The sequence below is a fragment of the Acinetobacter sp. 70_2 genome (genome assembly GCF_056736115.1).
The window spans coordinates 1-57,671 of the sequence record NZ_JBWZIP010000001.1 but is presented as its reverse complement, the minus strand read 5'-3'; the positions used below and the strand labels follow the sequence as shown (position 1 = coordinate 57,671).

The 57,671-nt window shown below is 39.4% G+C and carries 40 protein-coding genes and 1 pseudogene (1 of these 41 running past the window's edge); 27 read left to right on the top strand and 14 right to left on the bottom strand.

Features of this window, described 5'->3' with window-relative positions:
• The 5 genes from lysS to cysN form a co-directional block, all read left to right on the top strand.
• On the top strand, positions 1 to 921 hold the 3' portion of the coding sequence (gene lysS, locus AC1PJ9_RS00205; RefSeq protein WP_263613166.1) for a lysine--tRNA ligase. Its footprint begins 609 nt before the window's first position; only the last 921 of its 1,530 coding nucleotides appear in the window; its start codon lies off the left edge, out of view; the stop codon is at positions 919 to 921.
• 189 nt (positions 922 to 1,110) lie between these two features.
• Complete coding sequence (locus AC1PJ9_RS00200; RefSeq protein ID WP_311086398.1) at positions 1,111 to 2,553, top strand: capsule assembly Wzi family protein; 1,443 nt, start codon at positions 1,111 to 1,113, stop codon at positions 2,551 to 2,553.
• A gap of 255 nt (positions 2,554 to 2,808) precedes the next feature.
• Complete coding sequence (locus AC1PJ9_RS00195; protein WP_002054314.1) at positions 2,809 to 2,940, top strand: hypothetical protein; 132 nt, start codon at positions 2,809 to 2,811, stop codon at positions 2,938 to 2,940.
• Positions 2,933 to 3,841, top strand: coding sequence for a sulfate adenylyltransferase subunit CysD (cysD, locus tag AC1PJ9_RS00190; protein WP_000140408.1), 909 nt, complete (start codon positions 2,933 to 2,935; stop codon positions 3,839 to 3,841). The genes AC1PJ9_RS00195 and cysD overlap by 8 nt, the downstream gene beginning before the upstream one ends.
• A 30-nt stretch (positions 3,842 to 3,871) precedes the next feature.
• Positions 3,872 to 5,485: a sulfate adenylyltransferase subunit CysN gene (gene cysN / locus AC1PJ9_RS00185; protein WP_311072091.1), complete on the top strand. Its 1,614-nt coding sequence runs from the start codon at positions 3,872 to 3,874 to the stop codon at positions 5,483 to 5,485.
• A 52-nt stretch (positions 5,486 to 5,537) separates the two neighbouring features.
• Here the strand turns inward: cysN and AC1PJ9_RS00180 are convergent, their stop codons facing one another.
• Positions 5,538 to 6,095: a DUF2239 family protein gene (locus AC1PJ9_RS00180; RefSeq protein ID WP_311086397.1), complete on the bottom strand. Its 558-nt coding sequence runs from the start codon at positions 6,093 to 6,095 to the stop codon at positions 5,538 to 5,540.
• 213 nt (positions 6,096 to 6,308) lie between these two features.
• Between AC1PJ9_RS00180 and AC1PJ9_RS00175 the strand changes: the two genes are divergently transcribed.
• The gene (locus tag AC1PJ9_RS00175; RefSeq protein WP_263613170.1) at positions 6,309 to 6,821 is read left to right on the top strand and encodes a hypothetical protein; all 513 of its coding nucleotides are present in this window, start codon (positions 6,309 to 6,311) and stop codon (positions 6,819 to 6,821) included.
• 49 nt (positions 6,822 to 6,870) lie between these two features.
• On the opposite strand, the gene AC1PJ9_RS00170 is transcribed toward AC1PJ9_RS00175, so the two are convergent.
• The 3 genes from AC1PJ9_RS00170 to AC1PJ9_RS00160 all read right to left on the bottom strand — a co-directional run bounded on the left by AC1PJ9_RS00170 (position 6,871) and on the right by AC1PJ9_RS00160 (position 11,198).
• Positions 6,871 to 8,208 carry a CitMHS family transporter gene (locus AC1PJ9_RS00170; RefSeq protein WP_311086396.1) on the bottom strand — a complete coding sequence of 446 codons (1,338 nt, stop codon included), beginning with the start codon at positions 8,206 to 8,208 and terminating at the stop codon, positions 6,871 to 6,873.
• Positions 8,209 to 8,760: 552 nt separating this feature from the next.
• Positions 8,761 to 10,086, bottom strand: coding sequence for a polyamine export protein PaeA (gene paeA, locus AC1PJ9_RS00165; RefSeq protein ID WP_311072087.1), 1,326 nt, complete (start codon positions 10,084 to 10,086; stop codon positions 8,761 to 8,763).
• A gap of 122 nt (positions 10,087 to 10,208) precedes the next feature.
• Positions 10,209 to 11,198 (bottom strand): LysR family transcriptional regulator, encoded by a 990-nt coding sequence (locus AC1PJ9_RS00160; protein ID WP_001047619.1) that lies wholly within the window; start codon positions 11,196 to 11,198, stop codon positions 10,209 to 10,211.
• Positions 11,199 to 11,786: 588 nt separating this feature from the next.
• On the opposite strand from AC1PJ9_RS00160, the gene AC1PJ9_RS00155 reads away from it, so the two are divergent.
• Complete coding sequence (locus AC1PJ9_RS00155; protein ID WP_002054455.1) at positions 11,787 to 13,391, top strand: isocitrate lyase; 1,605 nt, start codon at positions 11,787 to 11,789, stop codon at positions 13,389 to 13,391.
• 62 nt (positions 13,392 to 13,453) lie between these two features.
• Here AC1PJ9_RS00155 and AC1PJ9_RS00150 read toward each other — a convergent pair whose 3' ends face one another.
• Together AC1PJ9_RS00150 and AC1PJ9_RS00145 are read right to left on the bottom strand one after the other, a co-directional pair.
• Positions 13,454 to 13,933 (bottom strand): copper resistance protein NlpE, encoded by a 480-nt coding sequence (locus AC1PJ9_RS00150; protein ID WP_263613173.1) that lies wholly within the window; start codon positions 13,931 to 13,933, stop codon positions 13,454 to 13,456.
• 201 nt (positions 13,934 to 14,134) lie between these two features.
• The gene (locus AC1PJ9_RS00145; protein WP_188198314.1) at positions 14,135 to 14,458 is read right to left on the bottom strand and encodes a hypothetical protein; all 324 of its coding nucleotides are present in this window, start codon (positions 14,456 to 14,458) and stop codon (positions 14,135 to 14,137) included.
• Positions 14,459 to 14,652: 194 nt separating this feature from the next.
• Here AC1PJ9_RS00145 and AC1PJ9_RS00140 point away from each other — a divergent pair, with 194 nt between their 5' ends.
• The 9 genes from AC1PJ9_RS00140 to AC1PJ9_RS00100 all read left to right on the top strand — a co-directional run bounded on the left by AC1PJ9_RS00140 (position 14,653) and on the right by AC1PJ9_RS00100 (position 20,925).
• The gene (locus tag AC1PJ9_RS00140; RefSeq protein ID WP_311086395.1) at positions 14,653 to 15,528 is read left to right on the top strand and encodes an urease accessory protein UreD; all 876 of its coding nucleotides are present in this window, start codon (positions 14,653 to 14,655) and stop codon (positions 15,526 to 15,528) included.
• Between the two features lie 100 nt (positions 15,529 to 15,628).
• Complete coding sequence (gene ureA, locus AC1PJ9_RS00135; protein ID WP_039248685.1) at positions 15,629 to 15,931, top strand: urease subunit gamma; 303 nt, start codon at positions 15,629 to 15,631, stop codon at positions 15,929 to 15,931.
• An 11-nt stretch (positions 15,932 to 15,942) separates the two neighbouring features.
• Positions 15,943 to 16,251, top strand: coding sequence for an urease subunit beta (locus AC1PJ9_RS00130; RefSeq protein ID WP_311086394.1), 309 nt, complete (start codon positions 15,943 to 15,945; stop codon positions 16,249 to 16,251).
• 37 nt (positions 16,252 to 16,288) lie between these two features.
• Positions 16,289 to 17,989, top strand: a complete 1,701-nt coding sequence (gene ureC / locus AC1PJ9_RS00125; RefSeq protein ID WP_311086393.1) for an urease subunit alpha — start codon at positions 16,289 to 16,291, stop codon at positions 17,987 to 17,989.
• Positions 17,990 to 18,059: 70 nt separating this feature from the next.
• A complete protein-coding gene (gene ureE / locus AC1PJ9_RS00120) occupies positions 18,060 to 18,542 on the top strand; it encodes an urease accessory protein UreE (protein ID WP_311086391.1) in 483 nt (160 codons plus the stop codon).
• Positions 18,529 to 19,194 (top strand): urease accessory protein UreF, encoded by a 666-nt coding sequence (locus AC1PJ9_RS00115; protein WP_311086390.1) that lies wholly within the window; start codon positions 18,529 to 18,531, stop codon positions 19,192 to 19,194. The genes ureE and AC1PJ9_RS00115 overlap by 14 nt, the downstream gene beginning before the upstream one ends.
• 24 nt (positions 19,195 to 19,218) lie before the next feature.
• On the top strand, positions 19,219 to 19,833 hold the full coding sequence (gene ureG, locus AC1PJ9_RS00110; RefSeq protein ID WP_000140200.1) for an urease accessory protein UreG: 615 nt from the start codon (positions 19,219 to 19,221) through the stop codon (positions 19,831 to 19,833).
• Between the two features lie 9 nt (positions 19,834 to 19,842).
• Positions 19,843 to 20,412 carry a HupE/UreJ family protein gene (locus AC1PJ9_RS00105; RefSeq protein ID WP_311086389.1) on the top strand — a complete coding sequence of 190 codons (570 nt, stop codon included), beginning with the start codon at positions 19,843 to 19,845 and terminating at the stop codon, positions 20,410 to 20,412.
• A gap of 57 nt (positions 20,413 to 20,469) precedes the next feature.
• A complete protein-coding gene (locus AC1PJ9_RS00100) occupies positions 20,470 to 20,925 on the top strand; it encodes a hypothetical protein (protein ID WP_311086388.1) in 456 nt (151 codons plus the stop codon).
• Positions 20,926 to 20,997: 72 nt separating this feature from the next.
• On the opposite strand, the gene rsmD is transcribed toward AC1PJ9_RS00100, so the two are convergent.
• Complete coding sequence (gene rsmD, locus AC1PJ9_RS00095; protein WP_311086387.1) at positions 20,998 to 21,543, bottom strand: 16S rRNA (guanine(966)-N(2))-methyltransferase RsmD; 546 nt, start codon at positions 21,541 to 21,543, stop codon at positions 20,998 to 21,000.
• A complete protein-coding gene (gene mrdA / locus AC1PJ9_RS00090; protein ID WP_311086386.1) occupies positions 21,543 to 23,561 on the bottom strand; it encodes a penicillin-binding protein 2 in 2,019 nt (672 codons plus the stop codon). Before mrdA ends, rsmD begins: the two co-directional genes overlap by 1 nt.
• A gap of 236 nt (positions 23,562 to 23,797) precedes the next feature.
• Between mrdA and AC1PJ9_RS00085 the strand changes: the two genes are divergently transcribed.
• From AC1PJ9_RS00085 to AC1PJ9_RS00070, 4 genes are all read left to right on the top strand, one after another.
• Positions 23,798 to 24,316, top strand: a complete 519-nt coding sequence (locus AC1PJ9_RS00085; RefSeq protein WP_263613181.1) for a hypothetical protein — start codon at positions 23,798 to 23,800, stop codon at positions 24,314 to 24,316.
• 61 nt (positions 24,317 to 24,377) lie between these two features.
• Positions 24,378 to 25,691: a DUF445 domain-containing protein gene (locus AC1PJ9_RS00080; protein WP_263613182.1), complete on the top strand. Its 1,314-nt coding sequence runs from the start codon at positions 24,378 to 24,380 to the stop codon at positions 25,689 to 25,691.
• Positions 25,692 to 25,777: 86 nt separating this feature from the next.
• Positions 25,778 to 26,431, top strand: coding sequence for an adenylate kinase (adk, locus tag AC1PJ9_RS00075; protein ID WP_002117671.1), 654 nt, complete (start codon positions 25,778 to 25,780; stop codon positions 26,429 to 26,431).
• Positions 26,432 to 26,502: 71 nt separating this feature from the next.
• Complete coding sequence (locus AC1PJ9_RS00070) at positions 26,503 to 26,682, top strand: hypothetical protein (protein WP_004703056.1); 180 nt, start codon at positions 26,503 to 26,505, stop codon at positions 26,680 to 26,682.
• Here the strand turns inward: AC1PJ9_RS00070 and nth are convergent.
• Positions 26,679 to 27,365, bottom strand: a complete 687-nt coding sequence (nth, locus tag AC1PJ9_RS00065; protein ID WP_209046287.1) for an endonuclease III — start codon at positions 27,363 to 27,365, stop codon at positions 26,679 to 26,681. The genes AC1PJ9_RS00070 and nth overlap by 4 nt on opposite strands.
• Entirely contained in the window at positions 27,366 to 28,157 is a 792-nt protein-coding gene (locus tag AC1PJ9_RS00060; RefSeq protein ID WP_311086385.1) for an RnfABCDGE type electron transport complex subunit B, read from the bottom strand.
• 271 nt (positions 28,158 to 28,428) lie between these two features.
• Here AC1PJ9_RS00060 and gdhA point away from each other — a divergent pair, with 271 nt between their 5' ends.
• Entirely contained in the window at positions 28,429 to 29,832 is a 1,404-nt protein-coding gene (gene gdhA, locus AC1PJ9_RS00055; protein WP_311086384.1) for an NADP-specific glutamate dehydrogenase, read from the top strand.
• A 53-nt stretch (positions 29,833 to 29,885) separates the two neighbouring features.
• On the opposite strand, the gene AC1PJ9_RS00050 is transcribed toward gdhA, so the two are convergent.
• The 4 genes from AC1PJ9_RS00050 to lon all read right to left on the bottom strand — a co-directional run bounded on the left by AC1PJ9_RS00050 (position 29,886) and on the right by lon (position 35,269).
• The gene (locus tag AC1PJ9_RS00050; RefSeq protein ID WP_284084467.1) at positions 29,886 to 30,995 is read right to left on the bottom strand and encodes an META and DUF4377 domain-containing protein; all 1,110 of its coding nucleotides are present in this window, start codon (positions 30,993 to 30,995) and stop codon (positions 29,886 to 29,888) included.
• A 172-nt stretch (positions 30,996 to 31,167) separates the two neighbouring features.
• Positions 31,168 to 31,944, bottom strand: a complete 777-nt coding sequence (locus AC1PJ9_RS00045; RefSeq protein WP_263613187.1) for a dioxygenase family protein — start codon at positions 31,942 to 31,944, stop codon at positions 31,168 to 31,170.
• Positions 31,945 to 32,056: 112 nt separating this feature from the next.
• Positions 32,057 to 32,536: a 23S rRNA (pseudouridine(1915)-N(3))-methyltransferase RlmH gene (rlmH, locus tag AC1PJ9_RS00040; protein WP_002054393.1), complete on the bottom strand. Its 480-nt coding sequence runs from the start codon at positions 32,534 to 32,536 to the stop codon at positions 32,057 to 32,059.
• 303 nt (positions 32,537 to 32,839) lie between these two features.
• Positions 32,840 to 35,269: an endopeptidase La gene (lon, locus tag AC1PJ9_RS00035; protein WP_311086383.1), complete on the bottom strand. Its 2,430-nt coding sequence runs from the start codon at positions 35,267 to 35,269 to the stop codon at positions 32,840 to 32,842.
• Positions 35,270 to 36,058: 789 nt separating this feature from the next.
• Here lon and AC1PJ9_RS00030 point away from each other — a divergent pair.
• From AC1PJ9_RS00030 to AC1PJ9_RS00005, 6 genes and pseudogenes are all read left to right on the top strand, one after another.
• A pseudogene (locus AC1PJ9_RS00030) lies at positions 36,059 to 39,592 on the top strand (ESPR-type extended signal peptide-containing protein); the annotation flags it as partial.
• A gap of 48 nt (positions 39,593 to 39,640) precedes the next feature.
• Complete coding sequence (locus AC1PJ9_RS00025) at positions 39,641 to 42,310, top strand: YadA-like family protein (RefSeq protein WP_479762692.1); 2,670 nt, start codon at positions 39,641 to 39,643, stop codon at positions 42,308 to 42,310.
• 60 nt (positions 42,311 to 42,370) lie between these two features.
• Positions 42,371 to 43,150, top strand: coding sequence for a trimeric autotransporter adhesin/peptidogylcan-associated protein TpgA (tpgA, locus tag AC1PJ9_RS00020; RefSeq protein ID WP_311086381.1), 780 nt, complete (start codon positions 42,371 to 42,373; stop codon positions 43,148 to 43,150).
• Between the two features lie 561 nt (positions 43,151 to 43,711).
• Positions 43,712 to 51,928 carry an ESPR-type extended signal peptide-containing protein gene (locus AC1PJ9_RS00015; RefSeq protein ID WP_311086380.1) on the top strand — a complete coding sequence of 2,739 codons (8,217 nt, stop codon included), beginning with the start codon at positions 43,712 to 43,714 and terminating at the stop codon, positions 51,926 to 51,928.
• A 55-nt stretch (positions 51,929 to 51,983) separates the two neighbouring features.
• Positions 51,984 to 52,769 (top strand): trimeric autotransporter adhesin/peptidogylcan-associated protein TpgA, encoded by a 786-nt coding sequence (gene tpgA, locus AC1PJ9_RS00010; protein WP_311086474.1) that lies wholly within the window; start codon positions 51,984 to 51,986, stop codon positions 52,767 to 52,769.
• Positions 52,770 to 53,326: 557 nt separating this feature from the next.
• Positions 53,327 to 57,671: ESPR-type extended signal peptide-containing protein (locus AC1PJ9_RS00005; protein ID WP_479761766.1), on the top strand; the 4,345-nt coding region annotated here is incomplete at its 3' end.

Below are 57,671 nucleotides of genomic sequence, written 5' to 3'. Positions count from 1 at the left end.
CGTTTCATGGAAGTTGAAACGCCAATGATGCATGTAATTCCGGGTGGTGCGTCTGCACGTCCGTTTGAAACGCATCACAATGCTCTAGATATGCCGTTATTCTTGCGTATCGCACCTGAGCTTTACTTAAAGCGTTTGGTTGTTGGTGGTTTTGAACGTGTGTTCGAAATTAACCGTAACTTCCGTAATGAAGGGGTGTCAACACGTCACAACCCTGAATTTACAATGATCGAGTTTTATCAAGCATATGCTGATTATAAAGACTTGATGGCTTTAACTGAAAACATGCTTGAAAAGTTAGCTCTTGATATTTTAGGTACAACTGATGTGCCTTACCAAGGCGAAGTGTTCAGCTTTAAAGGGCCATTCAAGAAAATCTCTATGTTTGATGCGATTTTAGAGAATAACCCTCAGTTCACGCCAGAAAATGTGGGCGATCGTGAATTCCTTGCAAAATTTGTGCGTGAAGAATTAAAAGAAGAAGTTAAACCTGGTTTTGGTTTAGGTAAGCTTCAAACGATTGTCTTTGAAGAAACAGTTGAGACTAAACTTCGTCAACCTACCTTTATTACTGAATATCCAGCGGAAACTTCTCCACTTGCTCGCCGTAATGATGACAATCCGCACATTACCGATCGTTTTGAATTCTTCATTGGTGGTCGTGAATTGGCAAACGGTTTTAGCGAGTTAAATGACCCGATTGATCAGGCTGAACGTTTCCAAGCTCAGGTTGCTGAAAAAGACGCGGGCGATGATGAGGCAATGCATTATGATGCAGAGTTTGTTGAAGCGCTTGAGTACGGCTTACCGCCAACAGCGGGAGAAGGTATTGGTATTGACCGTTTAGTTATGCTTTTTGCAGACGCACCAAGTATTCGTGATGTAATTTTATTCCCGCATATGCGTCGTAAAGAAGGTTAATTTAATCTTCAAAACAGAAAAAGGCAGTTTATACTGCCTTTTTTATTCACTATTTATATATAAAAAACACTTAAATTATAGAAAACTTAAGAGCACGTTAAAAAATGTAATTGCACAGTTTAACAATTGCAAATTTGCGATAAAAAAATTAATGTGTTGCTCATAAATAACTTTGAGAATTGTGCTGACATGTTTTTAAGAAAAACACTTTCAATTGCATTATTAGCAGCTGCCTCATCAGCTGTTTTTGCCCAAGGTTTGGTGCTTAATAATGATGATTTGCGTACAGATTTAAATTGGTTGAATCAACAAGGTGTTATTAACATCAGCACTTCTACTTGGCCTTTAAGCGGTGATGAAATTCAGCGCGCACTCTCTCAGGCTAAAGTAACACATCCAGCTCAACAAAAAGTTATTAACTCAGTTCTCAATGCATTAAAGGCAGATAACGATACAGTTAAAGTGGGTGCTTTTGCCGAATCTGATATTAAAAATCTTCCACAAGCTTTTGGCGATAACCAAAAATCACAGTATCAAGGTTCTGTAGAGTTTAATGCGGGCGGTGAAAACTGGGATGCAAAAATCCGTGTAAACGCAGAAAAAGATCCACAAATTGATAATGGCCATGATGTCAATGTGGAAGGTTCTTATGTCGCTGGTAAAATTTGGAACCAATGGGTTGTTGCTGGTCAAATTCCAACATGGTGGGGACCTGGCCATGATGGTAGTTTAATCCGTGGTGATGCAAGTCGTCCTGTGTATGGGGTGACAGCTCAAAGAGCTATACAAAATGCATTTGATACCAAATGGTTATCTTGGATTGGTCCTTGGCAATACCAATTATTTGCAGGTCAGTTAGATGATTATAAAGCTATTCCTCATGCTAAGTTATTAGGTTTGCGTGTTACGGCAAGTCCATTACCTTACTTGGAACTGGGTGCTTCCCGAACTTTACAATGGGGTGGTGAAGGGCGTTCTGAAAGTTGGAACTCATTATGGAATGCAATTAAAGGTAATGATAATGTTTATGATGCAGCTGAAGACAGATCTAACCAAATTGCTGGATTTGATGCTCGTTTAAATCTGCAATCTCTTTTAAATGTTCCTGTTGGTATTTATGGTCAATATGTAGGTGAAGATGAAGCCGGTTTGCTTCCTTCTAAAAAAATGTATTTAGCTGGTGCCGATTATTCTTCTAGCTATAAAGATATGCCTTATCAAGTTTATGCTGAATGGGCAGATACACGTACCAATAATGATGTAAAAGGAATCTCTTATAATCATTATATTTATACAGATGGTTATTATCAGCATGGTTTCCCTCTAGGGCATGCAATGGGTGGTGATGGTCAAATGTACTCTGTTGGTGGTGATATTCGCTTTGACACGATGAATCGCTTAAGTGGCCGAGCAATGGTTGTTAAGGTGAATGAATCTAACTTGGCAATTAATAAAGCCTTCCCTAAAGAAGATAAAATCAAAGCGCTTGATTTAACTTGGACGCATTACATCAAACCTGATCTTCCATTAAAAATTAATGGTTGGGTTAGTGACTCTGATTTAGAGGGTAATGATTCAGGTGCATCTATTGGTATTGAAATTCCGTTAGAACGTAAAATGTTTGGTTTTTAAGACTTAAATATTGCTGATGAAAAGGAGAAGCTAAAATGGCTTCTCTTTTTTATGGTATTTAAAGAAATCTAAAGATGAGATCGTGATTTGCTTCAGTTAACGATGCGAGCTAGGATGGGCATGTTATCTATGCGAATCAGTATTTTACATTTATATGATGAATTTGAATATCAATATGAAAAAACAAGCAAAAGAAAACAGTTTTAAATCACTATAATGCATAACTAATGCTATAAGCCTCATAAAGGCATGTAGTTGGATTATTTATCACAAAAAATTGGAGTTGTTATGGCACTCGTTCCTCCACATGGTCTTCTAAGTGGTGGTTTAATACCACTTCTAGATTTTATGGGCAAAATGGATAGAGAAGGACGTGTTCATGACTGAATCAAGACTTACACATCTCAAGCAACTTGAAGCTGAAAGTATTCACATTATTCGTGAAGTTGCGGCAGAATTTGAAAATCCAGTCATGCTTTACTCAATTGGTAAAGACTCGGCTGTAATGCTTCATCTTGCTTTAAAAGCATTTTATCCTGCGAAACTTCCATTTCCTTTATTACATGTAGATACAGGTTGGAAGTTTAAAGACATGATCGCGTTTCGCGATAACATGGCAAAAACCCATGGTTTTGATTTAATTGTTCATCAGAACAAAGAAGGCCGTGAAGCAGGGATCAATCCATTTGATCATGGTAGCTCAAAATATACAGATATTATGAAAACCCAAGCTTTAAAACAGGCTTTGGATAAATATCAATTTGATGCTGCTTTTGGTGGTGCACGCCGTGATGAAGAAAAATCACGTGCGAAAGAGCGTGTGTATTCATTCCGTGATAGTAAGCATCGTTGGGACCCTAAAAACCAACGCCCTGAACTTTGGAATCTTTACAACGGTAAAGTAAACAAAGGCGAAAGTATTCGTGTATTCCCATTATCAAACTGGACAGAGTTAGATATTTGGCAATATATCTATTTAGAAAATATTCAAATTGTTCCTCTTTATTTCTCTGCTGTTCGTCCTGTGGTTGAGCGTAGTGGTACGCTTATTATGGTGGATGATGAACGCATGCGTTTAAAAGAGGGTGAAGTTCCGCAAATGAAGTCTGTACGTTTCCGTACGCTTGGCTGTTATCCATTAACAGGTGCAGTTGAGTCTGAAGCTGATACATTGCCAGAAATTATTCAGGAAATGTTATTGGCAACAAGTTCTGAGCGTCAAGGTCGTATGATTGACCATGATGAAGCAGGCTCAATGGAAAAGAAAAAGCAAGAAGGCTATTTCTAAGACAGTTTCTAAATTTGTGGAGTTTGAGCAATGTCTCATCAATCAGACTTAATCAGCCAAGATATTCTGGCTTATTTAAAACAGCATGAACAAAAAGATCTTTTACGCTTTTTGACTTGCGGTAACGTAGATGACGGTAAAAGTACCTTAATTGGCCGTTTACTTTACGATTCAAAATTGATTTATGAAGATCAATTACAAGCAGTAACGCGTGACAGTAAAAAAGTAGGAACTACGGGTGATGCACCAGACTTGGCATTACTGGTAGATGGTCTACAAGCAGAACGTGAACAAGGCATTACCATTGATGTAGCTTACCGTTATTTCTCAACAGAAAAGCGTAAGTTTATTATTGCGGATACCCCAGGGCATGAGCAATATACACGCAACATGGCAACAGGTGCGTCAACTGCGGACTTGGCAATCATCTTGATTGATGCGCGTTATGGTGTACAAACTCAAACTCGTCGCCATACGTTTATTGCAAGTTTGCTTGGTATTAAAAATATTGTTGTTGCAATCAATAAGATGGACTTGGTTGAATATTCACCTGAACGTTTCACTGAAATTCAGATTGAATATGATGCTTTCGTAAGCCAATTAGGTGATCGTCGTCCAGCCAATATCTTATTTGTTCCAATTTCTGCTTTAAATGGCGATAACGTTGTAAATCCATCAGCTCATACTCCTTGGTACAAGGGTCAAACCTTGATGAGTATTCTTGAGTCTGTGGAAATTAGCCGCGAATCTAACAAACATGAATTCCGTTTCCCTGTTCAGTATGTGAACCGTCCAAACCTCGACTTCCGTGGTTTTGCTGGTACTGTTGCTTTAGGTGAAATCAATGTTGGTGATGAAATTGTAGCGTTACCTTCTGGTAAGCGTTCTACGGTTAAAGAAATCGTTACTTTTGACGGTAACCTTGAGCAAGCAGTGGCTGGTCAAGCAGTTACATTAACGTTAAATGACGAAATTGATATTAGCCGTGGTAACGTTTTGGTGCGTGCTGGCGAGCAACCATTAATTTCACGTAGCGTTCGTGCTTCTGTGGTATGGATGAATGAGCACCCGCTTGTAAAAGGCAAGTTGTACAACATTAAGATTGGTACACAAACTGTTCCAGCAAAAGTGACTAATATTCACTATCGTGTGAACGTAAATACACTTGAGCATACTCAGGTCGAAGAGCTTGAGTTAAATGCAATTGCGGATGTTGTGGTTGAGTTCGATGCTCCAGTCGTGTTTGACCGTTATCAAGATTCGCGTTACACAGGTTCATTTATTTTTATTGACCGTTTAAGTAATGTGACTGTTGGCGCGGGCATGGTAGAGGCGGCAGTAGAATGGACTGCTCATAGCAATGCTGTTACTGCCGAAGACCGTGCTGCTCGTTTAGGTCAAAAACCTGCGGTGATTGGTGTTTCTGCCCAATTAATTGAAAAAGCTCAAGTCTTAGAAAGTTTGCTGATTCAGCAAGGTGTAGTTGCGATCGCGAAAGCAAACTTAACAGCTGAGCAATTGATTCTATTACGTGAGACGGGTGTTGTAATTATCACAACTTCTGTGGAAGGTATAGATACAGAGATAGCTGCTGAAACTGTAGAAGAAGCAGTAGAAAAAATCGTGGAATTGGTTCGTCTTTAATAGATTGAAAATGAGTTCTAAAAAACCCGCTTAAGCGGGTTTTTTATTGAGTTTAAAAAATATTGTTCGCTTTGATAATTAAATATTCTCTTAAATCTTTAGGGTAGCTCTGGATCATCTTTAAAAATGTATCCCGATCGCCTTGATATAGGGCACGTGTTGCTTCCTCATAATTTGGCATATTACCTAACATGGCAGACATAAAACGGTCGATGGCTTGTTTGGCGAGCATAATATTGCCTTCAGAATTTGGGTTATTTAACTCTTTATCAATTAACTTGCGAATCACTGCTGATGCACTCGCACTTTGTTGATCTAACCAATCCCAATGTTTTTTCTGTAAAGTGATTTCACGAGAAATTACACCAAGTTTAGGTCGTCCAACTTTTTTAATTTCTTCCGGCTCAGCATAACGTTGTTGAAATTCTTGTTCCGAACCAGAAAGATCAAGATCAATTTGTTGACCTGTTTGATCATTAAAAATCAGAATATTTTCCGTTGTTTGAGGAAGATCTTTGAGTTTTTTTGCAAGTTCAACAAGAGAGTCGCTTGCAATAAGTGTACTTCCAGTAAAAGCAGTATAGGTGATTGTAGTATTCATTTTTGCCACATATTTTTATCAGGGTAAAATAATATTATCAGGGTAAAATTAATTTGGCAAACATTAAAATTTATAACCAAAGAATTATTTGATTTTATGAGTGTAATCTGTGAAGTTAGGACTATAAAAATAGTCACGGTGATAGGCTGTTTAAAATTTTGTTCTGCTTTAATATCGCTTTTATGAGAGAATGTGCCTTTAGTTGTATGTATAAGGACTCCTATGTTTGAGCAATCTCCTGAATCTTTAAGCGATATCGAAATTTTAGACATTTTACAGTCGATGAAAAAAGATAAGCTTGATACGGAAGCAAATGAAATCATCCGTAGCGGGGGGAAAGCAGGACGTCAGGAAGCGCATAAACAAGCTTTGGTGGCACTAAATACAAATTTTGAAGAGAAATTTGTAGAGGCAGTTACTCTTGCATTAGGTTTAAATGCAGCTCAAGCTAAAAAAATTCGCTATAAAAAAGATCGAATTCGTATTTTAAAAGCACGTGGTATTGATTATTTAGCTATTGATGGTGCAGAAACAGCGCAAGTTTTGGCACAAATTTCACAAGCAATTGTGCGAGAAGATGCAATTGTTACTCATGACTTGCATGACATCTTCCCATTTTGGAAAGAAGGTTGGCCAATGGTGCAATTTGATAATGCCTATAAAATTTTAGAAGAAGATATTGGCTTGCACTTTCATGCGTTCTTAGATGCCATGATTGAGTATGTGAATAAATAAAAATAAAAGCCCCAATTGGGGCTTTTATTTTTTTTATAGCAGAATGTAGTTAGACCGCACTAAAAAGTGGGAAAACACCAATCACTAATGCTGTACCCATTAACACCATACAAGTAATAAATGCCCACTTAAAAGTGAACTTTTGATGGTCTGCAAAATCGACTTTAGCAAGACCGCATAACAAGTAAGTTGATGGAACAAGTGGTGATAATAAGTGTACAGGTTGGCCTACAATAGAAGCACGTGCAATCGCTTCTGGGCTAATACCATAATGTGAAGCAGCTTCAGCAAGAATAGGTAATACACCATAGAAGAATGCATCATTTGACATAAAGAAGGTCAATGGCATGCTTACGAAAGCTGTAATCGGTGCGAGATATGGACCCATACTTGCAGGAATCATTGCGACAAATTCTTTAGACATTGCTTCAACCATACCTGTGCCAGATAAGATACCTGTAAAAATACCTGCCGCAAAAATTAAACCTACAACAGCCAAGATGCTATCTGCATGCATAGCGATACGCTTTTTCTGCATATCAACATCAGGGTAGTTGATGAGCATTGCAATACAGAACGCCAGCATGAATAACACTGACATAGGTAAAATACCTTTGATCAATGCAATCATAAGAATAATGGTGAGTACCATATTTACTTTACGTAAATGTGGACGAGTCGCTTCTGGATCTTTTGAAACAGTAATGTTGTCGCCATGATGACTTTCAAGCTCAATCACGCCTAAACGTTTTTGCTCATATCGACCATATAAATATGCCAAGAAGAATAACCAGCCAATACTAATCACCATTGGAAGGATCATTGGTACAAAAATATGGCTTGGATCAACTTGAAGCGCACTCGCTGCACGGGCAGTAGGGCCACCCCATGGTGTAAGGTTCATTACACCACTACATAACAACATAAGTGCTGTCATGATGAGTGTATTCATACCTAGGCGTTGATAGAGAGGGAGCATTGCTGCTACACAAATCATATATGTCGTTGAGCCATCACCATCAAGAGAAACTAAGGTAGTTAAAAAAACGGTCCCTAATGTAATTTTTAGAGGGTCGCCTTTAACTTTTTTCAAAATCCATTTAACCGGAGGATCGAAAAGACCTGCATCGATCATTAAGGCAAAATATAAAATCGCGAATAATAACATTACGCCAGTAGGCGCAAGTTTTTTGATGCCTTCTAGCATCATTTCGCTGAGACCCTTAAGCTCAATATGACTTAAGCTTTCAAAGTAGTGACCAAGGCCCCAGGCGATAAGAGAAAAAATAAATGGGATAAGAATTAAAGCAATAATAGGGCTTAAACGTTTGGACATGATTAAATACATGAAGCATAAAATCATGCCAACACCAAGTAATGTCAGCATACAATCAATCCTTTGCCTTTAGTTTTACTGAACAAGTTTATTCAAAACTCTGACTTTGATTATTCTTATGAATTTTTATTAAAAAGACAAATAATATATTTAGTTTATTTGGTTAATATATATTCACTTGGAAAGGTATATTCTGTGGAAATACTGAATATATATATTAATGGTATAGTCTATTTATAATATATGGCACTTATTATAAGAACTTATAAAGCCTTTATCATATTTAAAATTATCATGTATTTTTAGAATTTATATTTAGTTTGAATGCTGAAATGAGAAGTATACCCATTTACAATGCTTGTAATGCTTACGTTACACAAGAAACAGGAAGCTGTAAATTCTTTTATATGCAATTTTTTATTTCTATTAAATTAAAAATTTTATTTTAATGAATGAGTTAATTTATATATTTGAAAATATGATTAAGATAATAAATTAAACTTTTAATATGAATATATTTAAAATAACTGTTAGTTTAAAAGATATATATTGTATTAAAAAATATCCTGCTTTGATTAGCAGGATATTTTGCACCAAAATAAATCAATTTTCATCTGATGGAGGTTGTAAATCAGATTTTTCTAATACGCGGGTTACTAATAACTGATCAATTTTAAAATGGTCTACATCGACAACTTCAAATTTATAACCACCGAATTCTACAAAATCTGCTGGACGAGGAATTTTGCGTAAACGGTACATCATAAAACCTGCGAGCGTCTCATAGTTTTCTTCATCAGGCATTTCATCAATTTCTAGCGCATGCTTGAGATCTTCAATAGGTGTACTACCGTCAATCAACCAAGAGTTATTATCGCGTTTAATAATTTGCTGTTCTTCTTCAATAGGGGTAACCCAGTCACCCATAACGGTAATCATGATATCACTTAGTGTAATTACACCAACCACAAGCGCATATTCATTAATTACAACGGCAAACTTTTCTTTTGTTGAACGGAAGCGATCGAGCAATTCTGATAGTGTTAATGTATCTGGTATCATCAGAACATTACGAATAGTAGACTCATTTAACTGTGTAGGTGATTGATTATTTAAAATACGAACTAGAAAATCTTTTGCATCTACATAACCAATGACCTGATCAATATTTTCATTACACACCAAAAATTTAGAATAAGGATATTCTGCTAGTTTTTGACGAATGCTGTCTTCGTGTTCATTTAAAGTAAAGTAAACAACGTTTTCACGCGTTGTCATACTTGATGGCACTGTGCGTTCTTCAAGTTCAAATACATTTTCAATAAAATGATGTTCTTGTTTTTGAAGTACACCTGCTTGGGCACCAGCATCCATAACTGCTGAAATATCATCAAAAGTTATATTGTCTTCACGTGTTGTATTTACTTTAAATAAGCGGAATAACAAGTTTGCAATTGCGTTGATTCCCCAAGCTAAAGGCTTGCAGATTTTAATAAAAATCTGAATAGGGTTAATTACACTAATTGCGATTTTTTCAGGTGCAATCATAGCCAAGCGTTTTGGCATGAGATCGGCAAATAAAATAAATAAAGAAGTTACCAAAGTGAAAGATAGGGCAAAACCAATCGTTTGTGTCCAAGGACCTTGGTAAAAGCGGTCAACTAAGTTGACAAAGAAAGGACGAAATGCAGCTTCACCCAAAATACCACCTAAGATTGCGACAGCATTTAGGCCAATTTGGGATGCTGCAAAAAAGTCTGCAGATTGTTCTTGTAAATCAAGTACCTGTTGAGCACGTTCTTCGCCAGCTTCGGCTAAAATCTTTAACTTTACTTTTCTGGCACCAGCTAGCGCAATTTCAGTTAAAGATAAAAAGCCTGCTGCGATGATGAGCAGTACGATGATAATGATATTTTGAAAGAGACTCACAAATCACCCGAGGATCATCATTATTATGACTATGTTTTAACACAAAAAAGCGCTGAGGTAATCAGATTGATTGCTCAGCGCTTAAGATAATGTTGGAAAGAGACAATTAAATTAAAATTTATTTAATAGTGGGAAAATTGTGAATTATTGGTTAGAAACTCACGATTTTCCTCTTCGATCATTTGGCGAGCAACGAATAGGATAAGTTGGCGTAACCAGCGATGAGCTGGGTGATGGTGTAATAGTGGACACCATGCCATTTTAAGTTCGAACTCAGGAATATAAAACGGTGGATCTTTAATGACTAATTTTGGATTTTGTGCTTGCAAGCGCGCCATTCGAGTTGGAAGTGTTGCAATCAAGTCAACGTTTTGAGCAAGTAATGCTGGCATTTGATAGTGACGCGTAAATACAGAAATTTTACGACGTTGACCAATACGTTCTAATGCTTGATCAATCCAGCCTAAGCCACCTTGTTTGTCTGGGTTTACCCCAAAACCAACACCCATACCAGTTTTAGATACCCAAATATGTTGAGCATCTAAATAGCTTTTTAAATTTAAATGAGTAACAGCAGGGTGTTTGTCATTTAAAATACAGCTAAAGCTATCACGCCAAACTAAAACTTGGTGGAAACTTTGTGGTATTTCATTGAAGCGGTTAATGGCTAAATCAACTTTACCTTGTTCCATGTCTCTATATGACACATCACTTGGTGTAAGAAAATCGAGTACAACGTTTGGTGCTTCAGAGCGTAGGGCTTTAACAAGACGCGGGACTAGGGTCGCTTCTGCATAGTCAGAAGTCATAATACGGAAAACGCGATTACTGGTATAAGGGCGGAATTCGGTACGCGGTTCCAAAATCATGGAAAGATCAGAAAGGGCATCACGAATACGTGGTTGTAATTCAAGTGCACGTTCTGTCGGTGTCATCCCTTCAGATGAACGGATCAGGAGAGGGTCATTAAATAAATTACGCAAACGGCGTAAAATATTACTCATGGCAGGCTGAGTAACACCAAGCTGTTCGGCTGCGCGAGTAACGTTTTTTTCACGAAGAAGAACATCAAGATATATTAATAGATTAAGATCTACCCGCTCCAGATTCATAAAAAAAATACCGAAAATAAAACCCTAAAATTGTTTCAAATTATGCCATATTTAAAGAACATTGTGTGAAAAAATGATGAGAAAAACGACATTTTTTGTTGAAATTAAGTATGCCTGAAAAACACCTCAAATGCTCTATTTTGTTGTCTTTGATCTGTTTTTATATTTGTGATTGGGGAGGGAATATTTTTAATTAATATTTAGTATTGTTCTAGCATGTTGATTGACTTTTTTCATTGGCAAAAGTCGCCTAATTTACAATTGACTTTTAACACTAAAAATGAATGGAAAAATCTCAAAAATTGTATAAAAATAAAACTTGGAGAGTTTTTTGATCAAAATACTATACTCCTTTAGGATTATTTTGTTTTTATAAACAAAGTGTTATGTTTTTTATTTTTACTTATAATATCGATTTATTGGTATATTTTTTAAATAAATACTGAAGATTAACCAAGGATATTGGATTAATTGATTGGCTAAGTCTAAGCTGTGTACATGAAGAAGCAGCTGGTGTCATAAGAAATTTAAGTAACATGACTCTAGGCTTCGATCGATGAAATCCTAAAATGAATACAGGACAATATCATGACTACATATCAAACAGCGATTGATGCAGTACGTGAATTAAAATCAAAATTCGGCAACACTTGGGCAGACATTAGCCCAGAAGATGCTGCTCGTATGCAACTTCAAAACCGTTTCAAAACAGGTTTAGATATTGCTAAGTATACAGCTGCGATTATGCGTCGTGATATGGCTGAATACGATGCTGATTCAAGCAAATATACTCAATCATTAGGTTGCTGGCATGGTTTCATCGCTCAACAAAAAATGATTGCTAACAAAAAATACTTCGGCACTACTAGCAAACGTTATATCTACCTTTCTGGTTGGATGGTTGCTGCACTTCGTTCAGAATTCGGTCCACTTCCTGACCAATCTATGCACGAAAAAACTTCAGTACCTGCTTTGATCGAAGAAATCTACACTTTCTTACGTCAAGCTGATGCAAAAGAATTAAATGACTTATTCCGTGCTTTAAACAAAGCAAAAGAAGCGGGTGACTCTGCGAAAGTAGCTGAAATCACAGCTCAAATCGACAACTTCGAAACTCACGTTGTGCCAATTATTGCGGACATCGATGCTGGTTTCGGTAACGAAGAAGCAACTTACTTACTTGCTAAGAAAATGATCGAAGCTGGTGCTTGTGCGCTTCAAATCGAAAACCAAGTATCTGATGCAAAACAATGTGGTCACCAAGCTGGTAAAGTAACTGTTCCACATGCTGACTTCATCGCTAAGATCCATGCTCTTCGTTATGCATTCTTAGAATTAGGCGTAGAAGAAGGTGTTATCGTTGCTCGTACTGACTCTGAAGGTGCTGACCTTACTCAAAGCATTCCAGTAGTTAAAGAGCCAGGCGACATCGCATCTAAATATATTAGCTACTTAGACACTCAAGAAATTGATATCTCTGAAGCAACTGATGATGAAATCTTAATTAAACGTGATGGCAAGTTACACCGCCCAACTCGTTTAGCTTCTGGTTTATATCAATTCCGTGAAGGCACTCAGATTGACCGTGTTGTACTTGACTGTATCACTAGCCTTCAAAACGGTGCTGACTTACTTTGGATCGAAACTCCGACTCCAAACGTAAAAGAAATTGCACACATGGTTAACCGTGTTAAAGAAGTAGTTCCAAATGCGAAGCTTGTTTACAACAACAGCCCATCATTCAACTGGACTTTAAACTTCCGTCAACAAGCGTATGACCGTTGGGTTGCTGAAGGTAAAGATGTGTCTGCTTACGACCGTGCTAAATTAATGAGCGCTGAGTACGACAACACTGAATTAGCAGCTGATGCTGATGAAAAAATCCGTACTTTCCAAGCAGACGCTGCGCGTGAAGCTGGTGTGTTCCATCACTTGATCACACTTCCTACATACCACACTGCTGCTCTTTCTACTCACGAATTAGCACAAGGTTACTTTGGTGACCAAGGTATGTTAGCTTATGTTGCTGGTGTACAACGTAAAGAAATCCGTGGCGGTATCGCATGTGTGAAACACCAAGCAATGGCTGGTTCAGACATCGGTGATGACCACAAAGAAATCTTCGCTGGTGAGAACGCACTTAAAGCTGGTGACGATTCTAAAAACACAATGAACCAATTCTCAGCTCACTAAGAATTGACTTCATAAAAAACCGCTCAAATGAGCGGTTTTTTTGTTTATATTGAAAAAAATTATTAGTCTTCTTTTTTCAACACATAATGTTCAGCCAAAGAACCTTCAACTTTTTTACCTTCCATGTCTAAAGCAGTCGCTGTATTTTCACCAATAAAGAATTTACGGTTTTGAGCTTTATCATCTAAGGTAATAACAGAAGTATTGTCTTTATCGAAAGCAAACTTACCATGTGTTTCAAATGGGTTTGTATCGCCTTTACCTAAATAAGTTTCAGTCAACTCATAAGTTTTATCATCTTTTAATTTTAATTCGGTTTTAATGCCTTCACAGTCTGCACATGGAAGTGTTCCTTTATATTTGCCATTCCAATCTAGTGAGTTCTCTGCTGTATGTTCAGTATCTACAGCAACAGCATTACTTGCTTCAGTAGTTTGCGCTGGGGTAGACGCGTCAGAAGTTGTCTCTGTTTTATTTTCGTGTTTATTACATGCGACAAGAAGAGTACTCATAAGTGCAATTGCTAATAATGATTTTTTCATAATGACCAAAACCTCAAAATAAAAATAAAAAGTAGTTAAAGCCTAGGAAAAAATAAAAGAAAATAAAAGCGTTACTATGTTGCTTAATTTTATCAAAAGGTAAAGTGAATACTTGTTGGACGCTTTGAAATAGTAATTTTTAAATTAACTTGGTGGGGTAGAGGTATCCATTTAAGTCATTTAATGGATACCTTTTTTAAATTATGGCTGTGCAGAAACGCCACCTAGAGAGTCACATGCTGCTTTATAAAGTTCATACTGCTTCTTTACCACTTCATCTAAAGGCATAGCGAATAATTCTTCACCTTCTTTATAGCTTTCTACATAAGAGGTCGCTTTATCTTTACTCACCGCTAAAGTTTGTTGGTAATAAGAGTTGATAGAGCTTGTAGGCATTTCACTTGTTTCAACATTTTTACATTGAAAATTATTTAATAGTTTTTCTGCACGTTTGACCTCACTAGATTGGCCAAAAATACACCCAGTTAAAAATACAAAAGGTACTAACACGAAAAAGATTTTCATGGAAAAAATTTATAAGAGCGAGGATGGGCGCTATTGTATAAATAATTCCATGCTTTACTGTGGTTTTATGTTAGACATTGCTTGTTTTTTAACTCATTAAAATAAAAAAATTGTTTCTAAGTTTGTAATGACCTCTTTTTGTATTTGGTGCATATTTTGCTTATTAAAAAAGCCATTATTAAAAATGAGCCAAAATGAATCGGATTCAACAATTTTCTCAGAGTTCTTCAGCACCATTTTGGTATGCCCAATTAGAGCTTGGTTTCTGTTTTAAAAATTCTCGCACCATAATGAGTCATCGAAAGCATTATGGCCCTGTTCGGGTGCAAAAAATGCTTTGGCCAGAAAAAACAGGAGTTTGCCACGCAATTATTGTGCATCCACCAGCAGGAATTGCAGGAGGTGATCATCTTACTTTCCAAATTGAAACAGCAGAGCAGGCACATGCGGTGATTACCACGCCTGGAGCTGGGAAATGGTATAGAACCAACGGCAAACAAGCTTTTCAGCATATTTATTTGACTGTAAAAAATGACTCTATTTTAGAGTGGATGCCACAAGAAATGATGTTGTTCGATGGTGCTGTAGCACACTCGGAAACACATATTCACCTTGAACAAACAGCAAGTTTTATTGGATGGGATATGCTGGTGTTGGGCCGACAGGCTCGGGCTGAAAATTTCGTTCAGGGAAGTTATCACAATCAGTTTAAGTTATGGCGTGAAAATAAATTATTAGTTGCCGATACTTTGTATTTTGAAGGTGGAGATCGCTGGTTAAGCTCATGTTTAGGTATGAATAATCAAGCCGTGATGGCAAGTTTCTGGGCTGTACCTCCTGAGAAATTCCGTTCTTCATTTCATTTAGAACAACATGTTGAACTCATCCGTGAACTCATTATGCGTATGGATGTGCCTGTGACTTTGACGTTACTAGAAGATGTACTGTGTGCACGTTTTTTAGGAAATGATGTGCGACATTGCCATGATGCTTTTGCGGCTATAAGAGCAAGACTAAGACGTTATTGGTTTGATTTAGATGAGGAATTCCCAAGAATTTGGAAAACCTAATTTACGTTAAATTGCGTATTTTAAAAACGATTAAAACAAGTATGCTGCTTTTGAGCACGCATTTTGCTTAAAGAAAACTAGATGCTATTAGGAAAGAGATATGGAACTCAATCCAACAGAAAAAGACAAGTTACTCATTTTTACCGCAGGCTTGGTGGCTGAGCGTCGTAAAGCGCGAGGTTTAAAGCTGAATTATCCAGAAGCAGTTGCATTTATTTCCGCAGCCTTACTGGAAGGTGCGCGAGATGGAATGACGGTCAGTGATTTGATGCATTACGGTACTACCTTATTAAAGCGTGAAGATGTCATGGATGGCGTAGCGGAAATGATTGCTGAGGTTCAGGTCGAAGCAACTTTTCCTGATGGTTCGAAATTAGTCACTGTTCATCAGCCAATCGTATAAAAGGAACGCTTATGATCCCCGGCGAAATCATTACTCCAGAGGCTGACATTGAACTAAATGTTGGACGAGAAACTTTAAAAGTTGTGGTGGCTAATCTTGGCGACAGGCCTATTCAAGTCGGTTCACATTTTCATTTTTATGAAGCGAATGATGCACTACAGTTCGACCGTGAAGTAGCAAAGGGTTTTCGCTTAAATATTGCAGCGGGTACCGCAATACGTTTTGAACCAGGGCAAAGCCGAGAAGTGGAACTTGTTGCTTTAGCTGGTAAGCTAGAAGTATATGGTTTTGCAGGCCGAGTCATGGGTAAGTTGGATTAAACATAACAACCATAATGAAAGATATGAGTAAAAAATTATGAAAATGTCACGTCGTGCATATGCTGAGATGTTTGGTCCAACGGTCGGTGATCGTATTCGCCTAGCTGATACAGAGCTTTTTATTGAGGTTGAACAAGATTTAACGACCTATGGTGAAGAAGTTAAATTTGGTGGCGGAAAAGTTATTCGTGACGGGATGGGGCAATCACAGCTTTTAGCTGATGAAGTTGCTGACACAGTCATTACCAATGCTTTAATTGTGGATTGGTGGGGAATCGTAAAAGCTGATGTTGGCTTAAAAAACGGCCGAATCTGGAAAATAGGGAAAGCTGGAAATCCCGATATTCAACCTGACATTACCATCCCTTTAGGGGCTGCAACAGAAGTGATTGCGGGTGAAGGGCAAATTTTAACGGCAGGTGGTATTGATACTCACATTCACTGGATTTGTCCTCAGCAAGTTGAAACCGCGCTGATGTCGGGTACAACAACAATGGTTGGCGGCGGTACAGGACCTGCGGCAGGTACTTCGGCAACGACAGTGACTCCAGGTCCTTGGCATATTGCGACCATGTTGCAGGCGATTGATGATTTGCCTATGAATATTGGACTGTTAGGCAAAGGTAATTTGAGTTTGCCAGACCCAATTCGAGAGCAAATTAAAGCTGGGGTAATTGGGTTAAAACTACATGAAGACTGGGGCTCAACACCAGCAGCGATTGATAACTGTTTGAGTGTGGCAGACGAGTTTGATGTGCAGGTCGCAATTCACACGGATACTTTAAATGAAGGTGGTTTTTTAGAAGAAACATTAGCGGCTTTTAAAGATCGTACCATTCATACGTACCATACTGAAGGTGCGGGCGGTGGGCATGCACCTGACATTTTAAAAGCAATTGGGCAAAGTAATGTCTTGCCATCTTCGACCAACCCAACACGACCTTATACCATTAATACCATTGACGAGCATTTAGATATGCTGATGGTATGCCACCATTTAGACCCAGCAATTGCTGAAGATATTGCTTTTGCGGAAAGTCGTATTCGCCGTGAAACCATTGCTGCCGAAGATATTCTGCAAGACTTAGGTGCAATTGCCATGATGTCATCAGACTCTCAGGCGATGGGGCGCGTGGGTGAAGTCATTTTACGTACTTGGCAAACTGCCCACAAAATGAAAGTACAACGAGGCCCATTAGAGGGTGACAATGAGTTTCATGATAATAATCGCATCAAACGCTATATTGCCAAATATACAATTAACCCAGCAATTACCCATGGTTTAAGTCATGAAATTGGTTCAATCGAAGTCGGGAAACTTGCTGATTTAGTGTTATGGAAGCCAGCCTTTTTTGGTGTGAAACCCTCCATGATTATTAAAGGTGGCATGATTGCAGCGGCACCTATGGGTGACATTAATGCCTCTATTCCGACTCCTCAACCCGTGCATTACCGTCCAATGTTTGGGGCTTATCCGCGTGGTGTACATAACACCTGTATTACCTTTTTGTCTCAAGTCGCAATCGATGAAAAAGTTGCTGAGAAACTAAATCTTAAAAAGTTAATTAGTCCATGTAAAAACACGCGTTCAATTACCAAAGCCGATATGAAACATAATACATATTGTCCAGTTATGCATGTTCACCCTGAAACTTATGAAGTGCGAGCTGACGGTGAATTATTAACATGTGAACCTGCTGACGTATTACCTATGGCTCAGCGTTATTTCTTGTTTTGACGAATTTTATAGAGGTGATTTGCCTCATTACCTTATGTATGAAAGAAATAAGTAAGGAGAGAAAAGCTAAATGAAAATCTATACCCAACGTCTTGAAGATATTTCTCCTGATCAGGCATTTGAAACGGTTGAATTAACTTTTGATACCCGTCAAAAATCCCGCTTTCGAGCGGCTTTAGCGAGTGGCATCGATATTGGTGCTGATTTGCCACGTACTGGAATTTTGCGTAGTGGCTCATATATTGCAACGAAAGAGGGTGATGTACTGCGTGTTGATGCAAAACCTGAGCGATTAATGCAAGTCACTGCTCAAACCGATTTTGATTTGCTTAAAGCTGCCTATCATTTAGGTAACCGACATGTACCATTAATGTTGACCCCTACAGCTTTGTATTTTGAGCCTGATCATGTGCTTGCAGAAATGGTAGAAGGGTTGGGGCTGACAGTGACAGAAACAGATCATCCTTTTGAACCCGAAAGCGGTGCCTATGCTCAGCATAGTCATGACCATCGTTTAAGTCCAATCAAAGCTTTACACCATGTCCACTCATAATGCTGCGCAATTACTGCAACTGCTGACACTGTCTTCAACGGCACTGCCAGTTGGAGCGTATTGTTATTCACAAGGCGTGGAAACAGCCATCGATATTGGCTTAATACACGATGAAAGCTCAGCAATTGCTTACTTTGAAGAAGTTCTTGAAATGCTGTTAGTACGCTTTGAGCTACCGGTACTTAAGCGTCTTATGCAACATTATGATGAACCAGACGAGTTCCTGACTTGGGCAAATTTATATAAGGCGAGTCGAGAAAGTAAAGAGCTTTTGGCTGAATCACAGCAGTTGGCATTTTCTTTAAATGCATGGATTAAAGATGTTTTAAAAAAAACGGTTGAGGTTAAAAAGCAGTTTGGTTTTGTGCCTGTCTATGCGCAGCTTTGTGGGCGTTTAGAGCTTAAAGAAGAGGATGTACTTACCGCTTATACTTTTACTGTTTTAGAAAATCAGGTTTTGGCAGCAGTAAAAACGGTTCCATTGGGACAAATGGCTGGGCAAAGAATTTTATGGCACTTGCATGGTTTAGTACCAGAGGCAGTACAGAAAGCTTTGAAACTCAATGATGAACAATTAAGCAGCGCTTTACCTTGTTATGCCATGCTGAGCATGAAACACGAAACACAATATTCACGGTTATTCAGATCTTAAGTTTAGGAAAAAAGGATAAAAATCATGACAGAACGTAGCCCGTTAAGAGTTGGAATTGGTGGACCGGTGGGTTCAGGTAAAACAGCACTTACGCTTAACTTATGCCGTGCCTTGCGTGATAAATACAATATGGCTGTAGTGACAAATGATATTTATACCAAAGAAGACTCAAACTTTTTAACCCGTAATGAAGCGATGTCGCCAGATCGTATTGTGGGTGTGGAAACAGGTGGTTGTCCACACACAGCAATTCGTGAAGATGCCTCAATTAACTTGGCTGCGATTGATGATCTATGCGAAAAATTTGATGGCTTAGAACTCATTATTATTGAAAGCGGTGGCGATAATTTAGCGGCAACATTTAGCCCGGAACTTTCTGATTTAACTTTATATGTTATTGATGTAGCAGGTGGTGAAAAGATTCCACGCAAAGGTGGACCGGGTATTACTAAGTCAGATTTACTGATTATTAATAAAACTGACCTTGCACCTATGGTTGGCGCAAACCTTGATGTGATGGATCAAGATGCAAAACGCATGCGTGGTGAAAAGCCATTTTTATTTTCAAACATGAAAACACAAGATGGGCTTGAAGAAATTATTCAATTTATTGAGAAGCAAGGGCTGTTTAAGGCTTAAGGAGTAACTATGAATTTCATTAAAAAATGTAGTATCGGGCTCCTTAGCATGTTACCTGTGTTAGCTATGGCGCACCCGGGGCATGATCATGCACATTCAGGGTTTATGGCAGGTTTTATTCACCCTTTTACTGGTCTCGATCATTTAGTGATGGCTTTGGGTTTTGGTGTCCTGTTGTGGTCAGCAGCTAAAGAGTGGAAAATTGCCGGAGTCATTACTTTAAGTATTACTTTAATTGTAGGCTTTTTAGTAGGTGCTGAAGGTTTGGTGCCAGCGAGTATGGCTGAATACGGAATTATTGCTTCTTTGATTGTTACGGCGGTTGCACTATGGATAAAATCAAATCGGATTTTGCCTATTGCTGCTGCATTACTCGCAAGCTTTCATGGTATAGCGCATGGTGTTGAATTAGCACATGCAGGGCATATTGTTGCATTAGTAACAGGTATGGTTGCTGGTATGGCACTTATCTATTGCGGTGGCTTAGCACTAGGTGCCGTGTTTACGCGATATGTACCTTATGGCAAAAAGATTGTGGGTACTTGCGCAGCAATTGTTGCAGTCATTGGTTTAAGTTAATTAAAAACTTGCAGAAAAAGGTAGCTTTAAGCTACCTTTTTTGATTTGCAAAATAAAATGTGTGTGCATAAAAATATTTATGCTGTTTTTACAGCGATGATTATCTTTTATAGTGGAGATGTTCAGGCCTATGATTTTTTTCAACTAGAAAGTGATTCTACTTTACTAGATACAGACCAGTTGTTAGATCAATCAGATTTAAACTTGGAACAAAGGCGTTTAGCTATTGAGCATGACGATGAAGTTAATAACTATAATGTGCTCAAAAACGAATTTTATTCAAATGAGCGTTGGGTGATTTATAATTATACAGCCTATGATACGGGGCAACTTCATAGCAAAAGCATCACTGGTTTAACGAATCATATTAATATTCAAGATTTATCCATTTCAGTTGGGTATGGAGTTAACTATAGTGTTAACCCAAGACTGAAAATTGGTTATGAATATATTTCGAGTTTTCCTTATGATCGAGGTCAACTCATTCGATTTTTTACGATCTATTTATTCTGAAATAAAAAATTAAAATAATCTAATTCAAATAAATAGATCAGGAAAATTAATTCTTTATAAAATCCTACATTTTTAAATTTTCTGATAAAGCCCAGCGTGGACTGTGCCAGCTTTAGTGTTTTTAACTTGTTGCCATGTTGCAGGAAGTTGAAGCTGAGCTAAATCTCGGTCAGCCTCAATATAAATGTACCCATTCTTTTTAATATGCGAATCTGCCAAATGAGCGAGCTCTTGCCATAGATCGAGACTATAAGGCGGATCTAAAAAAACCACATCAAACTGTTCTTTTAAGCGCGGCAACGCTTGCTGAGCAGTTGTATTGACTAAATGACAATTTTGAGCTTTTAAAAGCTGGATATTCTCTTTTAAAAATCGTGCTTGAGTCTTATCTGGTTCAATCATGTAAACAGATGCGGCACCGCGTGAAAGTGCTTCAAAGCCTAATGCACCAGAACCTGTACAAATATCGAGAACCTGAGCATTTTGAATATCCCACATGAGCCAATTAAATAATGTTTCACGAACACGATCTGGGGTGGGTCTTAAACCCTCAATACTGGCAAATGGTAAAACTCGTCTTTTCCATTCGCCCCCAATAATGCGTAATTGATTTTTCATTATTCATCGATCTCATTTGTAGCAGGGCGAGCAGGAGCAGCTTGTGGAGCAGATGTTGCTGCTGTGGTAGTTGTAGCAGCTGCTGGAGTAGAGCTAGCAGTTTCGCCTCCACTTGGAAGCTCGCCCGGTTTAATTCCGGCTGTCATAAGGCCGCCATTAACTTGATGGTTGGCTGGACGAATTGGATTTTTATTGCGGGTTAATAACCAGTAATCAAATATCGGCTTAGCAAGTTGAGCTGCTGAACCACCATGACGACCATTTTCCCAAATGACTGCGATTGCGATTTCAGGTTTATCGGCAGGTGCAAACCCAACAAAAAGACCATGGTCAAGTTGGCGTTCACTAAGAGCAGCTTCGTTATAACGTTTACCTTGCGCAATACTCTTAACCTGTGCAGTACCTGTTTTTCCGGCAATTTGATAGAGCGATGTACGGATACCACGTCCAGTACCTGATTGAATTACATCAATCATGGCTTCTCGCATTTTTACCCAGTCTTCATCTGTACCGTTGAAATTAATTTTTCCATCAGGTGCATTACGAACTGTAAAAGGTTTTGCACCATGCGATGCACGTAGAACATGTGGAACTACGTGTGAGCCGTGATTCGCTGTAATAGCAGTTGCCATTGCAAGTTGTAATGGGGTTGCAGTAAATGCACCCTGACCAATACTCACGGAAATTGTTTCACCTTTCATCCATTTGGTTTTGCGTGTACGCATTTTCCATTCAGGACTTGGGTATAAACCTTCACTTTCACTTGGTAAGTCGACACCTGTTTTTTGACCAAAGCCAAATTGGCGCATCCATTGGTTCATCTGGTCGATGCCCATTTGATTTGCCAAAATATAAAAATAGGTATCGCAAGACATGATAATGGCTTTGTGCATGTTCACGATGCCATGACCAGTTTTTTTCCAGTCACGGAATTTGTGAGAGTCACCAGGTAAATGGAAGTAACCTGGGTCAGAAATAGCAGTAGACCAGTCGACAATACCATAATGTAAACCACCCATCGCTTCCATTGGTTTAATGGTCGAACCAGGAGGGTAGGCCCCTTGAACAGCACGGTTATAAAGAGGTTGGTCGATGTTATCACGTAGAGAGCTATAATCTTTATGATTAATACCCGTCACAAATAAGTTTGGGTTAAAGCTTGGGCTTGAAACCAATGCAAGAATTTCGCCAGTACGTGGGTCTATCGCAACAATTGCACCACGACGACCAGCAAGTTGCTGTGATGCTACAACTTGTAAACCATAATCTAATGATAAGTACAGGTCATTACCACGAGTTGGATCTTTACGTCCTAAATGACGCAATACATTACTATGTGCATCGGCTTCTACAGATTCATAACCCGGTGTTCCATGAAGTAAATCTTCATAGCTTTTCTCTACGCCAATTTTACCAATCAGGTTTGTTCCAGCGTATAAATCTTTATCAATACTTTTTAATTCTTTATCGTTAATACGGCCAACATATCCAATCACATGAGCAAACAATTCACCATGCGGATAATAGCGCGTCATTTGGGTTTCAATTCTCACCCCAGGGAATTTGTATTTAACTTCACTAAACTTGGCAATATTTGTCTCGGTCAAATTTAGTTTAATGGCCACACGTTCAGTTTTACGCGCCGTTTTAATACGACTTTTAAAACGATCTACATCTTCTTGAGTAAGTTCTAAAATAGGCTGTAATTGTTCAATAACTGCATCCGGATCTTCAACATCTGCCTTACTTAATGTTGCGGTAAAGACCGGATAGTTATCTGCTAGTAAAACCCCATTACGGTCATAAATATAACCACGAGCAGGGGGGAGCGGTTGTAAACGAATACGGTTTTTATCTGATGCAGTTGAGAACTCATCGTAATGAAAAATTTGCAGATAAGCGTATCGGCTGGCTAATACCAATAGACAGATAATCACAAGACCTACGGCAAAAAATATACGACCTCGATAAATGCGCTTTTCTTGCTGGATATCTTTTAAAGGAAAGTGCTGTTTCATACGGATCGACTTAATGACATAGGGTGAGAAAAATAGCTGCTTATTCTAACGCAAGCGCAGTTAAAATATTGCATAATTTTCAAAGTTTCAGTGAAGAGGCAAATTGGCTTTTTTGACTTTGTAGACAACAAAATTGTAGAGTCTTGTATATAAGAAGCAAAATAATTCTGTTAAAGTCTCTCATTCAATAGAATAGGGTTGTTCTCACTATACGATTAGGGAAAATGGAGAAAATAATGAGAAAAATTTATCCCTTACTTGCAGTTTTGACAGTAAGCAGTTGGGCGCATGCTCAAGATTACTCATTTCTTCCAGAAGCAAAATTAGCAGATCATAAAGCAGCTACTTGGAATGTAGGCGCAGGTTTTACTCAAAAATTGTTACATCTCAATGGTGAGTGGGTAAATCCTTATGGAATTGCTTATGCAAAAGTTGGTGCATTTTTAAATGGTGATAAAACTGCCGGTGGACAAGTTGGATTTCGCTATCCTTACTACCTTACCGGAACAGATAAAAATGGTTACTATATTGGCTTTTATGCTGGACATCTTGATAGTAAATCGGTAGACGGAGAATATAAATCTCGCTTAGGTGCTGGTGTCGATTTGGCATATGTATTGTTAAATTCAGAAAGAATTAGTACGTTTAGTGTGGGTATTGGAGCAGCTGAAAAATTAACTGACCAGAATGGAGCTGTTGCTGCCGATACGAAACCGCAAATACAATTTTCTTATTCTCTAAGTTTTGGTTTATAAAACAAAGCAGCTTATCGTTAACTCGCCATAAGCAGAGCACAAATAAATACGAGAGTCTTACATGTTAGAGTACGTCAGCGGATTGTGGCAGACCTTTTTACACAGACCTGATTTTTGGGCCGTTTTAAGTATCATTCCGGTCACTGCCTTTGTCACATGGGCACATGTGTGGATGGCTTTAAAAATGGTGTTTTACCCAATTAAATTTTGGGGATTTCACTTAGGTCCTTTGCCAGTCGGCTGGCAAGGTATTGTGCCACGTAAAGCAGGGCGTATCTCAGGAATTATTACCGATAATACTCTATCCAAGTTAGGTTCTTTGCGTGAGTTTTTAGAGGCAATGGACCCTGAAGACATGGCACGTATTATTGGTGAACAAGTCGGATTTGAACTTGAGCATTTGATTGATGAAGTGATGATCGATCGTAATGCAGTGCTTTGGGAAAATTTACCTTATTCGATTAAGCGCCGTATTTATGCACAAGCGCATAAGCAGTTACCCGGTGTGCTGAGAGAATTAGTGACTGAGCTGACCATGAATGTCGAGTCACTGGTTGATATGCGTGAAATGGTGGTGAGCCAAATGGAAGGTGACCGCCGTTTAATGGTACGTATGTTTTTAAAAGTTGGGCAAAAAGAAATCAACTTTATTTGGCATATTAGTGCTTTAATCGGGATGTTCTTCGGTATTTTTCAGATGGTTGTCTGGTTCGTTGTGCCGTGGCATTGGACTGTACCGTTTTGGGCATCTATTTGGGGCTTTTTAACCAACTGGATTGCAATCTGGATGGTATTTAACCCAATCGAGCCGCATTACATCCGTTATCCGCAAATTTTTAGATTAACAAAAGATCGTAAGTTCCCTTGGATTGTGCCTGTTTTACGGATTGGTACCTATAATTTCCAAGGTGCTTTCATGAAACGTCAAGAAGAAGTCTCTGAAGTCTTCTCTAGTGTAGTGACAGAAGATCTGATTACGTTAAAATCGATTATGACAGAAATGATGTATGGTCCACGCAAGGACAAAACACGTCGTATTGTTAAACGTCATATTAACGAAATCATGGAAACTCCACTTGTTCGAACATCTTTACAGCTTTCTTTGGGGCCAAGAGAGTACGCAAGATTAAAGACGGACTTGATTGATCGTTCAATTGAAATTACGATGGGACCCGTATGTGACCCTGCACTGAATGCAAGCCGGGCACAGAAGATTTTTCAAATGTTTAAAGAGCGTATTCGTGAACTAACACCAAAAGAGTTTCAGAATTTGTTACGTCCAGCATTCCAAGAGGACGAGTGGATTCTTATTGTACTAGGTGGGGTAACCGGATTTATTGCTGGTACAATACATTTGTTTGTGGCTTTCTTATAATTCGAAGTCGGGCAGGATCTATTGAAGATCAACGAAATTAAATCTGCCGGACCTCACATTCATTGTTTTAAATGAGGATGTTTTTTATGCGCATTATCTTACTCGGACCACCTGGGGCAGGCAAAGGGACTCAGGCTCAGTTGATCTGTAAGCGCTACAATGTCCCACAAATTTCAACCGGTGATATGCTCCGTGCTGCGATTCGTGAAGGTACTGAATTAGGTTTAAAAGCTAAAAGTGTAATGGAATCTGGCGGTTTAGTTTCAGATGAACTCATTATCGGTTTAGTAAAAGAACGTATTGCTCAACCTGACTGTGCAAATGGCTGCATTTTTGATGGTTTCCCACGTACTATTCCTCAAGCAGAAGCATTGGAAAAAGAAGGCATCAGCATTGATCACGTGATCGAAATTGATGTGCCTGACGAAGAAATCGTAAAACGTCTTTCTGGCCGCCGTCAGCACCCAGCTTCTGGTCGTGTTTACCACACTGTATACAATCCACCTAAAGTGGAAGGTAAAGATGACGAAACTGGTGAAGATCTTGTTCAACGTCCAGATGACCAAGAAGAAACAATCCGTAAGCGTCTAGCGTCTTATCATACTGAAACAGAGCAATTAGTTGGTTTCTACCAAGGTCGTGCTGCTTCTGGTGAAAATGCGCCAACTTATGACAAGCTTGATGGCTTGCGTACTATTGAAGATGTACAAAAAGATTTGTTCAACATCTTAGACAAATAATTTAATATTATTTGTGATAAAGAGCCCTCTTTGTGAGGGCTCTTTTCTTTCATTAAGTGCGGGAGAACGATATGAAAATCATTTTGATTTTAGTGGTATTGCTGAGTCTGGCACTATTGTTATTTTTACTATATCAAAGTCAAAAAATGCTGCGTCATGTGCAGAAGCAACAGGCTTTGGAAAATAAAAAGAATGGACGAGAACGTCAACTACATCCGAAATTACAGCAGATTAAGAAACCTCAGGATTAACTGAGGTTTTTTGTTGGAATCGTTTTTATTGCGCCAAATTCAAAGCGGTCTGGCCAGTTACATACATCGGAAACGACACACTCTGAACATTTTGGTTTACGTGCGATACAGCAGTAACGGCCATGTAATATCAACCAATGGTGCGCATCTACAATAAATTCTTTTGGAATTACCTTAACTAGGCGATGTTCAACTTCAAGAACATTTTTGCCTACTGCTAAGCCGGTTCGATTTCCCACACGAAAAATATGTGTATCAACAGCCATAGTCGGTTGTCCGAATGCTGTATTTAAAACCACATTGGCTGTTTTACGTCCTACGCCTGGTAGAGCTTCCAAGTCTTTTCTGTTGCTTGGAACCTCACCATTAAATTGTTCCATTAAAATCTTACAGGTCTTAATGACATTTTCAGCTTTCGCGTTATAAAGGCCAATGGTCTTTATATATTCTTTTAAGCCGTCTACACCTAGGTTATAGATTTTTTCAGCAGTATTAGCGACAGGATAAAGCTTATCAGTGGCTTTGTTTACGCTAACGTCGGTCGCTTGTGCCGATAACATGACGGCAATTAATAATTCAAAAGGTGATGAATATTTTAATTCGGTTTCTGGAGAAGGTCTTTGTTCACGAAGGCGTTCAAAGAAAATTTGAATCTGCTTTTTCGTCATGTTTTTGACGGCCATTCAGACCTCCTGTAATTGAATGAGTTGCTGTTGTAGTTCATCAAGTTGAAGACGTTTTTTTGCATCTTCCCGAACACTGAGCTGCTTTTCCAACTTTTTAATTTGTGTGCGAATTTTAGCTAATTCAATCGTAGTTTTTGCATCATTTACAATTGCTTCTTTCGGCTTCTCAATGAGTTGAATTGAAGGCAAATCATCAAGTGCTTGAGAGAACTGTGCAAAAAGTTGCGTATCAATTTCAGCACGTACTACAGGCCCTTTACGATGTATACGATGTTTCTCTTCGCGTTGAATATGCGCGTAGTAACGTTGTCTTAAATCATCTTGCTCTGCAATGCGTTGTTGTTCGCTTGGTAATGCTTGAGTGTCTTCGACCAGATCAATACAGTCAACTGGGCAGGGTGGAATACATAACTCACAACCTGTGCATAGATCAGTCAAAATCGTATGCATGAGCTTACCACTACCAATAATGGCATCTACAGGGCAGGCATTAATACATTTTGTACATCCGATACATTCGTCTTCGCGAATAATCGCTTTCATACGTTGTGGGCGTCCATCGGCTTGTACAGGCCAAACACTTGTTTCAGCAGGTAACGACGAGCGATTTAATAATTTTGCGAGCGCATCGGCCACTGGCTGTCCACCAGGAACACATTTATTTGCTTCTTCACCTTCAGCAATGGACTTTGCGTAAGGTAGACAACCGTCACGGTGTCCACACAAACCACATTGTGTTTGTGGTAATAACGCATCAATCTCGCGTATGAGAGAAATAGATGGATTCATAGAGGAAAATAGCTTGCTTAAAACGATGCGATAATGAAGAAAAACCTAAGTAAGGTCAATGGATTTTAACGAATTTATTGGCTTTTTAACTGACCTAAAATGTAGCTAATGTTGCACAATAATAGATCAATAAAAGTGAAAAGATAAATGACTATTTCTGATTTTTAGGAAGTTTTTCTAAAATTAAGTTTATGATAATTAAGTAAAATAAAATAATTTAAAATAACTATTGTTAAAATTGATGGAAAGGGATTTAATATTTTGCTGCTAAATGATGCATTTTAAAATGTATTGCACCAATTTAATTCATTACTATGCTGAGGACCGTGCATTGAAATATAACAATCTGAATGAATTCCTGAATTACGTGCAAGCGCGTGATCCGCATCAACCTGAGTTTTTACAAGCTGTCGAAGAAGTCATGACAAGCTTGTGGCCATTTATTGAAAAAAATCCGGAATATGCAGAGCAGGGATTGCTAGAACGTTTGGTTGAACCTGAGCGTGTGATTCAATTTCGTGTTTCATGGATGGACGATCAAGGCCAGACTCAAGTTAACCGCGCTTTCCGCGTTCAATACAATTCAGCAATTGGTCCATTTAAAGGTGGAATGCGTTTTCATCCATCGGTCAACTTATCTATTTTAAAATTTTTAGGGTTTGAGCAAACTTTTAAAAACTCTCTGACGACTTTGCCAATGGGTGGAGGAAAAGGTGGTTCAGATTTTAACCCTAAAGGTAAATCTGATGCTGAAATTATGCGATTCTGTCAGGCACTCATGATCGAGCTTTACCGTCATTTAGGTCCAAATACCGACATCCCAGCTGGAGATATTGGTGTGGGTGCGCGTGAAGTGGGTTATATGGCTGGCATGATGAAAAAACTCAGTAATGACACGGCATGTGTGTTTACTGGTAAAGGAATTTCATTTGGCGGTAGCTTAATGCGTCCGGAAGCTACAGGCTATGGTACGGTTTATTTTGCAGAAGAAATGCTAAAAACACGTGGGCTATCTTTTGCTGGTAAAACTGTTTCGGTATCTGGTTCTGGTAACGTTGCCCAATATGCGGCAGAGAAGGCAATGTTCTTAGGTGCGAAAGTGGTTACTTTATCGGACTCTAATGGCACAGTTTATTTAAAAAATGGCTTTACAGATGAATTGCTGGCAGAAGTCATGGAGCTGAAAAACGTTAAACGTGGCCGTATTTCGGAATTTGCTTCTAAGCATGGTTTTGAATATTTCGAAGGTAAAACACCTTGGCATATTCCTGTAGATATTGCTTTACCATGTGCAACACAAAATGAACTAACTGGTGAAGATGCTAAAACACTGATCGTCAATGGTGTCATTTGTGTAGCTGAAGGCGCTAACATGCCATCTACACTTGAAGCTGTTGAACATTTTATTGAAGCTAAGATTTTATATGCACCAGGTAAAGCATCTAATGCGGGTGGGGTAGCAACTTCTGGTTTAGAAATGTCTCAAAATGCAATACGTTTGGGCTGGACACATGCTGAGGTCGATGAACGTTTACATGCAATCATGAAAGACATCCATGCCAATTGTGTAAGATACGGTACAAAAGAAGACAGTACTGTGAACTATGTAGATGGTGCCAATATTGCGGGCTTTGTAAAAGTTGCTGATGCGATGCTTGCACAAGGTATTTATTAATTGTAGAAATAAAAAATCCGATGCAAAAGCATCGGATTTTTTTAGTCTAAAAATTATTTTTTAGGCTTTTTAACCATTTCTTGCTCTACAACCATATCTAACACATCTGCTTGGCTAGATTGATCTGCTGCTGGGTTTTTCACTTCAAAGCGTTTTACACGTAAGATTACGCGTTGGTTTGGATTGTGTTCAAAACCTTCGATTTGACCATAATATAATGACCAGTTTTTGTCGGCATAAGTTTTTACGCCTTTGTCATCATATTTAACTTCACGAACTTGCAAGCAAGTTTGTGGCGCAACACCCGTACAAGATTTAGTTTCTGGTGCTACTTCAAGGAAAACAGTTTTACCTTCAGACTGGTATTTTGCTTCAGGTGTCATTTTACCTGTGAAAGTATATTTCTGACCTTGAGCATCAACGATAGTTAATGTTGGTTGATCAGCATTTGTTGTATTAAGTTCGAATGGAATCGCACGTTTTTGGAACAGGCTGCTAGAGAATTGTTCCTGTTTCATTAACGCAGGTTCACACGCCATCATAGTTGACATTACATCAGCAGTTACGATGGTATTGTTTTCAACTTTCCAAGTAGTACCTTGGCGATTACAACCTGTTGCGATAGATAAACGGTCGTTTGTGAAGTTAAGAACGATCGGCTTTTTAGTATTTTCAGGTTGGTATGACCATGAGTAATCAGTTAGAGCTTGAGTATTAGTTGCTTTTACGCCTTGGAAAATATGCTTTTGACCCGCTTTATCTGTCACGCTTAAGATTACCTGACCATTGCTATTACTAATTTCGATTGGCAATTTTGCTTCACTAAAGATGCTATTAGACAATTGTTCTTGTTTCATTAAATCGTCTTGGCAAGCCATCATTGTTGATGCAAGAGGAGAGGTTACAAGTTGGTTGCCTTCAACTTTCCAAGTACCACCTTGACCATTACAACCTGTGTTAATTGCTAATTTACCATCTGCATTAAAGTTAAGAACAAGTGGTTTAGATGCTTTTACATTTTGATAAGTCCAAGCATATTCACTTAAAGTTGCTGCAAGATTTTGTTGTTGCTCAGATACAATTGGAGCTTGAGTGTTTGAAACTGTTTGACACGCCATCAAAGAAAAAGGTAACAACGCAAGAATTAAATATTTAATTTTCATTTAAAAAAACTTCAAGTAAAAAAACAACAGCACTAAGCTTAAAACATTCTTAAAAAAAGAAAATGTAAACATATGATTGTTTCGGTTTTCAAAATGTATAAGTTTGTAAATTATTCGAATTTTGCATAAAAATAATGGTATACCCCGCGAAAAACGGGGTATTTCCTAAAAATTAATCAAAACGATATATATCCATACCCAATGAGCCCATTGTGAAGCTACTGTGAACAATCGTAAAACGATGACCAGTTCCCATAGCAAAAAACAAAGGTGCAAAATGTTCAAGAGTTGGATGATTACGTTTTATATAAGGCAGTGATTGCCATTCCAACACGCCATCGTAATCTTGATGTGAAAGCTTATTAACGACAGTATTTCTAAAAGTTGAAGCCCATTCAGGAACTTTTGAATTGTCACCTTGCCAAGACAACTCAGCAAGATTATGGGTAATACTTCCAGAACCAATCAATAAAATTTGCTTTTCACGTAAAGGCGCAAGCGTTTGTCCAATTCGATAAATTTCTTGTGCGCTTAAGGTCATCGGCAAAGAAATTTCAACAACGGGAATGTCTGCATCTGGATACATGTGTAAAAGAGGCATCCATACACCGTGGTCGCGAGGACGAGTACTATTGGCATGTGCAACAAAATGAGCATCTGCCAATAACTTCAATATTTCTTCGGCAAGTTCCGGTTGACCAGGTGCGCTATAGCGAATCTCGTACAACTCTGGTGGGAAACCACGAAAGTCATGCCATGTTTCCGGACGAGTCGAACTACTTACTTCAAGTGCTTTACTTTCCCAGTGAGCAGACATCACGATGATTGCCTTTGGAGTAGGTAGATTTATACCAAGACGGTGTAAAGCAGGACCCACTTGTTCTGGATCAAGTGCAAGCATGGGTGAACCATGTGAAATAAACAGTCCGGGAAGGGTTTGTAGTTCCATTTCATTACACCTGAGTTGAAAAGCAGAATAATAGTCATTATGCCAAAATCAGGACATGTTAAAAGTATCCTGATTTCAACGGATTGTTCTTAAAATGAAACGTTTGTTCTTTTTATGCACGGTGATAAGGATGATTATGATTAATGCTCATCGCTCGGTAAAGCTGCTCGATTAATAAAACACGTACTAAAGGATGGGGCATGGTAAGTTTTGAGAGTGACCAATGCCAAGCAGCCGCTTTACGTACTTGATCTGACAAACCATCTGGGCCACCAATAGCCAATGCAACATCATTACCTTCAAGCATCCATTGTTTCATGGTGTCAGCCAGTTTTTCTGTACTGAGCTCACGTCCACCCACTTCTAAAGCAATAAGTGTCTCGTTTGGTTTTAACGCATTTAAAATACTTTCACCTTCAATTTGACAGTATTTTAAAATATCTGCTTCCGAGTCGTTTTTTCCCCGTTTTGCCATTGGAAGTTCAATCACTTGAGTCTGGACAAAAGGTTGGATGCGTTTGAAATAATCTTCAAAACCAGTAAGTACCCAAGCAGGCATTTTTTGACCAATGGTCAGAATACGAATTTTCATGTGGTCTATTCAGTCAAAACAGCTGACATATTATACCTGAGGAGACAATAACTGCGGGGCAGTAAGTGGGCATAAAAAACGCAGTCCAAAAAATGGTGTTGGACTGCGATCAAATGATCATCTGTCTGGAGTTCAGATGACCATAGAGAATAAAAACAAGGCTATCTGTGACATAAGATAGACAAGAGCAAATAATAAAATTAATTACTCTCACTTCTTATTATGAGGGAGGTTGGATATTTTTCAATCAAATTATGTAACAAAAAAAAGAGAGCCAAAGCTCTCTTTTTTCTATTTTATAAATTAGTGACGCGCTGCTTTTGAGCCTTCTACCGGTTTTACAATCGGTGTTTTAGGTAAAGGCTTTGGCATTGAAGTTAATGCTAAAGGTAAGATTTCATCAATGCTTTTCACAGCTTTGATTTCTAATCCTTCTTTCACATTAGCAGGAATCTCTGCCAAATCACGAACGTTATCTTGAGGAATAAAGACCAGCTTAATTCCACCACGATGTGCAGCAAGAAGTTTCTCTTTCAAGCCACCGATACGCATCGCACGACCACCAAGACTTGTTTCACCTGTCATTGCGATATCTGGACGAATCGCAATACCAGTAAATGCCGATACAAGTGCAGTTGTTAATGCCAAACCAGCAGATGGGCCATCTTTTGGAGTTGCACCTTCAGGTAAGTGAACGTGTACATCAGTTTCTTCAAAACGAGATGCTTCTATACCAAGTTCGTCAGCACGTGTACGTACTACAGTCATTGCTGCGGTAATCGATTCTTTCATTACGTCACCGAGTGAACCGGTTGTAATAAATTTACCTTTACCTTTAACAGCTGCAACTTCAATAGTAAGTAACTCACCACCAACAGAAGTCCATGCCAAGCCATTTACACGGCCTACTTGTGCTTCGTCTTCAGCCATACCAAAGTCAAATTTATGTGGACCTAGGTATTCAGGAAGATTGGCAGAGGTAACGTCAAGCTGTAAGTTTTTAGACTTTTTACTTACCGCTTCTTTTACCACTTTACGCGCAATTTTAGAAACTTCACGTTCTAAACTACGAACACCAGCTTCACGTGTATAGCGTTGAACAATGTCACGAATCGCTTCTTCATGAATTGTTAACTCTTTTGGACGTAATCCGTTGTTCTTAATTGCTTTAGGAACAAGGTAACGCTCAGCAATGTTTACTTTTTCATCTTCGGTATAACCCGGTAGACGAATGACTTCCATACGGTCCAGTAATGCTTCTGGAATATTCATACTGTTTGCGGTACAGATGAACATGACTTCAGAAAGGTCAAGATCAAGATCTAAATAGTGATCGTTGAACTTACTGTTTTGTGATGGATCAAGTACTTCAAGTAATGCAGAAGCTGGGTCACCACGGTAGTCTTGCGCCATCTTGTCAATTTCGTCGAGTAAGAACAATGGGTTCTTCACGCCAACTTTTGTTAAAGACTGCACAATTTTACCCGGCATCGCACCAATATAAGTACGACGGTGTCCACGAATTTCTGCTTCATCACGTACGCCACCAAGCGCCATGCGAACAAATTCACGACCTGTTGCTTTAGCTACTGATTCACCGAGTGAAGTTTTACCAACCCCTGGAGGACCTACTAAACAGAGGATAGGGCCTTTGAGTTTTTTCACACGTGATTGAACAGCTAAGTATTCAACAATACGGTCTTTAACATCATCAAGACCATAGTGGTCAGCATCAAGAATTTCTTGTGCTTTAGCTAAGTTAATACTGACTTTGCTCGCTTTGTTCCATGGTGTATCTAAAATCACTTCTAGATAGTTACGTACAACGGCAGCTTCACTAGATGCTGGCTGCATTGCTTTAAGTTTACGGAACTCAGCTTCAGCTTTTTTGCGTACGTGTTCAGGTAAATCAGCTTCAGCAAGACGTTTCTCAATTTCAGCAACGTCATCTTCAGCACCGCCATTCATATCGGAAAGTTCACGTTGAATGACTTTCATTTTTTCATTTAGAAAGTATTCACGTTGGTTCTTTTCCATTTGGCGTTTTACGCTGTCATGTAAAGTTTGCTCAATTTGCTGTTCAGCAGATTGATTCATCAAGTAGTTCATTAACTCTTGCAAATGTGCTTCAAACTCATCGTGCTCTAAAAACTTCTGTTTAATTTCAATATTTAGAGGTACACGAGTTGCTACGAAGAACATCAATTGCAATAAGTCTTCGATTTTATTGGCAGCAGCAACTAGTTCACGTGCATTACGTAATTTTGCTTCTGCATATTGAGCAAATAAGTTACGTAACTCTTGTAAACGAGTTTCTTGAGTTGCCTTATCTACATTAATAGTCATTGGACTTAAATCGTGTTCAGCAGTCAAATAACTATCTTCATCGATAATTTTTGTGAGCTTAGAACGATGTAAGCCTTCAATAAGTACTTTAATGCAGTTTTCATCATTTTCATGATTAACTACTTGTACAATCTTAGCGACTGTACCGTACTGGTATAAATTGTCGTGATCAATTTCTTCTGTAAGCGAATCTTTTTGCGCAACTACAAATACTAAATTGTCACTGTTACGAGCCACATCAACTGCATTGATCGATTTTTCACGACCCACGAATAGCGCAATTTGCATGTGTGGATAAACCACCACATCACGTAAGGCTAATAGTGGTAATACACTTGGAACCTGAGGCTCTAAGTCAGTTTTTTCATTCATAATAAGTTCAGACATGGGCACTCCTAATGAGTGACAACGAGGTTGCCATGTTTTTTATAGTGATGTGTATTTTAAAAATTACAAGGGCATGACAATAGAAAATGTTGAAAAAAGGACTAATTTAGTCAACTTTTTTTTTAAAATGTTATGAATCAATAGATTAATTCTTAAGAAGAATAAAATTTTGTAGTAAAGCTAAGCATTTTTACTTAATAATTAGTCTTTGCCGTACAAGTAAGGAGGTCAGTTTTCGAAACACATGCTTTATTTAGTTTTATTTTATAATAGGTGTTTTTGTTAAGTATATTTAAAATTTTATTTATTTTATAATTTATTATGAGTAGAATAAACACACTATTATTTATAATATACAGTTGTATTTTAAATGGGTGATTATTGCTGAATAATTATATTAATAATGATATTTATTTTAGAGTTAATATTCTATTTTTATAATATACAGATGTATTTTAAAATGTATTTATTTTTATTAATTTTATAAAAATTAAACATATATTTAGAGTTATTATTCTATTTTAAAATAAGTTTACTTATTTTTAACAAAAACAAAACATTTTATCATTAATTAATTTTTTATTTATTAAATTCAATAATTTAAAATTAATTATAAAAATATAATTTGTGATTAAAATCACAATTTTTCTTCTCATTATTTTATTTTTATATTTACCCTTTAAATTTATTCAATTAGGATGCCGCCTCTTTTTTTGGGGCCGAAAATTTTAAAAATGTATTTGTACATTTTTATTGGTCTTTGAGTTTGGTATTTGTCTGAGAAGTTTTATGAATAAAGTCTATAAGGTCATTTGGAATGCTTCGATTGGAGCATGGGTTGCAACATCTGAAATTGCAAAAGGTAAAACAAAGACTAAATCAAAAACTTTAAATGTATCAGCGGTAGTTTTAACTGGTGTAATTAGTTTTGCTCCAAATACTTTCGCAGGGACAAATACCGACGGAGGAGTAGGCCAAGGAACATCTATTTCAGGTACAACTTCTTGTCGTGAAGGGAATGCGAGTACTGCCAATGAAAAAGATGTTGCTATTGGTTGTGGAGCCCAAACTCAAGACAGAACAGGCTCTAACATCGCAAATCGTAATAATCCTTATAATAATTCTACTGGTGCTTATGCTGGCGCAATGAAACAAGGCGGGGCGATCAGTGTGGGTACTGGCGCCGTAGTTGAGAAAGGTTTAGGTACAGCAATTGGTTCTTATGCGACAACTCAAGGTATTTCAGGTGTCGCAATTGGTACAGGTGCTTTATCTTCTGGAAATACCGCTCTTGCACTTGGGCGCCAATCTGCCGCGACTGCCGATTTTTCTCAAGCCATTGGTAATGTTGCAGCAGCTACAGGTAAAGGCTCGTTAGCAATTGGACACTCGGCAACGGCAGAAGGTTACCGTTCAATTGCAATTGGTTCGCCAGATATTGAAAACGCTGACCCAGTTGCGGGGCAAGCAGGCGCTGCTTATCAGCCTAAAATGGCAACAAAAGCAACGGGTAAGGACTCGATTGCGTTTGGTGGTGGCGCAGTTGCCACTGAGGAAAATGCTTTAGCGATTGGTGCATTTTCAGAATCTAAAGGTAAAAAGTCTGTTGCGATTGGTACAGGCGCAAAAGCACAAAAAGATAATGCAGTTGTGATTGGAGACCAAGCTGAGGCTACTTTCGATGGTGGTGTCGCAATTGGTAAAGGTGCGCGTTCAGAAGCTGAAAATAGTATTGCTGTAGGTAAAGATTCAAAAGCAGTCCAAGCTACGGGTGAAAGTTTCTTAACTAAACAATCAGCTCCAACTGGTGTTTTATCAATTGGTGATGTGGGAAGTGAACGCCGTATTCAAAATGTAGCAGACGGTGCTGCAGATTCTGACGCTGCCACTATACGCCAGTTAAAAGCTGCTCGTACTCACTATGTCAGTATTAATGATAACGGTCAGCAGGGTGGTAACTTTGAAAATGATGGGGCGACTGGACGTAATGCAATTGCTGTTGGTGTGAATACTTCTGCTGCTGGTCGTGAGGCAATGGCGATTGGAGCATATGCACAGGCGATGGGTTCTGGCGCAATTTCAATGGGTAGTAGCAGTCAAACGATTGGTCGTGGGGATGTTGCTATCGGCCGTAATGCATCGACTAAAGGAGCAGAAGGTACACCGTCTGGCTATAGCAATCAGTCGATTGCGATTGGTGATCAGACAAAAGCAATTGGAGATCAGTCAATTGCGATTGGTGCGGATGTCATTGCAAGAGGGAACTCTTCTGTTGCTATTGGTGGTGATGATGTCGATAAAATCGCCCAAGATGCTGAGCTGAGTAAAACCTATACAGAAATTACGGGTGGTGTGCTTAAAGCTGGCAGCTATCCAACGACTGAAGCAAATCACGGCTCAACGGCTGTCGGTACTCAAGCTGTAGGTACAGGCACATTTTCTTCTGCGTTTGGTATGACCTCTAAAGCAACAGGTGATGCTTCATCAGCTTTTGGTGTGATGTCAAATGCTTCGGGTAAAGGGGCTGCTGCATTTGGTGCGGTTGCTCAAGCAACAGGTGATGGTGCATCAGCAATGGGTATTAACTCATTCGCATCGGGTATAAATTCAACAGCAATTGGCTCTGGTAACAAACCGGGTGAAGGGGCAAAAGCGACTGGAAACAGTGCTGCTGCAATTGGTAGTGGTGCCCAAGCAACAGGCGATAACTCGGCCGCAATTGGTAAAGGGGCTGAGGCTACAAATGAAAATGCTGCTGCTGTAGGTGGCGGTGCAAAAGCAGCGGGTAAAAATTCTGCAGCCATTGGTGGTGGTGCAATTGCTGACCAAGAAAATGCAGTTGCAGTTGGTCAAGGTGCACAGTCTTTGGTTGAAGGTGGTGTCGCTTTAGGTGCACGTAGTAAAGTAGAAGCTAAAAATAGTGTTGCTTTAGGTCAAGATGCTGTAGCAACCGAAGCGGCAGGAAGTTCTTTCCTGACCAATCGTGATGCTTCTAAATCTAATGGTGTTATTTCTGTTGGGTCGGCTGGAAAAGAACGCCGTATTACCAATGTTGAAGATGGTTCGGCTGACTCGGATGCAGTAACAGTACGTCAGCTTAAAAATGTTGATGGTCGTGTAAACCAAAACACGAGCAATATTAGTAAAAATGCTCAGAATATTACCAATCTAAATCAAAAGTTAGATGATACAAAAACTGACTTGGGTAACCAGATTACGGATACCAACACCAAGTTAAACAATACCAAAGATCAGTTAACAACTCAGATTAATGACACTAAAACTGAGTTAAACAACACGATTGGTAATACGAAAACTGAATTAAATACCAAAATCGACAATACCAAGACTGAGCTTGAAAACAAAGGCTTGAACTTTGCTGGTAATAGCGGTGCAGATGTACACCGTAAACTTGGTGACAAGCTCAACATTATAGGTGGTGCGGATGCTTCAACTCCAGCATCAAAAACAAGCGGTGAAAATGTTATTACCCGTACCACTCAAGATGGTATTCAGATTGAATTGTTAAAAGACTCAAAATTTGACAGTGTGACTACTGGCAACACCACTTTAAACAACAATGGTTTGGCTATTAAAGACGGTCCAAGCATTACTAAAGACGGTATTAATGCAGGTGGTAAACAAATTACCAATGTTGCAGATGGTGTAAATGCCAAAGATGCAGTGAATGTTGATCAGCTCACCAAAGTAAAAGAGAGCTTAAATGGCAAAATCACTGATACAAATAATCAGTTAAATGATGCGAAAAAAGATTTGGGTAATCAAATTGCAGATACCAACAAGAATTTAAATGATGCTAAGAATGATCTTGGTAATCAAATTACCGATACCAACACCAAGTTAAACAATACCAAAGATCAGTTAACAACTCAGATTAACGACACTAAAACTGAGTTAAACAACACGATTGGTAATACGAAAACTGAACTGAATAGCAAAATCGACAACACCAAGACTGAACTTGAAAACAAAGGCTTGAACTTTGCTGGCAACAGTGGTGCAGATGTACACCGTAAGCTTGGCGAGAAGCTCAATATTGTGGGTGGTGCAGCTGCCTCAACACCAGCTTCAAAAACAAGCGGTGAAAATGTCATTACCCGTACTACTCAAGATGGTATTCATATTGAGCTATTAAAAGATTCGAAGTTTGACAGTGTAACTACTGGCAACACCACTTTAAATAACAATGGTTTGACGATTAAAGATGGCCCAAGTATTACCAAAGAAGGTATTAATGCTGGCGGTAAACAAATTACCAATGTTGCAGATGGTGTAAATGCTAAAGATGCAGTCAATAAAGATCAGTTAGATGATCTTGCTGCCAAGCAAAATGCAACTGATGATGCTGCGGTGAAATACGATGATGCTAAAACTAAAGATAAAGTCACCTTAAAAGGTAAAGACGGCACAGTTTTAGATAATGTGAAAGCAGGCAACATTTCAGCGACTTCAAAAGAAGCAGTAAATGGTAGTCAGATTCACAATATTTCGAACAGTATTAAAAACAGTATTGGTGGAAATACAGTTGTAAATCCGGATGGTAGCCTGACTACTAACAATATCGGTGGAACAGGTAAAAACAACATCAATGATGCAATCAAGTCTGTAGATGACAAAGTTACAAACGGTATTAAGGATGTTGAAAACAAAGGCTTGAACTTTGCTGGTAATAGCGGTGCAGATGTACACCGTAAGTTTGGTGACAAGCTCAATATTGTGGGTGGTGCGGATGCTTCAACTCCTGCAGCTAAGACCAGCGGTGAAAATGTCATTACCCGTACTACTCAAGATGGCATTCAGATTGAACTGTTAAAAGATTCGAAGTTTGACAGTGTAACTACTGGCAACACGACTATAAATAATAATGGTCTGACTATTAAAGAAGGTCCAAGCATTACTAAAGAAGGTATTAATGCTGGTGGCAAACAAATTACCAATGTTGCAGATGGTGTAAATGCTAAAGATGCAGTCAATAAAGGTCAGTTAGATGATCTTGCTGCTAAACAGAACGCAACTGATGATGCTGCGGTGAAATATGATGATGCTAAAACTAAAGATAAAGTCACCTTAAAAGGTAAAGACGGCACGGTTTTAGATAACGTGAAAGCAGGCAATATTTCATCAACTTCAAAAGAAGCGGTAAATGGTAGCCAGATTCACAATATTTCAAACAGTATTAAAAACAGTATTGGTGGTAATACAGTTGTAAACCCCGACGGTAGTTTGACGACCAATAACATTGGTGGAACAGGTAAAAACAACATTAATGATGCAATTAGTGAAGTAAAAAATACGGCAACTAAAGCAAAAACGACCGTAACTGAAGGCGACAACATTGTTGTAAAACAAACTGTTAATAAAGATGGTAGTACTAACTACGAGGTAGCGACCAAGAAAGATCTAACTTTAGATAGCGTTACTACAGGTGATAGCATACTTACTAATAATGGCTTAACCATTAAAGATGGTCCAAGCATGACTAAAGACGGTATAAATGCTGGTGGTAAGAAAATTACTGATGTCTCGAACGGTGTGATTGCACAAAACTCTAAAGATGCTGTAAATGGCAGTCAGGTTCATAACATCTCAACAAGTATTAAAAATAGTATTGGTGGAAATACAGTTGTAAACCCGGATGGTAGTCTGATGACTAATAACATTGGTGGAACAGGTAAAAACAACATCAATGATGCAATCAAGTCTTTAGATGACAAAGTTACCAACGGTGTAAATGACTTGACTCAAAAAGGGCTGAATTTTGGTGCGAATGACCAGAAAGCAACTCAGGGTAAAGCTGTCCAACGTAAGCTTGGTGACATTATTAATATTGTAGGTGGTGCCAATCCAGAAACTGCTCAGGATAAAACCAGCGGTGAAAACATTATTACTCGTACCACAGAAGATGGCATCAAAATCGAGATGCTAAAAGATGTGAAGTTTGACAGTGTAAATGTTGGTGGTCATGTCTTGAATCAGCAAGGTCTTATCATTAAAGGCGGTCCAAGCATCACAATTAATGGTATTGATGCTGGAAGTAAGCAAATTACCAATGTTGCGGATGGGGTTAATGCAAAAGACGCAGTCAATAAAGGCCAGTTAGATAAGCAAATTAATCAAGTTAAAGATCAAATTGGTAAAGATATTGGCAAACTTTCTGATCATGCTGTGCAGTATGACAAAGATAAAAATGGCAATGTTGACAAAAACTCAGTCACTTTAGGTGGAGGAGATAAAGGTACCAATCTGAAAAATGTAGCTGATGGTAAAGTTGCTGAAGGCTCTAAAGACGCCGTAAATGGTGGTCAATTATGGAATGTTCAAAATCAAGTCGATAAGAACTCGAATGATATTAAAAACATTCAGAACAACATCGACAACATTTCTAATGGTAAAGCCGGTTTAGTTCAACAGCAAAAACCAAATGGTGAAATCACGGTCGGTAAAGACACAGGTGGCACTAGCGTAAATATGGCTGGTAAAGACGGTGATCGAGTTGTCCAAGGTGTCAAAGATGGTGAGATTAAAGCTGGTTCGAACCAAGCCGTAAATGGTGGTCAAATTCACGATATTTCAAACAGTATTAAAAACAGTATTGGTGGAAATACATCAGTAAATAGTGATGGTTCGATCACGACTAAAAACATTGGTGGAACGGGCAAAGACAATATTAATGATGCCATTGGTACGTTAAATCAGTCGAACCAAGAATTGGGCAACAAAATTACCAATCTGGGTGATCAGTTACAACAAGTGTTCTATGACACCAATAAACGCATTGATGATGTTGAGAAAAAAGCCAATGCGGGTATTGCCGCTGCCATGGCCTTGGAAAATGCACCATTTGTCGCAGGTAAATACACCTATGCTGTGGGTGCTGCATATCATGGTGGTGAAAACGCTGTCGGTGTGACCTTACGTAAAACATCTGACAATGGTCGTTGGTCAATCACAGGTGGTGTGGCAGCTGCATCTCAAGGTGAGCCAAGCGTTCGTATTGGTATCAGTGGTGTTATTAACTAAGAAACTGGTTAGGAGAGTAGCAATGCTCTCCTTGCTCGACAGATTAAAGAGATTATAGAAATGAATAAAACAATCCAAAGCTTAGTCGTAGCAGCTTTTGCTGGTTTCACGGTAATAACTTATGCAAATGAACCAGCTCAGCCACAGGAAATTCATTTTCCTGCAACTGAAAAAAGTTATTTGAAACAAGTAAAACGCTATGAATACCAAGATGTTGCTCGTTTAGACAAAGGCCTAAATAAAGATCAAATTCGAGCTTTACTGGGAAATCCTCAGTTTAGTGAAGGCCTTTTCGCAGTAAAAATCTGGAACTATGTACTTGATGTTCGTATTCCTAATACGAACCAGTACCAACGTTGTCAGTTACGTGTTGATTTTGATAAGCGCTATTTAGCAGAACGTTTATCTTGGAAAGGTGAAGCGTGTGAAGGTTTGGCCGCTTGGGGAGAAAATAATCAGGTGCCAGCACATAACGCTGTAATTGCAGATCGTACAGCGAGTGTCTTATTTGCCTTTGATCGATTCGATGTTAATGCTATTGAAGAGGGTACTGACAGCATTACTAAAATTGCTGAGCAGATCAAGAAAAGCCAAACAACGAACCCTGTTATTGTTTCAGGCTTTACAGATCGGTTAGGTAAATTTAGCTATAACCAACAATTGTCTTCACAACGTGCTAATACTATTGCCAAATTATTGGTGCAACAAGGCATTGAAGCGAGTCGAATACAAATACAGGCGAATAGTCAGACCGATTTATATAAGCAGTGTAGCGGTAACAATAGTTCACAACTTATTCAATGTTTAGCACCAAATAGACGTGTTAATATCAATTGGTGAAACGGTCTGTCAGGTAAAAGTAACCACCTTTAAAGTGGTTACTTTTATTCTTTTAGTAAACTGAAAAATAAATCAATCAGCTACATTTTGAATCATATAATCCTTTAATTACCTATAAAATTATAAAACGAATGGGATATTGATCCCCACCTAATATTGACTCTAGCTTTAATCTTCAAATAAACGCTTCTAAACAATAAATCTTTAAAAATGATTATTTATCAAAAATAATTAAACTTTTTTAATAAAAATAAAACGATAGTTTTTAACTATAAATTCAAATTCAATCTTTTATTTTTATTAACTTTTGAATCGAAAAAAGTCTGACTTTACCTACAAAGTTTTATTTATAGTAAAAAATCATAATATATTTTTTGTATTTATTTGATTATATATTGTTCTTTTTTCTTGTTTTTCATCGCATTACAAGTTTTTTTTGTGATTTACCTCTCATTTTTTCTTTGATATATTTCGCGAAATTTGCCACACCTTTTGTTTTTTGAAACTTTATGTAACTTAAGGTAAGCATTGCCTATTTTTTGTAAAAATGCGAGTAAGTATATGAATAAAATATACAAAGTAATTTGGAACGCTTCATTAGGAATTTGGGTTGCTGTTTCAGAAATTGCAAAGGGTCATTCAAAAACTCGTAGTCAAAGAACAAATAATGCTTTGATGCCTTCTACTGAAGCCACCGATTTTCTACAGTCTTCAACTTCAATTAATTTTAAAATTAAACCACTTACTTGGGGAATATTAACTGTACTCGTTCCGTCTATTACTTTTGGTGAAGTTGGAGTGTCAGGAGGTTTTGCTACTGGAAATAATGCCACGGCAATTTCTGCATGTACTGGAACAGGAGTGGGGGGAACTGGAGACCGAGCTACTGCAGGAGGAGAACGTGCACTAGCAATAGGTTGTGGTGCAGTAACAGATTCAGATAGAGATATTGCAATAGGAAGCCAGGCTTCTACTGCAAATCCAGCAAATGCTACAGGAACTTATAATGAGTCGATAGCTATTGGTGCTGAATCTAGAGCAAGTGGATCTCAGGCTCTTGCAATAGGTGGTCAGGCTACAGCAACAGGTAATTCATCTGTAGCGATCGGTGCTGACGATATGGATAAAGTTGCTAGTACAAACCCGCCCGCTTATAACTACACTCCAACTGCCGGAGATAACGCTCTATATAATAATACTGCTACAGCGGCTGCATATAAAAATTTGACAGGCGATTACTTAGTTGACTTTGAAAAAACAAATGGCGGTGCATCTGGGGTAGGAAATCGTTATACCAGAGTACAAACAGGTGAAGCTGCAGTTGCGGTAGGCCCTAAGGCTACAGCTACTGATTTGGGTACAGCTTTGGGTCCTGTAGCGACAGCTGGGTCAATCGCTTCAGTTGCAGTAGGCGTAAAAGCAGAAGCACGTGGACAAGGTAGTTTATCGATTGGTTCACTAGCTTATACCGCAAATACGGGTGATGTTGCTGTAGGTATTAACTCTGCTGCTACAGGAGGTGATTCGATTGCTATTGGTGCCGGAAGTGACTTAAAAGGCACTCCCTATGTTCAATCAGGTGCATCAGCGAGTAAAAAGGGTGCCAGTGCGTCTGGGGCAAATTCGATATCAATAGGTACTAACACTGCGGCGACTGGCACAAATGCAGTAGTTGTAGGTACGCAATCAACCGCTTCAAATTTGGCTGTAGCGGTTGGTTCGGTTGCTACAGCTGGAGACCAAAGCGTTTCTATTGGTTCAAATAGTGTGGCTTCCTCTCAAACATCTGTAGCAATTGGTGCAAGAGCACAAGCCTTACAAGCTAACTCTGTTGCTCTAGGTAGTGATTCAGTGGCTGATCGAGCTTCGGGTTCACTCGGATATGATCCTTTAACTGAAACGAGCACTACAAGTACGAATAGTACCTGGAAGGCGACAGATGCTGCTGTTTCAGTTGGAAATGGAACGACACGAACTCGTCAGATTACTAGTGTTGCGGCTGGAACAAATGATACAGATGCAGCCAACGTCGCACAGTTAAAGAAAGCAACTTCTAAAGTTTTAGCCGGAACAGGTACAACGGTTGCTCAGGGAACTGATAGTAACGGTATAACGACTTATACTGTAAATGCGAATACGTTTACGGTACGTCAAGGAACAACAAATAAAGCAACTATTGGCGATAGTACCACTGATAAAGTTAGCTTTATCAATGGTAAAAATACTGTTGCTAAAGTAGCGGACGAATTAAATAGCAATACTGATGTTACTTTTGATTTAGCCGATGATATTTCATTAAATAGTGTAACAACTGGTAATACGACCCTGAATAGTTCAGGAGTTACAGTTAATGGTGGAGCGAATGGTCCAGTAAAATTAACAAATACTGGGCTAGATAATGGTGGAAATAAAATCACCAATGTCGCAGCAGGAACAGTTTCTTCTACCTCTACAGATGCAATGAATGGTAGCCAGTTAAATACCACGAACCAGAATGTAACGACTGCTCAGAACACCGCAAATACAGCGGTGACGAATGCAGCTGCAGCACAAAATACGGCAAACACGGCAGTCACCAATGCCGCAACAGCCCAAGCGACAGCAGACAAAGGTCTGAACTTTAGTGTGAATGGTGGTACAGCTGACAATGTGAAGTTGGGTGAAACGGTTAACTTTGCAGATGGTACCAATACCACAGCAACCTATGACCCTGCAACCAATACCTATAAATACAGTGTCAATGACAACATTGCATTAACCAATGCAGGTAGCTTAACAGTAGGAAATACTAAAGTTGATAACAGTGGCCTAACCATCACTGGTGGCCCAAGTGTAACGACTGCAGGGATTAATGCGGGTAATCAGAAAATTACCAATGTTAAAGCAGGCACTAATGCGACTGATGCAGTCAATTTTAGCCAGTTAAATGCAACCAACCAGAATGTAACCACTGCACAAAACACAGCAAATACTGCATTGAACAATGCAGCAGCAGCGCAAGCGACGGCAGACAAAGGCCTGAACTTTAGTGTCAATGGTGGTACAACTGACAACGTGAAGTTAGGTGAAACGGTTAACTTTGAAGATGGGACGAACACAACAGCAACCTATGACCCAGCAACCAATACCTATAAATACAGTGTCAATGACAACATTGCATTAACCAATGCGGGCAGTTTAACGGTTGGTAACACTAAGGTTGATGACAGTGGCTTAACCATTACAGGCGGTCCAAGTGTAACGACTGCAGGTATCAATGCTGCTAACCAGAAGATTACTAATGTCGCAGCAGGAACCATTTCATCTACATCAACAGATGCAGTGAATGGTAGTCAGTTAAATGCAACCAACCAGAATGTAACGACTGCTCAGAACACCGCAAATACAGCGGTAACGAATGCAGCAGCAGCACAAAATACTGCAAACACAGCAGTCACCAATGCAACTGCTGCCCAAGCGACGGCAGACAAAGGCCTGAACTTTAGTGTGAATGGCGGTACGGCTGATAATGTGAAGCTGGGTGAAACAGTTAACTTTGCCAATGGTACCAACACCACAGCAACCTATGACCCTGCAACCAATACCTATAAATACAGTGTCAATGACAACATTGCATTAACCAATGCAGGTAGCTTAACAGTAGGAAATACTAAAGTTGATAACAGTGGATTAACCATTACTGGTGGCCCAAGTGTAACCACAGCAGGGATTAATGCGGGTAATCAGAAAATTACCAATGTTAAAGCAGGCACTAATGCGACTGATGCAGTCAATTTTAGCCAGTTAAATGCAACCAACCAGAATGTAACCACTGCACAAAACACAGCAAATACCGCATTGACCAATGCAGCAGCAGCCCAAGCGACGGCAGACAAGGGCCTGAACTTTAGTGTTAATGGTGGTACCGCAGATAACGTGAAGTTAGGTGAAACAGTTAACTTTGCAGATGGTACCAACACCACAGCAGTGTATGACCCGGCAACCAATACCTACAAATACAATGTCAATGACAACATTGCATTAACCAATGCCGGTAGTTTAACAGTTGGCAATACTAAGGTTGATAACAATGGCCTGACCATTACAGGCGGTCCAAGTGTAACAACTGCTGGCATTAATGCGGGTAACCAGAAGATTACCAATGTTGCTGCAGGAACTATTTCTGCTACATCAACAGATGCAGTGAACGGTAGCCAGTTATATACCACCAACCAGAATGTAACCACTGCGCAAAATACTGCAAACACAGCAGTCAGCAATGCAGCAGCAGCCCAAGCGACGGCAGACAAGGGCCTGAACTTTAGTGTTAATGGTGGTACACCTGACAATGTGAAGTTGGGTGAAACAGTTAACTTTGCAGATGGTGCCAACACCACGGCAGTGTATGACCCAGCAACCAATACCTATAAATACAATGTGAATGACAACATTGCATTAACCAATGCGGGTAGCTTAACGGTAGGTAACACCAAGGTTGATAACAGCGGATTAACCATTACTGGCGGTCCAAGTGTAACAACTGCCGGCATTAATGCGGGTAATCAGAAGGTTACCAACGTGGCAGCAGGAACTATTTCTGCGACCTCTACAGATGCAGTAAATGGTAGTCAGTTAAATACCACGAATCAGAACGTGACCACTGCTCAGAACACCGCAAACACAGCGGTGACCAATGCAGCAGCAGCCCAAGCGACAGCAGACAAGGGCCTGAACTTTAGTGTCAATGGTGGTACACCTGACAATGTGAAGTTAGGTGAAACGGTTAATTTTGCAGATGGTACCAACACCACGGCAGTGTATGACCCAGCAACCAATACCTATAAATACAATGTGAATGACAACATTGCATTAACCAATGCGGGTAGCTTAACGGTAGGTAACACCAAGGTTGATAACAGTGGTTTAACCATTACTGGCGGTCCAAGTGTAACCACTGCAGGTATCAATGCGGGTAACCAGAAGATTACCAATGTTGCAGCAGGCACAAATGCAACTGATGCTGTCAATGTAAGTCAACTTGGGGCAATAACTACAGCTGCCAATACTAGAACAGATGCTTTAGGTACTAGTACTGCGAGCAATCTGGGTGGCGGAGCAGTTTATAATCCGGTTACAGGTACAGTCAGTTCACCAATCTATACAGTGAATGGCAGTAATTTAAATAATGTTGGTGACGCGATCACTGCATTGGACAAAGGCTGGACCTTACAAAGTAATGGTGTCAATGCAGGTGCAGTGAAAGCTGGTGATACAGTTGACATTGGTACGGTTGTAGGCGAAAGCAACCTCAAAGTAACCAAGACTGGTAACAAGATCCAGTATGGACTGAACCGTGATCTTAATATTGACAGCGTAACGGCAGGTGACAGCAAGCTGGATACGAATGGTTTAACCATTGTTGGTGGTCCAAGTGTGACCAAGTCTGGCATTGATGCAGCTAACCAGAAGATTACTAACGTAGCAGCAGGTACTATTTCTGCGACATCAACAGATGCAGTGAATGGTAGTCAGTTAAATGCAACCAACCAGAATGTAACCACTGCGCAAAATACTGCAAACACGGCAATGACGAATGCAGCAGCAGCACAAGCAACAGCAGATAAAGGCCTGAACTTTAGTGTTAATGGTGGTACCGCAGACAACGTGAAGTTGGGTGAAACGGTTAACTTTGCAGATGGCACCAACACCACAGCAGTGTATGACCCTGCAACCAATACCTATAAATACAATGTAAATGACAACATTGCATTAACCAATGCGGGCAGCTTAACGGTCGGGAATAGCAAGGTTGATAACAGTGGCCTAACCATTACTGGCGGTCCAAGTGTAACCACTGCTGGCATTAATGCTGCTAACCAGAAGATTACCAATGTCGCAGCAGGAACCAATCCGACTGATGCAGTGAATGTAAGTCAACTTGGTGCAGTAACTACAGCAGCGAATACCAAGACAGATGCTTTAGGTACAAGCACGGCAAGCAATCTGGGTGGTGGAGCAGTCTATAATCCAGTTACAGGTGCAGTCAGTTCACCGATCTATAGCGTGAATGGCAACAACGTGAACAACGTTGGTGACGCGATCACAGCACTGGATAAAGGCTGGACACTACAAAGCAATGGTGCTAATGCGGATGCAGTGAAAGCTGGTGATACAGTTGACATTGGTACGGTTGCAGGCGAAAGCAACCTCAAAGTAACCAAGACTGGTAACAAGATCCAGTATGGACTGAACCGTGATCTAAATGTTGACAGTGTAACAGCAGGCGACAGCAAGCTAGACACCAATGGTTTAACTATTACAGGTGGCCCAAGTGTAACCAAGTCTGGTATTAATGCAGCTAACCAGAAAGTTACCAACGTAGCTGCAGGTACTATTTCTGCTACATCAACAGATGCAGTGAATGGTAGTCAGTTAGATGCGACCAACCAGAATGTAACCACTGCGCAAAATACTGCAAACACGGCAATGACGAATGCAGCAGCAGCACAAGCAACAGCAGATAAAGGCCTGAACTTTAGTGTTAATGGTGGTACCGCAGACAACGTGAAGTTGGGTGAAACGGTTAACTTTGCAGATGGCACCAACACCACAGCAGTGTATGACCCTGCAACCAATACCTATAAATACAATGTGAATGACAACATTGCATTAACCAATGCAGGTAGCTTAACGGTAGGTAACACCAAGGTTGATAATAGTGGATTAACCATTACTGGCGGTCCAAGTGTAACGACTGCAGGTATTAATGCAGGCAACCAGAAGATTACCAATGTTGCAGCAGGCACAAATGCAACTGATGCAGTGAATGTAAGTCAACTTGGTGCAGTAACTACAGCCGCGAATACCAAGACAGATGCTTTAGGTACAAGCACGGCAAGCAATCTGGGTGGTGGAGCAGTCTATAATCCAGTTACAGGTGCAGTCAGTTCACCGATCTATAGCGTGAATGGCAACAACGTGAACAACGTTGGTGACGCGATCATAGCACTGGATAAAGGCTGGACCTTGCAAAGCAATGGTGCCAATGCAGGTGCAGTGAAAGCTGGCGATACAGTTGACATTGGTACGGTTGCAGGCGAAAGCAATCTGAAAGTAACCAAGACTGGTAACAAGATCCAGTATGGACTGAACCGTGATCTTAATATTGACAGCGTAACAGCAGGCGACAGCAAGTTAGATACCAATGGTCTCACCATTGCTGGTGGTCCAAGCGTGACCAAGTCTGGCATTAATGCAGCTAGCCAGAAGATTACCAATGTAGCAGCAGGCACCATTTCTTCTACATCAACTGATGCAGTGAATGGTAGTCAGTTACATACCCTCGATAGCCGCGTGACTAAGAATGGTGATTCTACAGCCAATATTTTTGGTGGTGGTGCTAAAGCTAATCCAGATGGTTCGATTACTAATCCTACTTACAATGTTGCAGGTACGAGTGCAAATAATGTTGGCGATGCTTTGACGGCATTGGATAAAGCAGTCACTGATGCAGGTACAGCAGCGAATGCAGGCTGGACTGTTTCAGCCAATGGTGATGCAGCGACTGCTAAAAAGATTAAACCAAATGGCAAAGTCAACTTTACAGGTGATGATAACTTAACTGTTGCTCAAAGCAGCGAAACTGATAATGAAGGTAATATCAAGGTCGCGCTGAACAAAAACTTGAAAGTTGATAGTGTCACGACTGGTAATACCGTTATCGATACGACTGGCGTAAAAGTTGGCAATAACGTTCAGTTAGGATCAACAGGTTTAATCATTGCTGGTGGTCCGAGTATCACTACTTCTGGAATCAATGCGGGCAATAAGGTTATTACCAATGTAGCTGCTGGTGTTAACACGACAGATGCAGTGAACAAAGGCCAACTTGATAGTGCAATCACGAACATTAATAACAATGTTGGTGCTTTGGCTAATAGTGCAGTTCAGTATGACAAAAATGCAGATGGCACTGTAAATAAAGATTCAGTGACATTCGCTGGTGGGGCAAATGGTACTGCACTTAAGAATGTAGCGAATGGTACCGTAGCAGCAGGTTCTAAAGATGCAGTGAATGGAGGTCAGTTGTGGAATGTTCAACAACAGGTCGACAAAAATACGGGTGATATCTCGAACCTTAAAAATGACATTAACAATGGTAAAACTGGTCTAGTCCAGCAAACTGATAAAGATGCTGCGATTACTGTTGGTAAAGACACTGGTGGTACTCAAGTGAATGTTGCTGGTAAAGCCGGTGACCGTACAGTAACAGGCGTTAAAGCGGGTACAGTTACATCGACTTCAACAGATGCAGTCAATGGTTCTCAGCTTAATAGGACGAACCAAGCGCTTGTAAGTGCACTAGGTAGTGGAGCTGGTTATAACAATATTACCGAAAGCTTCTCAAATCCGACATATAACGTAGGTGATCAGTCTTACAACAATGTGGGTGATGCGATAGGCGCATTGAATCAAGCTGATCAAACATTAAACAATAAAATTGATAATGTGAACAACAAGCTTGAGCAAGCGTTCTATGCAACAAATCAGCGTATCGACAACTTGGAAGAAAAAATGTCTGCGGGTATTGCTGCAAATGCTGCACTTGAAAATGCGCCATTTATTGCAGGGAAAGTCACTATGGCTGTTGGCGCTGCTTACTATAATCAGCAAAATGCTGTAGGTGTGACCTTACGTAAAACAGCCGACAACGGTCGCTGGTCACTTACAACAGGTGCAGCGCTTGGCAGTCAGGGTAGCCCATTAGTACGTGTTGGCGTAAGTACAGTAATTGATTGAGTGCCTAACTAAGGAGAGTTTATCTCTCCTTTAAAATAATATTGTGAGTATGAAAATGAAACAAAATATTCAAATTTTGGTAATGGGCATCTTGGTAAGTTTAAGTATTACTGGATTTACGGATACTGAAGTAGCAATTCAACGAGATGGAGTAAAATTTCCAGCAATTGAAAAGAGTTATCTTAAACAAATAAAACGTTATGAGTATGATGACGTTGCTCGTTTGGATAAAGGATTGGATAAAGATCAAATTCGAGCTTTACTAGGAAATCCACAATTTAGTGAAGGGGTTTTTGCAGTAAAAGTATGGAATTATGTATTGGATATCCGTATTCCTAACACTAATCAATATCAACGTTGTCAATTACGCATTGATTTTAATGAAAAATATTTGGCTGAACATTTATCTTGGAAGGGGGAGGTGTGCGAAGGTTTGGTTGCTTGGGGTGGGAATAATCAGTCACCAGAGCATAGTAATTTAATTTTTGAGCGAACAGCAAGTGTATTATTCCTCTTCGATCGATTTGATGTTAACGCTATTGAACAAAATATTCATAGTGTTGAGGAAATTGCTGAAAAGATCAAAAAAAGCCAGACAACAACACCAGTTATTGTTTCAGGTTTTACCGATCCATTGGGTAAATTTAGCTATAATCAAGAATTGTCTTCACAGCGTGCTAATACAGTTGCCAAGTTATTGGTTCAACAAGGTATTGATCCTACACGTATACAGATACAGGCGAATAGCCAGACTGATCTATACAAGCAGTGTTCAGGGAAAAATAGTTCGCAACTTATCGAATGTTTAGCGCCAAATAGACGCGTCAATATAAGCTGGTAAATAATCTGCTATATAGAAGTAATCCTATTTCTTAGGATTATTTCTATGAGTTATAAAAATAAGAAAAATTACAATAAATATTTTTAATTATTTGAATTTTAATGATTTTTTATAAAATCTTTCGTGTTTAAAACTTATTGATATTTCGATGAAAGATATTAATATATTGAAAATATTAAATTTTTATCAATAAAACTTAGCTAAATATATATTATTTTTACGTAAAAATAATATAAATATCAATAATTTGTGTTTTATTTTTAGCAATTAAAGAATTTGAATGATAAAAAACATCTTGATTGTAAAAAAATGTAACAACAGTCTTTTTAATGTTTAACGTTAAGAAAAATTAAAAAATTGATTAAATTACTATTTTTTTTCTAAGTATAGAAAAAGTTAACAATATTTATTAATTGTTGCGACTTTGTTTGATTTTTATATTTGAAAATGTGATTTACTTCTCAAAATAAAAAAGATATTTTCACAAAAAATAAGCAATTTAATTGTTTTGATTGCAAAACTTTACAAATGTAAGCGTTAAGTTTACGGGTGGGAATATGAATAAGATATACAAAGTGGTATGGAATGCTTCTATTGGTACATGGACTGTTGTATCAGAATTAGCTAAAAGCAAAACGAGAACTGGTTCTGTTTCATCCTCTTCCGAAATAACTGGTTCGCAAAATGAGATTGTTTCTAAAGAAAAGAAATTTAGACCTAAGGCACTTGTATTATCTATCATCTCCTGTTTAGCCGTTTCACATGTGTGGGCTGACTACACAAACTTGTATGGTTCAATTATTGATACAAGCCCAACCATTAGTAATGGTATTGCAATAGGAGCAAATACGGGTACTCCTGCTACTGCAAATGATTCTAATGGATTAGCCGTTGGATCAAGAGCAAATGCCAGCGCAGCAGATTCAACTGCATTAGGAAATTATGTAAATGCGACAGGGGTAAACTCAACAGTAGTTGGTGGACAAGCTAGTGCTGCTGGTGCGCAATCAATTGCACTTCAAAATAACAGTGATGCAGATCTTGTCGCAGAAGGTTTGGCAACAGGGTCATCTTTTACAGCAGTTGATAGTGCTTCTAGCTACAGTGTCGCAATTGGTGCGATGAGCCAAGTTGTTGGTTCAACAGCAGCAATGGCAATAGGGAAAAATGCTCAAGTTAACAGTGGTGCAAATAATGCTACTGCTATTGGTAATACAGCGACTGTAGACACAAATGCGGTTGATGGTGTTGCTATAGGAACTAACAGCTTAACCTCAGCAGCAAATAGTGTAGCGCTCGGGCCAAGATCAACTGCGAATGTAACAAATTCAGTTGCTTTGGGTGCAGGATCAACAACTACGGTACAAAGTGGCAACTCATATATAACAAATGTTGCAGCATCTACCACAAATGGTGTTGTTTCAGTGGGTTCAGCAACAAATACTCGACGTATTCAAAACGTAGCCGATGGTGCTGCCGATTCAGATGCGGTTACGGTTGCTCAGTTAAAGGATGTAAACAATCGTGCTGTGGGTAATACGACAGCATTAGGTGGTGGCGCAGCATATAATCCTGCAACAGATGTATATACACCACCAAGTTATACAATAACAAAAACAGATGGAACGACTTATACTCCTGTTAATACCGTGTCTGGTGCGCTAACTAATTTAAATAATGAAGTTGTTAAACCTATTACTTTTGCTGGTAATACAGGGAGTTCAGCAAATAATTTAGGTACAACACTTAATATCACTGGAGGAGGTTCAACTGCTGGAACCTATTCTGGAAATAACTTAAAAACGGCTGTGACTGGTAACACAGTTAATATTCAAATGGCTGATGCACCTGTTTTCTCTGGGACAGTTACGGCTGGAAACTTAACTACTGGAGGTTCATTAAATGTTACTGGTGCAAGTAACTTAAATGGCGGTGCAAACCTTAATAATCAGAAAATTACCAATTTAGCAGCAGGTACTATTTCATCTACATCAACAGATGCAGTAAATGGTAGTCAGTTAAATACCACAAACCAGAATGTAACCACTGCTCAGAACACCGCAAACACAGCGGTGACTAATGCGGCAGCAGCTCAAAATACGGCAAACACGGCAGTCACCAATGCTGCTGCTGCCCAAGCGACAGCAGACAAAGGCCTGAATTTTAGTGTGAATGGTGGTACGGCTGACAATGTGAAGCTGGGTGAAACGGTTAACTTTGCCAATGGCACCAACACCACAGCAGTATATGACCCTGCAACCAATACCTATAAATACAATGTGAATGACAACATTGCATTAACCAATGCGGGGAGCTTAACAGTTGGGAATAGCAAGGTTGATAACAGTGGCTTAACTATTACTGGTGGCCCAAGTGTAACCACTGCAGGTATTAATGCGGGTAATCAGAAGATTACTAACGTTGCGGCAGGTACTATTTCATCTACATCAACAGATGCAGTAAATGGTAGCCAGTTAAATACCACAAACCAGAATGTAACCACTGCTCAGAACACCGCAAACACAGCGGTGACTAATGCGGCAGCAGCTCAAAATACGGCAAACACGGCAGTCACCAATGCTGCAGCAGCACAAGCGACAGCAGATAAAGGCCTGAATTTTAGTGTTAATGGTGGTACAGCAGACAATGTAAAGCTGGGTGAAACAGTTAACTTTGCCAATGGCACCAACACCACAGCAGTATATGACCCTGCCACCAATACCTATAAATACAGTGTCAATGACAACATTGCATTAACCAATGCGGGGAGCTTAACAGTTGGGAATAGCAAGGTTGATAACAATGGCTTAACCATTACCGGTGGTCCAAGTGTAACCACTGCAGGTATTAATGCGGGCAACCAGAAGATTACTAACGTTGCGGCAGGTACTATTTCATCTACATCAACAGATGCAGTAAATGGTAGTCAGTTAAATACCACAAACCAGAATGTAACCACTGCTCAGAACACCGCAAACACAGCAGTAACGAATGCGGCAGCAGCCCAAGTGACAGCAGATAAAGGCCTGAACTTTAGTGTCAATGGTGGTACACCTGACAATGTGAAGTTGGGTGAAACGGTTAACTTTGCCAATGGCACCAACACCACAGCAGTATATGACCCTGCAACCAATACCTATAAATACAATGTGAATGACAACATTGCATTAACCAATGCGGGTAGCTTAACAGTTGGGAATAGCAAGGTTGATAACAGTGGCTTAACTATTACTGGTGGCCCAAGTGTAACCACTGCAGGTATTAATGCGGGTAATCAGAAGATTACTAACGTTGCGGCAGGTACTATTTCATCTACATCAACAGATGCAGTAAATGGTAGTCAGTTAAATACCACAAACCAGAATGTAACCACTGCTCAGAACACCGCAAACACAGCGGTGACTAATGCGGCAGCAGCCCAAAATACGGCAAACACGGCAGTGACCAATGCTGCTGCTGCCCAAGCGACAGCAGACAAAGGCCTGAACTTTAGTGTCAATGGTGGTACGGCTGACAATGTGAAGTTGGGTGAAACGGTTAACTTTGCAGATGGCACCAACACCACTGCTGTGTATGACCCAGCAACCAATACTTATAAATACAATGTAAATGACAATATTGCGTTAACCAATGCGGGTAGCTTAACGGTTGGTAACACTAAGGTTGATAACAGTGGCCTAACCATTACTGGTGGCCCAAGTGTAACCACAGCAGGGATTAATGCAGGCAACCAGAAGATTACCAATGTTGCGGCAGGTACAATTTCATCTACATCAACAGATGCAGTAAATGGTAGTCAGTTAAATACCACAAACCAGAATGTAACCACTGCTCAGAACACCGCAAACACAGCGGTGACTAATGCGGCAGCAGCTCAAAATACGGCAAATACGGCAGTCACCAATGCTGCAGCAGCACAAGCGACAGCAGATAAAGGCCTAAACTTTAGTGTTAATGGTGGTACAGCAGACAATGTGAAGTTGGGTGAAACAGTTAACTTTGCAGATGGAACCAACACCACAGCAGTGTATGATCCTGCAACCAATACCTATAAATACAATGTGAATGACAACATTGCATTAACCAATGCAGGTAGCTTGACGGTCGGTAACACCAAGGTTGATAACAGTGGCCTAACCATTACCGGTGGTCCAAGTGTAACGACTGCAGGTATTAATGCTGGTAATCAGAAGATTACCAATGTTACAGCTGGAACTATTTCTGCTACATCAACAGATGCAGTGAATGGTAGTCAGTTAAATACCACGAATCAGAACGTGACCACTGCTCAGAACACCGCAAACACAGCAGTAACGAATGCGGCAGCAGCTCAAAATACGGCAAACACGGCAGTCACCAATGCTGCTGCTGCACAAGCGACAGCAGATAAAGGCCTAAACTTTAGTGTCAATGGTGGTACACCTGACAATGTGAAGTTGGGTGAAACGGTTAACTTTGCAGATGGAACCAACACCACAGCAGTGTATGATCCTGCAACCAATACCTATAAATACAATGTCAATGACAACATTGCATTAACCAATGCGGGTAGCTTAACGGTCGGTAACACCAAGGTTGATAACAGTGGTTTAACCATTACAGGTGGCCCAAGTGTAACCACTGCAGGTATTAATGCGGGTAATCAGAAGATTACCAATGTTGCGGCAGGTACCAATGCGACTGATGCTGTCAATGTTAGTCAGCTTGATGCATTAAGCACATCAAGCAATAACAAAACCGATGCCTTGGGCAACAGTACAGCCAATAATCTGGGTGGTGGTGCAAGCTATGACAGCACAACAGGTGCAGTAAGTTCACCGACCTATACTGTGAATGGCAACAACGTCAATAACGTGGGCGATGCGATCACTGCATTAGACAAAGGCTGGACACTACAAAGTA

Excerpts from the sequence above, each read along its gene's own strand:
- AC1PJ9_RS00200 (WP_311086398.1), top strand. The coding sequence starts at position 1,111 with ATGTTTTTAAGAAAAACACTTTCAATTGCATTATTAGCAGCTGCCTCA.
- cysD (WP_000140408.1), top strand. The coding sequence starts at position 2,933 with ATGACTGAATCAAGACTTACACATCTCAAGCAACTTGAAGCTGAAAGT.
- cysN (WP_311072091.1), top strand. The coding sequence starts at position 3,872 with ATGTCTCATCAATCAGACTTAATCAGCCAAGATATTCTGGCTTATTTA.
- AC1PJ9_RS00175 (WP_263613170.1), top strand. The coding sequence starts at position 6,309 with ATGTTTGAGCAATCTCCTGAATCTTTAAGCGATATCGAAATTTTAGAC.
- AC1PJ9_RS00170 (WP_311086396.1), bottom strand. The coding sequence starts at position 8,208 with ATGCTGACATTACTTGGTGTTGGCATGATTTTATGCTTCATGTATTTA.
- AC1PJ9_RS00160 (WP_001047619.1), bottom strand. The coding sequence starts at position 11,198 with ATGAATCTGGAGCGGGTAGATCTTAATCTATTAATATATCTTGATGTT.
- AC1PJ9_RS00155 (WP_002054455.1), top strand. The coding sequence starts at position 11,787 with ATGACTACATATCAAACAGCGATTGATGCAGTACGTGAATTAAAATCA.
- AC1PJ9_RS00150 (WP_263613173.1), bottom strand. The coding sequence starts at position 13,933 with ATGAAAAAATCATTATTAGCAATTGCACTTATGAGTACTCTTCTTGTC.
- AC1PJ9_RS00145 (WP_188198314.1), bottom strand. The coding sequence starts at position 14,458 with ATGAAAATCTTTTTCGTGTTAGTACCTTTTGTATTTTTAACTGGGTGT.
- AC1PJ9_RS00140 (WP_311086395.1), top strand. The coding sequence starts at position 14,653 with ATGAATCGGATTCAACAATTTTCTCAGAGTTCTTCAGCACCATTTTGG.
- ureA (WP_039248685.1), top strand. The coding sequence starts at position 15,629 with ATGGAACTCAATCCAACAGAAAAAGACAAGTTACTCATTTTTACCGCA.
- AC1PJ9_RS00130 (WP_311086394.1), top strand. The coding sequence starts at position 15,943 with ATGATCCCCGGCGAAATCATTACTCCAGAGGCTGACATTGAACTAAAT.
- ureC (WP_311086393.1), top strand. The coding sequence starts at position 16,289 with ATGAAAATGTCACGTCGTGCATATGCTGAGATGTTTGGTCCAACGGTC.
- ureE (WP_311086391.1), top strand. The coding sequence starts at position 18,060 with ATGAAAATCTATACCCAACGTCTTGAAGATATTTCTCCTGATCAGGCA.
- AC1PJ9_RS00115 (WP_311086390.1), top strand. The coding sequence starts at position 18,529 with ATGTCCACTCATAATGCTGCGCAATTACTGCAACTGCTGACACTGTCT.
- ureG (WP_000140200.1), top strand. The coding sequence starts at position 19,219 with ATGACAGAACGTAGCCCGTTAAGAGTTGGAATTGGTGGACCGGTGGGT.
- AC1PJ9_RS00105 (WP_311086389.1), top strand. The coding sequence starts at position 19,843 with ATGAATTTCATTAAAAAATGTAGTATCGGGCTCCTTAGCATGTTACCT.
- AC1PJ9_RS00100 (WP_311086388.1), top strand. The coding sequence starts at position 20,470 with ATGTGTGTGCATAAAAATATTTATGCTGTTTTTACAGCGATGATTATC.
- rsmD (WP_311086387.1), bottom strand. The coding sequence starts at position 21,543 with ATGAAAAATCAATTACGCATTATTGGGGGCGAATGGAAAAGACGAGTT.
- mrdA (WP_311086386.1), bottom strand. The coding sequence starts at position 23,561 with ATGAAACAGCACTTTCCTTTAAAAGATATCCAGCAAGAAAAGCGCATT.
- AC1PJ9_RS00085 (WP_263613181.1), top strand. The coding sequence starts at position 23,798 with ATGAGAAAAATTTATCCCTTACTTGCAGTTTTGACAGTAAGCAGTTGG.
- AC1PJ9_RS00080 (WP_263613182.1), top strand. The coding sequence starts at position 24,378 with ATGTTAGAGTACGTCAGCGGATTGTGGCAGACCTTTTTACACAGACCT.
- adk (WP_002117671.1), top strand. The coding sequence starts at position 25,778 with ATGCGCATTATCTTACTCGGACCACCTGGGGCAGGCAAAGGGACTCAG.
- AC1PJ9_RS00070 (WP_004703056.1), top strand. The coding sequence starts at position 26,503 with ATGAAAATCATTTTGATTTTAGTGGTATTGCTGAGTCTGGCACTATTG.
- nth (WP_209046287.1), bottom strand. The coding sequence starts at position 27,365 with ATGGCCGTCAAAAACATGACGAAAAAGCAGATTCAAATTTTCTTTGAA.
- AC1PJ9_RS00060 (WP_311086385.1), bottom strand. The coding sequence starts at position 28,157 with ATGAATCCATCTATTTCTCTCATACGCGAGATTGATGCGTTATTACCA.
- gdhA (WP_311086384.1), top strand. The coding sequence starts at position 28,429 with ATGATGCATTTTAAAATGTATTGCACCAATTTAATTCATTACTATGCT.
- AC1PJ9_RS00050 (WP_284084467.1), bottom strand. The coding sequence starts at position 30,995 with ATGAAAATTAAATATTTAATTCTTGCGTTGTTACCTTTTTCTTTGATG.
- AC1PJ9_RS00045 (WP_263613187.1), bottom strand. The coding sequence starts at position 31,944 with ATGGAACTACAAACCCTTCCCGGACTGTTTATTTCACATGGTTCACCC.
- rlmH (WP_002054393.1), bottom strand. The coding sequence starts at position 32,536 with ATGAAAATTCGTATTCTGACCATTGGTCAAAAAATGCCTGCTTGGGTA.
- lon (WP_311086383.1), bottom strand. The coding sequence starts at position 35,269 with ATGTCTGAACTTATTATGAATGAAAAAACTGACTTAGAGCCTCAGGTT.
- tpgA (WP_311086381.1), top strand. The coding sequence starts at position 42,371 with ATGAATAAAACAATCCAAAGCTTAGTCGTAGCAGCTTTTGCTGGTTTC.
- AC1PJ9_RS00015 (WP_311086380.1), top strand. The coding sequence starts at position 43,712 with ATGAATAAAATATACAAAGTAATTTGGAACGCTTCATTAGGAATTTGG.
- tpgA (WP_311086474.1), top strand. The coding sequence starts at position 51,984 with ATGAAACAAAATATTCAAATTTTGGTAATGGGCATCTTGGTAAGTTTA.